General features: G+C 61.7%; 53 protein-coding genes, 2 tRNA genes and 3 rRNA genes (2 of these 58 running past the window's edge). 38 read left to right on the top strand and 20 right to left on the bottom strand.

The genetic code is table 11. The features are described 5' to 3' along the window. The 9 genes from A9404_RS09835 to A9404_RS09875 all read left to right on the top strand — a co-directional run. Positions 1-186: ribosomal RNA gene (locus tag A9404_RS09835) — 16S ribosomal RNA — on the top strand (it extends 1,350 nt beyond the left edge of the window). A gap of 69 nt (positions 187-255) precedes the next feature. Then, positions 256-332 (top strand) — tRNA-Ile (locus A9404_RS09840). Positions 333-440: 108 nt separating this feature from the next. After that, positions 441-516, top strand: a tRNA-Ala gene (locus A9404_RS09845). A 235-nt stretch (positions 517-751) separates the two neighbouring features. Then, positions 752-3,627: ribosomal RNA gene (locus A9404_RS09850) — 23S ribosomal RNA — on the top strand. Positions 3,628-3,720: 93 nt separating this feature from the next. Beyond that, a 5S ribosomal RNA gene (gene rrf / locus A9404_RS09855) occupies positions 3,721-3,836 on the top strand. The 16S, 23S and 5S rRNA genes sit together here with 2 tRNA genes alongside, the layout of an rRNA operon. 179 nt (positions 3,837-4,015) lie before the next feature. Beyond that, a complete protein-coding gene (locus A9404_RS09860; RefSeq protein WP_066100914.1) occupies positions 4,016-4,300 on the top strand; it encodes a ComEA family DNA-binding protein in 285 nt (94 codons plus the stop codon). Between the two features lie 82 nt (positions 4,301-4,382). After that, positions 4,383-4,583: a sulfur carrier protein ThiS gene (gene thiS, locus A9404_RS09865; protein WP_066100917.1), complete on the top strand. Its 201-nt coding sequence runs from the start codon at positions 4,383-4,385 to the stop codon at positions 4,581-4,583. Between the two features lie 224 nt (positions 4,584-4,807). After that, positions 4,808-5,743, top strand: a complete 936-nt coding sequence (locus A9404_RS09870) for a branched-chain amino acid transaminase (protein ID WP_066100920.1) — start codon at positions 4,808-4,810, stop codon at positions 5,741-5,743. Beyond that, the gene (locus tag A9404_RS09875; protein ID WP_066100923.1) at positions 5,740-5,952 is read left to right on the top strand and encodes a zinc-finger domain-containing protein; all 213 of its coding nucleotides are present in this window, start codon (positions 5,740-5,742) and stop codon (positions 5,950-5,952) included. Before A9404_RS09870 ends, A9404_RS09875 begins: the two co-directional genes overlap by 4 nt. Before the next feature lie 183 nt (positions 5,953-6,135). On the opposite strand, the gene A9404_RS09880 is transcribed toward A9404_RS09875, so the two are convergent. Beyond that, a complete protein-coding gene (locus tag A9404_RS09880) occupies positions 6,136-7,161 on the bottom strand; it encodes a mitochondrial fission ELM1 family protein (protein WP_066100925.1) in 1,026 nt (341 codons plus the stop codon). 27 nt (positions 7,162-7,188) lie between these two features. Next, the gene (locus A9404_RS09885; protein WP_066103190.1) at positions 7,189-7,860 is read right to left on the bottom strand and encodes a hypothetical protein; all 672 of its coding nucleotides are present in this window, start codon (positions 7,858-7,860) and stop codon (positions 7,189-7,191) included. Positions 7,861-8,059: 199 nt separating this feature from the next. Between A9404_RS09885 and A9404_RS09890 the strand changes: the two genes are divergently transcribed. Next, positions 8,060-9,172, top strand: a complete 1,113-nt coding sequence (locus A9404_RS09890; protein ID WP_407645336.1) for a glycosyltransferase family 4 protein — start codon at positions 8,060-8,062, stop codon at positions 9,170-9,172. Positions 9,173-9,193: 21 nt separating this feature from the next. Here A9404_RS09890 and A9404_RS09895 read toward each other — a convergent pair whose 3' ends face one another. After that, positions 9,194-10,222: a glycosyltransferase gene (locus A9404_RS09895; RefSeq protein WP_066100931.1), complete on the bottom strand. Its 1,029-nt coding sequence runs from the start codon at positions 10,220-10,222 to the stop codon at positions 9,194-9,196. A 113-nt stretch (positions 10,223-10,335) separates the two neighbouring features. On the opposite strand from A9404_RS09895, the gene A9404_RS09900 reads away from it, so the two are divergent. The 5 genes from A9404_RS09900 to A9404_RS09920 are packed head-to-tail and all read left to right on the top strand — an operon-like array spanning position 10,336 to position 15,087. Next, a complete protein-coding gene (locus A9404_RS09900) occupies positions 10,336-10,983 on the top strand; it encodes a 2OG-Fe(II) oxygenase (RefSeq protein ID WP_066100934.1) in 648 nt (215 codons plus the stop codon). A 14-nt stretch (positions 10,984-10,997) separates the two neighbouring features. Continuing rightward, positions 10,998-11,762 carry a polysaccharide deacetylase family protein gene (locus A9404_RS09905; protein ID WP_066100937.1) on the top strand — a complete coding sequence of 255 codons (765 nt, stop codon included), beginning with the start codon at positions 10,998-11,000 and terminating at the stop codon, positions 11,760-11,762. Then, positions 11,759-12,613 (top strand): glycosyltransferase family 2 protein, encoded by an 855-nt coding sequence (locus tag A9404_RS09910; RefSeq protein ID WP_066100940.1) that lies wholly within the window; start codon positions 11,759-11,761, stop codon positions 12,611-12,613. Before A9404_RS09905 ends, A9404_RS09910 begins: the two co-directional genes overlap by 4 nt. Next, positions 12,610-13,911, top strand: a complete 1,302-nt coding sequence (locus tag A9404_RS09915) for an O-antigen ligase family protein (RefSeq protein ID WP_066100943.1) — start codon at positions 12,610-12,612, stop codon at positions 13,909-13,911. Before A9404_RS09910 ends, A9404_RS09915 begins: the two co-directional genes overlap by 4 nt. A gap of 54 nt (positions 13,912-13,965) precedes the next feature. Then, the gene (locus A9404_RS09920; RefSeq protein ID WP_066100945.1) at positions 13,966-15,087 is read left to right on the top strand and encodes a glycosyltransferase family 4 protein; all 1,122 of its coding nucleotides are present in this window, start codon (positions 13,966-13,968) and stop codon (positions 15,085-15,087) included. Here the strand turns inward: A9404_RS09920 and A9404_RS09925 are convergent. After that, on the bottom strand, positions 15,084-15,998 hold the full coding sequence (locus A9404_RS09925; RefSeq protein WP_066100947.1) for a lysophospholipid acyltransferase family protein: 915 nt from the start codon (positions 15,996-15,998) through the stop codon (positions 15,084-15,086). The two genes, A9404_RS09920 and A9404_RS09925, sit on opposite strands and share 4 nt — an antisense overlap. 98 nt (positions 15,999-16,096) lie before the next feature. On the opposite strand from A9404_RS09925, the gene A9404_RS09930 reads away from it, so the two are divergent. From A9404_RS09930 to A9404_RS09945, 4 genes are all read left to right on the top strand, one after another. Next, complete coding sequence (locus A9404_RS09930; RefSeq protein ID WP_082922893.1) at positions 16,097-17,374, top strand: 3-deoxy-D-manno-octulosonic acid transferase; 1,278 nt, start codon at positions 16,097-16,099, stop codon at positions 17,372-17,374. Between the two features lie 82 nt (positions 17,375-17,456). Next, complete coding sequence (locus A9404_RS09935; RefSeq protein ID WP_066100950.1) at positions 17,457-18,401, top strand: ATP-binding cassette domain-containing protein; 945 nt, start codon at positions 17,457-17,459, stop codon at positions 18,399-18,401. Then, positions 18,398-19,186: an ABC transporter permease gene (locus A9404_RS09940; RefSeq protein ID WP_066100953.1), complete on the top strand. Its 789-nt coding sequence runs from the start codon at positions 18,398-18,400 to the stop codon at positions 19,184-19,186. The genes A9404_RS09935 and A9404_RS09940 overlap by 4 nt, the downstream gene beginning before the upstream one ends. A 223-nt stretch (positions 19,187-19,409) precedes the next feature. Further along, positions 19,410-19,634 carry a hypothetical protein gene (locus A9404_RS09945; protein ID WP_197490332.1) on the top strand — a complete coding sequence of 75 codons (225 nt, stop codon included), beginning with the start codon at positions 19,410-19,412 and terminating at the stop codon, positions 19,632-19,634. Between the two features lie 102 nt (positions 19,635-19,736). Here A9404_RS09945 and A9404_RS09950 read toward each other — a convergent pair whose 3' ends face one another. Further along, entirely contained in the window at positions 19,737-20,468 is a 732-nt protein-coding gene (locus A9404_RS09950; protein WP_066100959.1) for an SDR family NAD(P)-dependent oxidoreductase, read from the bottom strand. A gap of 14 nt (positions 20,469-20,482) precedes the next feature. Then, positions 20,483-21,100, bottom strand: coding sequence for a GTP cyclohydrolase I FolE (gene folE / locus A9404_RS09955; protein ID WP_066100962.1), 618 nt, complete (start codon positions 21,098-21,100; stop codon positions 20,483-20,485). Between the two features lie 214 nt (positions 21,101-21,314). Here folE and argS point away from each other — a divergent pair, with 214 nt between their 5' ends. The 5 genes from argS (at position 21,315) to trpE (ending at position 26,892) form a co-directional block, all read left to right on the top strand. After that, positions 21,315-23,081 carry an arginine--tRNA ligase gene (gene argS / locus A9404_RS09960; RefSeq protein WP_066100965.1) on the top strand — a complete coding sequence of 589 codons (1,767 nt, stop codon included), beginning with the start codon at positions 21,315-21,317 and terminating at the stop codon, positions 23,079-23,081. A gap of 44 nt (positions 23,082-23,125) precedes the next feature. Beyond that, positions 23,126-23,713 (top strand): SPOR domain-containing protein, encoded by a 588-nt coding sequence (locus A9404_RS09965; RefSeq protein WP_066100967.1) that lies wholly within the window; start codon positions 23,126-23,128, stop codon positions 23,711-23,713. 192 nt (positions 23,714-23,905) lie between these two features. Further along, positions 23,906-24,598 (top strand): ribulose-phosphate 3-epimerase, encoded by a 693-nt coding sequence (rpe, locus tag A9404_RS09970; protein ID WP_066103197.1) that lies wholly within the window; start codon positions 23,906-23,908, stop codon positions 24,596-24,598. Further along, a complete protein-coding gene (locus A9404_RS09975; RefSeq protein WP_066100970.1) occupies positions 24,598-25,269 on the top strand; it encodes a phosphoglycolate phosphatase in 672 nt (223 codons plus the stop codon). The genes rpe and A9404_RS09975 overlap by 1 nt, the downstream gene beginning before the upstream one ends. A gap of 111 nt (positions 25,270-25,380) precedes the next feature. Continuing rightward, positions 25,381-26,892, top strand: a complete 1,512-nt coding sequence (trpE, locus tag A9404_RS09980; RefSeq protein WP_066100974.1) for an anthranilate synthase component I — start codon at positions 25,381-25,383, stop codon at positions 26,890-26,892. Positions 26,893-26,966: 74 nt separating this feature from the next. Here the strand turns inward: trpE and bioB are convergent, their stop codons facing one another. Beyond that, positions 26,967-28,037 (bottom strand): biotin synthase BioB, encoded by a 1,071-nt coding sequence (gene bioB, locus A9404_RS09985; protein ID WP_082922894.1) that lies wholly within the window; start codon positions 28,035-28,037, stop codon positions 26,967-26,969. 26 nt (positions 28,038-28,063) lie between these two features. After that, positions 28,064-28,513, bottom strand: coding sequence for a hypothetical protein (locus tag A9404_RS09990; RefSeq protein ID WP_231880899.1), 450 nt, complete (start codon positions 28,511-28,513; stop codon positions 28,064-28,066). Between the two features lie 167 nt (positions 28,514-28,680). Here A9404_RS09990 and A9404_RS09995 point away from each other — a divergent pair, with 167 nt between their 5' ends. The 3 genes from A9404_RS09995 (at position 28,681) to A9404_RS10005 (ending at position 30,564) form a co-directional block, all read left to right on the top strand. Beyond that, on the top strand, positions 28,681-29,277 hold the full coding sequence (locus A9404_RS09995; RefSeq protein ID WP_082922895.1) for a ComF family protein: 597 nt from the start codon (positions 28,681-28,683) through the stop codon (positions 29,275-29,277). 163 nt (positions 29,278-29,440) lie between these two features. After that, positions 29,441-29,686, top strand: a complete 246-nt coding sequence (locus A9404_RS10000; protein ID WP_066100980.1) for a type B 50S ribosomal protein L31 — start codon at positions 29,441-29,443, stop codon at positions 29,684-29,686. Between the two features lie 107 nt (positions 29,687-29,793). Then, positions 29,794-30,564, top strand: a complete 771-nt coding sequence (locus A9404_RS10005; RefSeq protein WP_197490333.1) for a thermonuclease family protein — start codon at positions 29,794-29,796, stop codon at positions 30,562-30,564. 100 nt (positions 30,565-30,664) lie between these two features. On the opposite strand, the gene hemF is transcribed toward A9404_RS10005, so the two are convergent. The 6 genes from hemF to A9404_RS10035 form a co-directional block, all read right to left on the bottom strand. Beyond that, positions 30,665-31,600: an oxygen-dependent coproporphyrinogen oxidase gene (gene hemF / locus A9404_RS10010; protein WP_066100988.1), complete on the bottom strand. Its 936-nt coding sequence runs from the start codon at positions 31,598-31,600 to the stop codon at positions 30,665-30,667. A 47-nt stretch (positions 31,601-31,647) separates the two neighbouring features. Further along, entirely contained in the window at positions 31,648-32,202 is a 555-nt protein-coding gene (locus tag A9404_RS10015) for an L-threonylcarbamoyladenylate synthase (RefSeq protein WP_066100991.1), read from the bottom strand. A gap of 54 nt (positions 32,203-32,256) precedes the next feature. Next, positions 32,257-34,749 (bottom strand): DNA topoisomerase I, encoded by a 2,493-nt coding sequence (locus A9404_RS10020; RefSeq protein ID WP_066100994.1) that lies wholly within the window; start codon positions 34,747-34,749, stop codon positions 32,257-32,259. Positions 34,750-34,770: 21 nt separating this feature from the next. Next, positions 34,771-35,268 carry a DUF494 family protein gene (locus tag A9404_RS10025; RefSeq protein WP_066100998.1) on the bottom strand — a complete coding sequence of 166 codons (498 nt, stop codon included), beginning with the start codon at positions 35,266-35,268 and terminating at the stop codon, positions 34,771-34,773. 62 nt (positions 35,269-35,330) lie between these two features. Next, entirely contained in the window at positions 35,331-36,485 is a 1,155-nt protein-coding gene (gene dprA / locus A9404_RS10030) for a DNA-processing protein DprA (protein WP_082922896.1), read from the bottom strand. Positions 36,486-36,522: 37 nt separating this feature from the next. Continuing rightward, on the bottom strand, positions 36,523-37,704 hold the full coding sequence (locus tag A9404_RS10035) for a LysM peptidoglycan-binding domain-containing protein (RefSeq protein WP_197490334.1): 1,182 nt from the start codon (positions 37,702-37,704) through the stop codon (positions 36,523-36,525). A gap of 230 nt (positions 37,705-37,934) precedes the next feature. On the opposite strand from A9404_RS10035, the gene def reads away from it, so the two are divergent. From def to A9404_RS10080, 9 genes are read left to right on the top strand one after another with little or no spacing between them, the layout of a single operon-like run. Beyond that, positions 37,935-38,450 (top strand): peptide deformylase, encoded by a 516-nt coding sequence (gene def, locus A9404_RS10040; protein ID WP_066103209.1) that lies wholly within the window; start codon positions 37,935-37,937, stop codon positions 38,448-38,450. Beyond that, positions 38,447-39,388, top strand: coding sequence for a methionyl-tRNA formyltransferase (gene fmt, locus A9404_RS10045; protein ID WP_066101000.1), 942 nt, complete (start codon positions 38,447-38,449; stop codon positions 39,386-39,388). Before def ends, fmt begins: the two co-directional genes overlap by 4 nt. Further along, on the top strand, positions 39,381-40,892 hold the full coding sequence (rsmB, locus tag A9404_RS10050; RefSeq protein WP_197490335.1) for a 16S rRNA (cytosine(967)-C(5))-methyltransferase RsmB: 1,512 nt from the start codon (positions 39,381-39,383) through the stop codon (positions 40,890-40,892). Before fmt ends, rsmB begins: the two co-directional genes overlap by 8 nt. Further along, positions 40,855-41,496 (top strand): DUF4390 domain-containing protein, encoded by a 642-nt coding sequence (locus A9404_RS10055; protein WP_197490336.1) that lies wholly within the window; start codon positions 40,855-40,857, stop codon positions 41,494-41,496. The genes rsmB and A9404_RS10055 overlap by 38 nt, the downstream gene beginning before the upstream one ends. After that, positions 41,493-43,898, top strand: a complete 2,406-nt coding sequence (locus tag A9404_RS10060; protein WP_156521305.1) for a sensor histidine kinase — start codon at positions 41,493-41,495, stop codon at positions 43,896-43,898. Before A9404_RS10055 ends, A9404_RS10060 begins: the two co-directional genes overlap by 4 nt. Positions 43,899-43,909: 11 nt before the next feature. After that, positions 43,910-45,295 carry a sigma-54-dependent transcriptional regulator gene (locus A9404_RS10065; RefSeq protein WP_066101008.1) on the top strand — a complete coding sequence of 462 codons (1,386 nt, stop codon included), beginning with the start codon at positions 43,910-43,912 and terminating at the stop codon, positions 45,293-45,295. A 15-nt stretch (positions 45,296-45,310) separates the two neighbouring features. Next, a complete protein-coding gene (gene trkA, locus A9404_RS10070; RefSeq protein ID WP_066101011.1) occupies positions 45,311-46,687 on the top strand; it encodes a Trk system potassium transporter TrkA in 1,377 nt (458 codons plus the stop codon). 18 nt (positions 46,688-46,705) lie between these two features. Next, positions 46,706-48,157 (top strand): potassium transporter TrkG, encoded by a 1,452-nt coding sequence (locus A9404_RS10075; protein ID WP_066101017.1) that lies wholly within the window; start codon positions 46,706-46,708, stop codon positions 48,155-48,157. A 17-nt stretch (positions 48,158-48,174) separates the two neighbouring features. Further along, positions 48,175-49,134: a lysophospholipid acyltransferase family protein gene (locus A9404_RS10080; protein WP_066101020.1), complete on the top strand. Its 960-nt coding sequence runs from the start codon at positions 48,175-48,177 to the stop codon at positions 49,132-49,134. Here A9404_RS10080 and A9404_RS10085 read toward each other — a convergent pair. Together A9404_RS10085 and A9404_RS10090 are read right to left on the bottom strand one after the other, a co-directional pair. Beyond that, on the bottom strand, positions 49,131-50,057 hold the full coding sequence (locus tag A9404_RS10085; RefSeq protein ID WP_066101022.1) for a lysophospholipid acyltransferase family protein: 927 nt from the start codon (positions 50,055-50,057) through the stop codon (positions 49,131-49,133). The genes A9404_RS10080 and A9404_RS10085 overlap by 4 nt on opposite strands. Further along, a complete protein-coding gene (locus tag A9404_RS10090; RefSeq protein ID WP_066101026.1) occupies positions 50,054-50,872 on the bottom strand; it encodes a tRNA 2-thiocytidine biosynthesis TtcA family protein in 819 nt (272 codons plus the stop codon). The genes A9404_RS10085 and A9404_RS10090 overlap by 4 nt, the downstream gene beginning before the upstream one ends. A gap of 105 nt (positions 50,873-50,977) precedes the next feature. Between A9404_RS10090 and pip the strand changes: the two genes are divergently transcribed. Next, on the top strand, positions 50,978-51,949 hold the full coding sequence (pip, locus tag A9404_RS10095; RefSeq protein ID WP_066101029.1) for a prolyl aminopeptidase: 972 nt from the start codon (positions 50,978-50,980) through the stop codon (positions 51,947-51,949). Positions 51,950-52,043: 94 nt separating this feature from the next. Here the strand turns inward: pip and soxZ are convergent, their stop codons facing one another. From soxZ to A9404_RS10115, 4 genes are all read right to left on the bottom strand, one after another. After that, positions 52,044-52,349: a thiosulfate oxidation carrier complex protein SoxZ gene (gene soxZ, locus A9404_RS10100; protein ID WP_066101031.1), complete on the bottom strand. Its 306-nt coding sequence runs from the start codon at positions 52,347-52,349 to the stop codon at positions 52,044-52,046. Positions 52,350-52,404: 55 nt separating this feature from the next. Beyond that, positions 52,405-52,875 carry a thiosulfate oxidation carrier protein SoxY gene (soxY, locus tag A9404_RS10105; protein ID WP_066101034.1) on the bottom strand — a complete coding sequence of 157 codons (471 nt, stop codon included), beginning with the start codon at positions 52,873-52,875 and terminating at the stop codon, positions 52,405-52,407. Positions 52,876-53,058: 183 nt separating this feature from the next. Continuing rightward, positions 53,059-54,441 carry a sigma-54-dependent transcriptional regulator gene (locus A9404_RS10110; protein ID WP_231880900.1) on the bottom strand — a complete coding sequence of 461 codons (1,383 nt, stop codon included), beginning with the start codon at positions 54,439-54,441 and terminating at the stop codon, positions 53,059-53,061. Between the two features lie 50 nt (positions 54,442-54,491). Beyond that, a complete protein-coding gene (locus tag A9404_RS10115) occupies positions 54,492-56,453 on the bottom strand; it encodes a sensor histidine kinase (protein ID WP_066101036.1) in 1,962 nt (653 codons plus the stop codon). Between the two features lie 20 nt (positions 56,454-56,473). Between A9404_RS10115 and bioF the strand changes: the two genes are divergently transcribed. Further along, a protein-coding gene (bioF, locus tag A9404_RS10120) for an 8-amino-7-oxononanoate synthase (RefSeq protein ID WP_066101039.1) crosses the window boundary here: on the top strand, positions 56,474-56,535 show its start. The gene runs 1,177 nt beyond the window's last position; only the first 62 of its 1,239 coding nucleotides appear in the window; it begins with the start codon at positions 56,474-56,476; its stop codon lies off the right edge, out of view.

Below are 56,535 nucleotides of genomic sequence, written 5' to 3' on the forward strand. Positions count from 1 at the left end.
TCAGCATTGCCACGGTGAATACGTTCCCGGGCCTTGTACACACCGCCCGTCACACCATGGGAGTTTGTTGCACCAGAAGCAGGTAGCTTAACCTTCGGGAGGGCGCTTGCCACGGTGTGGCCGATGACTGGGGTGAAGTCGTAACAAGGTAGCCGTAGGGGAACCTGCGGCTGGATCACCTCCTTTAAGAGATGATCACCCGACACGCAAGCATCCAACACAAATCATCTTGAAAGAAACGATTGGACGAGCTTAGGGTCTGTAGCTCAGTTGGTTAGAGCGCACCCCTGATAAGGGTGAGGTCGGTGGTTCAAATCCACCCAGACCCACCACTTTTGCGCATCTCGGCGTTAAAACCTTGCTTGTGTGCAGAAGGCACACAGCGCAAGCTTTCGCCTTGACCTGCACAAAAGGTCAGCAAGCTGACTGAATTAAGACAAGGGGCCATAGCTCAGCTGGGAGAGCGCCTGCTTTGCACGCAGGAGGTCAGGAGTTCGATCCTCCTTGGCTCCACCAAACCTTATAGGCTAGGCCGGAAAAGCAAGCCATAGATCAGAGCATCAGCCTTAGGGCTGTGTTTTGATCTCTGGCAAATGGTCAGACAATCATCGATCTTTAACAACACGAAGTGAATGCAAAGTAAGTGCGTCATCCTGGCGACAGGGTGGCGCACTTGCGATGAGTACATTGCATCTTATGTCAGCGAGCCATAGGCTCAGGCAGATTGGAAACAAGCTGTTTTGGGTTATATGGTCAAGTGAATAAGCGCACACGGTGGATGCCTAGGCGGTAAGAGGCGACGAAGGACGTGACAGCCTGCGAAAAGCTCCGGGGAGCTGGCAATACGCTTTGATCCGGAGATGTCCGAATGGGGAAACCCGGCCGAAAGGTCATCCCTTGACTGAATATATAGGTCTTGGGAAGCGAACGCGGCGAACTGAAACATCTAAGTAGCTGCAGGAAAAGAAATCAACCGAGATTCCCCAAGTAGCGGCGAGCGAACGGGGACTAGCCCTGAAGTGATTGAACGTTTAGTAGAACGGTCTGGAAAGTCCGGCGATACAGAGTGATAGCCTCGTATACGAAAAGCCTCAATCATGATGACGAGTAGGGCGGGACACGTGAAATCCTGTCTGAATATGGGGGGACCATCCTCCAAGGCTAAATACTACTTACCGACCGATAGTGAACCAGTACCGTGAGGGAAAGGCGAAAAGAACCCCGGCGAGGGGAGTGAAATAGAACCTGAAACCGTGTGCGTACAAGCAGTAGGAGCAGATTCGTTCTGTGACTGCGTACCTTTTGTATAATGGGTCAGCGACTTAATGATCGTGGCAAGCTTAACCGATTAGGGGAGGCGTAGGGAAACCGAGTCTGAATAGGGCGATAGTCGCGGTCATTAGACCCGAAACCGGAGCGATCTATCCATGGCCAGGATGAAGGTTGGGTAAAACCAACTGGAGGTCCGAACCCACTAATGTTGAAAAATTAGGGGATGAGCTGTGGATCGGAGTGAAAGGCTAATCAAGCCCGGAGATAGCTGGTTCTCCTCGAAAGCTATTTAGGTAGCGCCTCATGTCTCACTCTCGGGGTAGAGCACTGTTATGGCTAGGGGGTCATCCCGACTTACCAAACCATGGCAAACTCCGAATACCGAGAAGTGCAATCATGGGAGACAGACCGTGGGTGCTAACGTCCATGGTCAAGAGGGAAACAACCCAGACCGCCAGCTAAGGTCCCCAAATCTGTGCTAAGTGGGAAACGATGTGGGAAGGCATAGACAGCTAGGAGGTTGGCTTAGAAGCAGCCACCCTTTAAAGAAAGCGTAATAGCTCACTAGTCAAGTCGGCCTGCGCGGAAGATTTAACGGGGCTAAGCACAGTACCGAAGCTGCGGATGCCGTAAGGCATGGTAGAGGAGCGTTCCGTAGGCCGTTGAAGGTGGACTGTGAGGTCTGCTGGAGGTATCGGAAGTGCGAATGCTGACATAAGTAACGATAATGCGTGTGAAAACCACGCACGCCGAAAGTCCAAGGTTTCCTGCGCAACGTCAATCGGCGCAGGGTGAGTCGGCCCCTAAGGCGAGGCTGAGAAGCGTAGTCGATGGGAAGCAGGTTAATATTCCTGCACCGTTCATTATTGCGATGGGGGGACGGAGAAGGTTAGGTCAGCCGGGCGATGGTTGTCCCGGTTCAAGCGTGTAGGCAGATCCCTTAGGCAAATCCGGGGGGTTAATGCTGAGGCGTGATAACGAGTCTCTACGGAGATGAAGTGATTGATACCAAGCTTCCAGGAAAAGCCTCTAAGCTTCAGATAATGAGCGACCGTACCCGAAACCGACACAGGTGGACAGGTCGAGAAGACCAAGGCGTTGAGAGAACTCGGGTGAAGGAACTAGGCAAAATAGCACCGTAACTTCGGGAGAAGGTGCGCCCTCGGTAAGTGAAGCGACTTGCTCGTGGAGCTGAAGGGGGTTGCAGTGACCAGGCCGCTGCGACTGTTTAACAAAAACACAGCACTCTGCAAACTCGAAAGAGGACGTATAGGGTGTGACGCCTGCCCGGTGCCGGAAGGTTAATTGATGGGGTCAGCGCAAGCGAAGCTCTTGATCGAAGCCCCGGTAAACGGCGGCCGTAACTATAACGGTCCTAAGGTAGCGAAATTCCTTGTCGGGTAAGTTCCGACCCGCACGAATGGCGTAACGATGGCGGCGCTGTCTCCACCCGAGACTCAGTGAAATTGAAATCGCTGTGAAGATGCAGTGTACCCGCGGCTAGACGGAAAGACCCCGTGAACCTTTACTATAGCTTTGCACTGAACATTGAACCTGCTTGTGTAGGATAGGTGGGAGGCATTGAAACCCGGACGCCAGTTCGGGTGGAGCCAACCTTGAAATACCACCCTGGCATGTTCGGTGTTCTAACCCAGGTCCGTTATCCGGATCGGGGACAGTGTATGGTGGGTAGTTTGACTGGGGCGGTCTCCTCCGAAAGCGTAACAGAGGAGCACGAAGGTTGGCTAAGCACGGTCGGAAATCGTGCGGTTAGTGTAAGAGCATAAGCCAGCTTGACTGCGAGACAGACACGTCGAGCAGGGTCGAAAGACGGTTCTAGTGATCCGGTGGTTCTGTATGGAAGGGCCATCGCTCAACGGATAAAAGGTACTCCGGGGATAACAGGCTGATACTGCCCAAGAGTCCATATCGACGGCAGTGTTTGGCACCTCGATGTCGGCTCATCACATCCTGGGGCTGAAGCAGGTCCCAAGGGTATGGCTGTTCGCCATTTAAAGTGGTACGCGAGCTGGGTTCAGAACGTCGTGAGACAGTTCGGTCCCTATCTGCCGTGGGCGTTCGAGATTTGAGGGGAGCTGTCTTTAGTACGAGAGGACCGAGATGGACACACCTCTGGTGTTCCGGTTGTCACGCCAGTGGCACTGCCGGGTAGCTAAGTGTGGACGGGATAACCGCTGAAAGCATCTAAGCGGGAAGCCCACCCCAAGATGAGATCTCGCTGGGACCTTGAGTCCCCTGAAGGGCCGTTGAAGACCACAACGTTGATAGGCTGGGTGTGGAAGCGCAGTAATGCGTGCAGCTAACCAGTACTAATGACCCGTGAGGCTTGACCATATAACGCCAAAACAGCTTGCGACATGAGATCAATGTACTCAGAATGCATTCACTTCACAGCTTGGGGCCCAGAGCCCTAAGCTACCCTCTTCGCCTGGTATCCATAGAGCAGTGGAACCACCTGTTCCCATCCCGAACACAGAAGTGAAACGCTGCATCGCCGATGATAGTGTGGGGTTTCCCCATGTGAAAGTAGGTCAATGCCAGGCACCCAATTCAACAACCCCCCCCGAGGATCTCGGGGGGGGTTGTGCTTTATGGGTTGATCTTAAACTGCTTTTCTCGTTATCCTGACCGAGATCTCATCCGCCTCTTCTGTTTCAGATGCGGTTGAGGCGAAAGAGATCTTGTGTGGATTGACAAGAGTTTTGCTGAAAGGAGTATTGGCATGAATATGTGGATCAAGTCGCTTGTTCTTATCTTTGCGCTCGGCGCCGGCAGTATGGCTTATGCCATGGACAAGGTGAATCTGAATACGGCGACAGTCACGCAACTGGAATCGGTCAAGGGGATCGGTCCGAAGCTGGCTGGTGCCATTGTTGCCTACCGTCAGGCGCATCATGGTTTCAAGTCGCTGGACGAGCTCAAGTCTGTCAAGGGTATCGGCGACAAGAAATACGTCAAAATAAAGAACGCCTTCTCGCTGGGGGCGATGAAGTCCACCAAGCCTTAATATTAAAATAAGTAGGTTTTCAGGATCCCGCCCTGACGCGTTCGGGGCGGGATTTTCATTTAAATAAAAGACGAACGCAGTGATGACGGTTTTTATCAATGGTGAGGTGCGGGAGATTTCGGATGGCCTGAATGTGCAGGATCTGCTCAGGCTGCTCGAAATGCTCGATATGCGTTTGGCGGTCGAATTGAACGGTGAGATATTGCCCCGTCGTCTTTTTGGCGAGACGAAACTCGCTGCCAATGACCGGGTCGAAATTGTGCATGCGATCGGAGGGGGATGATACGCAATCATTGCGCGGGTGTTTTGCAGGTGAGCCGCTCTGGCCTGGTGTATCATTCCTAAAATTTGCCATTCGAGTCGGGGGCTCCCGGATCTTCGAGCAAGGGCGCGCGAATGCGTTCCATGTGCGATTGAATTCGGTCGAGTGGCGGTTAATTAAATAAAATATTGTTGCCGGATCCATGTGGGTTCGGCCATTAATCTGGTGAGTTGTGAGGCTTTACGATGTCGATGGAAGATCGGGACGGGTTTATCTGGTTAGATGGGGAGATGGTAGCGTGGCGCCAGGCTCAAACGCATGTGCTGACGCATAGCTTGCACTATGGCATGGGTTGCTTCGAGGGTGTTCGCGCGTACAAGACAGACCGGGGAACCGCCATTTTCCGTCTAGAGGATCATACCCGGCGTCTATTCAATTCGGCGCGTATTCTCGGCATGCCGATGCCCTATTCTGAGAGCGTCATCAATGATGCGCATCGTCAGGTCATTCGGGAGAATCAGCTCCATAGCGCCTACATGCGTCCCCTGGTGTTCTACGGTTCCGAAGGGATGGGGCTGCGTGCGGACAATCTGAATGTCCATGTCGTGGTTGCCGCCTGGGAGTGGGGTGCGTACCTGGGCGCTGAAAACATGCAAAAGGGGATCCGAATCAAGACCTCCAGCTACTCGCGTCACCACGTTAATGTCACAATGTGCAAGGCGAAGGCTACGGGCGCGTACATGAACTCGATGATGGCGCTGCGCGAAGCGACGATCGATGGATATGACGAGGCGATGTTGCTGGATACGCAGGGTTTCGTTGCCGAGGGGTCTGGCGAGAACATCTTCCTGGTCCGGGATGGCGTACTTTATACACCTGATCTCACGGCAGCATTGGACGGGATCACCCGTCGCACCATCATTACTTTGGCCAAGCGGTTCGGTTATGAGGTGATCGAGAAGCGAATCACGCGTGATGAAGTCTATATCGCCGACGAGGCATTCTTCACGGGTACCGCTGCAGAAGTCACCCCGATTCGGGAAGTCGACAATCGTCCGATCGGCAGCGGTTCCCGTGGCCCGATCACGGAGCGGTTGCAGTCTGCGTACTTCGATCTCGTTCACGGTCGCTTCGATGCGGAATTCAATTCCTGGCTCGATTTCACGGAGGTGCGGGTATGAACCCGGATACGGCGGCGCATCCTCAGGACTACAAGACGCCCAGTTCTGTGAATGAGGTCACGGTCACCAAGAAGGATCTACCGGTTTTCTGCCCCCAGGGTGACGAGATGCTTTGGAATGCGCACCCGCGCGTGTATATCCATCTCGAGTCCGTCGGTGATACGGCCCGCTGCATTTACTGCAGTACGGTTTATCGACTGATCGACTGAGCAGCGTGTGGTCCCTGATTCAGAATAATCCGGTCATGGCTGCGATCGTCGCAGCCGTCGTCCTGGTGACCCTATTTCTCCATGTGGGGGTATATATCGTGATCCGCAAACTGATGCGGCGCGATGTGTCAGCGGACGATGGCGTTGACTAAACACCGCCTAAGCCGGCTGCCCATCCCTTCTTCAGGAAGTGGTCACGGATGAGCCGTCGGCCGCTACGATGTTGGCGAGGTGCTCATCGAAGCGGGTGCGTACGATCTGGGCTACCTGGGGCGTATCGTTGACGGGCTCATAGGTCCAGTCAGCCAGTTCACCCGTAAACGGGCGCGTCACTCCCTCCGCGCGCAGCATTTCGTGGAATTGATTCAGTCGTCCCGAATAACCATCGAAGTCCAGGGTGTAGACGGGTTTTCCCGTCGAGGCGGCTTCGGACACCATCGACACGGAATCCCCCGTGACCACCAGATAGTCCGCACTCCCCAGAATGGCCATGTACGGATTGGGTCCCTGATTATCCCAGAACCAGTGGCCGGTTCCCGCCAGGACGGACTCCATCGCCCTGATGTTGTCTGCCCCGGTTCTGCGTGACGCGGTGATCCAGAGCAGCGCCTCCTGCGTTGCCGCCGCATCTACCAACGAGGACATCAATTGCCGGCTTTTTTCCGGCGTGAGTGTGGCCGTCGCATTGCTCCCGCCGATCAGGACGCCGATGATGGGACGTTGCCCCTTGATGCGTGCCAAATCCGGGTGACTGTTCAGCTGCGTTGCGAGCGCGTGATCCATTTTTTCCGGGGTGACATGGTGGAGCGCGCCGCGCGTGGGAACGACATTGGATCCGCTCAGCGCGTCATGTCGAGGCGGCACAATCAGGTCCACGAGATGGTTCGGCAGTTGCGGATTCTGGATGTGGACACTGAATACCCGGCCCCCGGAGGCGCGTTTGACGCCCAGCGCAGCAGCCGCGCCGAGACGTCCGCAGGAGATGACGAGGTCCGGCCACTCTGGGGCAAGGATGTCCGAGTCCTCGGTGAGCCGGGTATGTGCGGCGGGCACCCAGTGGCCGGGCAGCCAGCGCCAGGGCTTCACGAGGTTCACCTTCTTGAGTGCGTAGGGCCAGCCGATGTGTTCGGCGAGTCCGATGGCCTGGTTCTGGAGCCCGACGGCGCCTTGAGTCAGCAGCCAGACGTGACGTTGTGTCTCTGGTGTCATGCGGGGTTGGGGGTGTTGTTCGTTGCCTTAGATGACCGGAATGGGATCGTTCGGGAAAGCCAGTTCGTGTCGATTCCGCCATTCCGGTGCCACGTAGTTGATGATCAGCGTGCGGCGGATGCCGTTGATCGGACGTGGTTCGAAACCGTGCCAGGTGTTATCGGCCGGGACGAAGATCATGGCGGTATTGAAGGTGGCCGGCACCTGCTCGGCATGCCGTTCCTTGCTGTAATAAATGTCGGTGCCCCATTGCGCGTGCTCGGGATCCTGGGCGACATAAGCCAGCATGGTGAATTTTTTCACGCCCAGATCCGTATGCGGCTCGAGCCAGAAGCCTCGGGTGTCCAGTGCATATTCGATGCGCAGGTTGGTGCCGGCCAATTTCAGTCCGCAACGTTGCTGGATGGTATCGATGAGTGTGGGGGACTGGAAGGCTTCCGCGATGCTGCGACAGGTTGGGAAACGGGCGATGGCATCCTGATCGAAGAAGCGCCGAGACGCGTTATGGGTCTCGCGTCGCCCGCCCGTGTCATCGATGACCGGCGGTTCGAAGGGCAGATCGCTGATCGAACTGGCCACCGACTCCGGGAACAAGTGGCTCAATCGCCAGTGTCGATAGGGAACTTCCCGTTGCTCCGCGTTCTTGAAGGCGGCTTCGAGGCTGCCGAGGACGGCGTCGTGGGCGGTGGTGTCGGTCATGGGCGAATCGGCCTTTGGTGTCTTCTGGCACATGGTGTTCCGGCGGGAGTGCGTATAATCGTGCGGCCCGCCAAATTTCCGTAGTGTACGCCCCATGTCCGATTTGCCCAACTCCGATCAATGCGCCCCTGACGCGACGCCCGACAGGGCTCGGGCAATGTCGGAGCCGGTTGCTGTGCCTTCCAAGCGATTGACGGTGATGCAATTGGTGCCTGAGCTCGAAAGCGGTGGGGTCGAGCGCGGTACCGTGGAAATCGCCGCGGCACTGCTCGCTGCCGGGCATCGGCCGATCGTGGTCTCGGGCGGCGGCCGCATGGTCGCGGAACTCGAAGCATTGGGCGTTCGGCACATTACCCTGCCGATCGGAAAAAAATCTCTGTGGACCTTGCGTCATGTTCGAACCCTGCGGCGACTCTTCGTGGCTCAGGGCGTGGATATCGTGCACCTGCGTTCGCGGATGCCCGCGTGGGTGGGATGGCTTGCCTGGCGACGGATGGATCCAGCCACGCGTCCTCGCCTGATCACGACCGTGCATGGTCCCTATTCGGTCAATGCCTATAGCGCCGTCATGCTGCGGGGCGAGCGCGTGATCGCCGTCTCGGAGATGATCGTGGACTACATTCGACGCAATTATCCGTGGGTGGGGATGGCGAATGTCCGGCGGATCTACCGGGGTGTCGATCCGGTGGCGTTCCCGGCGGGCTATCGCCCCGATGCTGCCTGGCTTGCGGCCTGGGAGGCACAGTTCCCACAGACCCGTGATCGCTGGGTGTTGACTTTGCCGGGGCGGATCACGCGCTGGAAAGGGCAGCTCGATCTGCTGGATATCGTCACGCGGTTGAAGGCGGCTGGCGTGCCGGTCCATGGATTGATCGTGGGCGGGGCGCATCCCCGCAAGCGCCGGTTTCTGAGTGAGCTCGAGCAGGCGATCGCGCAGCGTGGACTGGCGGGTGATATCACCCTGGTCGGACAGCGGAGCGATTTGCGGGAGATCATGGCCATCAGCGATGTGGTTCTGTCGCTGTCCACGGATCCCGAAGCGTTCGGTCGCGTCAGCCTGGAAGCCTTGACGCTGGGACGACCGGTGTTGGGTTACGCCCATGGCGGTGTCGGGGAGCAGTTGTCCGCCATGTACCCCTCGGGCGCCATTCCGCTGGGCGATGTGTCGGCCGCCGTGAAAATCCTGCGCCAATGGCATGGTCAGGGTGCGCCTGCCGTGCCCGCCGAACGTCCGTTCACGCTCCAGGCCATGCAGGATCAGACGTTGGCAGTCTACGAGGCGCTGTGGCGATCGCCACGGATGGAGGGCTAGCGCGCCTCAGTCAGGCGTCGTCTATCGGCTTTCCGCTTTCAGGGCGGACAGCTGTCGATAGAAGTCGAGCGTGCGTTGGGCCATGTGGTCGAGGGTCAACTCGGCACGGGCACGGGCAAACCAGGGTTGATAGGCCTCGCGTAGTATGTCCCGATGATCGAGCGCTTGTGCCAGTGCGGTATGCAGCGGATCCGGGGCGCCGCAAGGGACGACCTTGTCCGCGGGCAGGTAGTCCGCCGCCCCGGGGATTGCCGTGGCCACGATCGGCACGCCCGTATGCAAGGCCTCGATCAGCACATACGGAAATCCTTCGCGCCGCGAGGCGATAACCAGCAGATCGGCGGCCGCCATCAGTAGTGGCACGTCGGGCCGGTAGCCGGCGAATACCACGCGATCACCCAGCCCCAGCGCGGCATGCTGTGCCTTGAGCGCGGTTTCGTCTGGCCCCGAGCCGACGATCACGAGCCTGCCTGGCAGATCCCGCCAAGCTTCGAGGAGGATGTCGAACCCTTTTGCCGCAACGAGGCGTCCGACCGAAAGAGTCATCGGCTCGTCGGCCGGACACCATTGGGCGCGGCAAGCAGCGATCTCCGATAGGCTTGGTGGTATCGGCGGCGCGATACCGTTCGGGATGACGGCGATGTTCGGGTGGCGGAGGCGGTCTGCCGCGGCCTGAGAAACGGCGATGACGCCGTCGTACCCGTGAAACGGCGATATGTCGTTTTTCAGGTTGTGGATGGTGGCGACGTTGACCGGTGCCCGCGCACCGCACAGTCGAACCATGCGGGCGGCCTTGTTTGCCTGGGCGTGGAGGACGTCTGGTCGGAACGCATCGAGTTGCCGCTTCAGTCGCCACAGCGCCCACGGATTGTAACGCCATGTACCTGCAGGCAGCGGGATGAACTGGATGGTCGAAGCCAGGCGGTCGGCAAAGCTGACGTCGGCGAACACGGCAACCGTATGCTGGGCACAGAGGGTGTTGGCCAGGTCGACGAGATGGCGTTCAAGGCCGCCGTAGCCTTTGCTGACCATGATCAGGGCGATGCGCATAAAACTCTCGGTGACGTTGCGATGGAACGGACGTCCGTCCGATCGACGGGTTCGTGTTCGGGGGCTCATGATACACTGGGCGGTAGTTTCCCATCCGTACCGAGGATCAGTTGATGGCAGCAGAACGTTTGGTCAATCTCGATGCCCTGGCCAATGCGCCGCTCGTTCGTGAGCCCTTCCCCCACGTGGTGGTGCGGGATTTCCTGCCCGAATCGGTCATGGCGGACATCGACAAGGACTTCCCGGACGTGCCCAAACGCGGCAGTTTTCCCATGAGCGAGCTGCGCAGCGGGCCCAGTTTCGCCCAGTTGGTCGAATACCTGGAGAGCGAGGCGGTTGCTCAAGCCTTTTCCGAAAAACTGGGCCTGGACCTCACCGGCAAGCCCACCACGATGACGATCCGCGGTTACAGCGGCGAGCAGGACGGTCGGGTGCACACGGACTCGCGCAGCAAGATCGTCACCGTATTGCTGTATCTCAATTCCGGATGGAATAGCCCCGATGGTCGGTTGCGGCTGCTGCGTTCCGACAATCTCGATGACTGGTTCGACGAGGTGCCGCCGGATGCGGGCACGCTGCTGGCGTTCGTGAATACGGAAAATGCCTGGCATGGCCACAAGCCGTTCGTCGGCCAGCGACGGAGTATTCAGCTCAACTGGGTCGTCGATGAAGCAGCCGTGCGGCGCAGTCAGTGGCGACATGGGCTTTCGGCGCGTCTCAAACGCTGGTTCGGGCACAAGCCGCGCGCCGAAGCGTACTGAGTTCCTGGTCGTTGATGATGTGGGTCGCCGTCGTGGCGGGGGTTGGGCTTGGCCTGCTGCTGGCCGCCCTGGCTGCACGCTACAATCTGTGGCGTCCGGCACGTTCCCTGCGCATCCCCCGCATCCTCATGTACCACAGCATCCGTCCGATGGAGACGGCTACGGGGCGGGGTGAGGGAATTGTGACCACACCGACGCAATTCGCCGCACAGATTGACTGGCTGGCGCGACATGGTGCCCGGTTCGTGACGGTGTCGCAGATGGCTGCCGCGACCGATCGCGACCATATGGTGGCGGTGACCTTCGACGATGGCTACGCCGATAACTACCGGCAGGCCTGGCCGATTCTGCAGAGGTATGGGGCGCCGGCGACGATCTATCTGGCGCCGGAGATGTCGGGCATCGATCCGCTGACGCCGGCGATGATCCGCGAGATGGCGGCGGGCGGGATCGAGTTCGGCGCGCATACCCTCACCCACGTTCACTTGCCGTCGACGGACAATGCGGTAGCCGAACGGGAGATCCGGCAGTCTCGCACGGCCGTGCAGGCGTTGACCGGGCAGGATTGCCTGAGTTTCGCCTACCCCTATGGCAAGCTGGCCGACCGACATGTCGACATGGTTCGGCAGGCGGGATTCACGACGGCCGTGACGACGAAGAAGCGCATTCTGCCCTGGGCCGATGTCGATCCGCTTCGGCTGCCGCGGCTGTCGATGCTGGGGCAGATGAATCGATTTGAGTTCTGGTTGACCATTACCCGAGGACGGTATCGCGTATGACTCACCACCTTGCATCGCCATCGCCGGTGCCCATCAGTGTGTTTCTCATCACCAAGAATTGCGGTCGCTGGCTGGACCAGGTTCTGGCGCCGGTCGCCGATTTTGCGGAGATCGTCGTGGTCGACTCGGGCTCCACCGATGAGACGCTGGCCATCGCAGCCCGCTATCACGCACGAATCATCCATCAGGACTTTCTGGGCTATGGCGAGCAGAAGCAGGTGGCCCTGGCGCAGTGCACCCAGCCCTGGGTGCTGAATCTCGATGGTGACGAGGTGATCGATGACGAACTGCGCGCCGGGATCATCCGTTTGGTGACGGAAGACGATTCGGCGGTGACCGGGGGACTGGTGCGGTTTCGGGATTGGTTCATTGGGGTGCCGGCATCCAAGGCGACGCGGGCCATCACCCGGGTGCGCCTGTTCCGGCGCGAACGGGGACGCTTCCTTTCCGAGCAGATCGTCCATGAGTCGATCCAGCTCGATCCGGGCGGACGTATCGTCACGCTGCCGGGCTGGGTCGAGCATTTCGGTGTGGAGTCGGTCAGCCTGCGGACCGAGAAGATCAACCGGTACTCGACGATGCGTGCCGAGCTCGATGCGGCGCGCGGCAAACGGCACTCGGCCCTGAAGCTCGTGACAATCTTCCCGTTGCGCTTTCTGAAGAACTACCTGCTGCGCCGGGCGTTTCTTTCCGGTCGTCGCGGCCTGATCCAGGCCATGGCGAGCGCCTATTACTCGTTTCTGATCGAGGCCAAGAAATTCGAGGCCGAGGAACGTGCCCGGCTGAAGCTGGATCAACCGACGGAAGCGACGACCGCATCCGTACCATCCCCGACAAAGGAGCTGTCATGACGACGAACGCGGCCGGTGGCCTGCCCCCGCAAGGCGCAAAAATGAATCGCTGGCTGATGTGGGGGGTCATGCTGTTGCCGATCCTGGTGCTGTTCAAGCGCGTGCCGGCGGAAATCGCCGTTGGCGTCACAGTGCTGATCGGACTGTATCTGGGCTATCGCCGCCAGAATTTCCGCTGGCTGGCCGAGGGGTGGGTCTATGCGGCGGCGGCCCTTTCGTTGATCCTGCTGGTGCTGGCCCCGTTCTCCGTCAACCCGGGCTACTCTGCTTCGCAGGCGTTGCTCGCGTTTCGTTGGCCGGTGTTCGCCGCCACCCTGATCTGGCTCTTTACGCGGCGTCCGGATGCCCTCGGCCTGTTCGAGCGGGCCATGCTCGCGGTCACGGCCTTCATCATTCTCGACACGGTGCTTCAGTACGTCACGGGGACGGATATCTTCGGCCACCCGCGGCCGGAGGCTTTTCGCCTGACCGGCCCGTTCGCGCACTCGCTGGTGGGGACGTTCACGACCCGCATCTGGTTCATTTCTCTCGCGTTGGTCTGGTTCGTCGCTCTTCGGCGTGGTGAGGGGCGTGCGCTGATTGCGGCGGCAATCACCTCGGCGATCGGCGTGCTGTTTTTGTTTCTCACCGGCGAGCGGGCGGCCTTCCTGACCCTGTTGCTCGGTTCCGGCCTGGTGTTCCTCGGCATCCTCGTGCACTACCGGCGCTGGCGCCTTCGCCTGCTGGGGCTGGCCGTGCTCGGGTTGGTGCTGGTGGTCGGTGTGGGCGCGACCCAGAAGGAAATGGTGGCCCGCAGCGTGGACTCCACGATCCATACGATCACGCACCTTGACGAGACGGTCTATGGCCTGAATTTCCTCACGGGGCTTGAAGAGTTCCGGGCGCACCCCTGGACAGGGGTCGGTGCCCGCGAGTTCAAGGCCTATTGTGATACGCAGATGCCGGCGAACCATGCCCGGTACAACGCCATGGGTTTCGACGGCTGCGTGCTGCATCCGCATAACTTCTACACGGGGATGCTGGCCGAAGGCGGGATTTTCTCGTTCCTCGCGTTCTCGGCATTGGTGATTCTGCTTTTCGTGGCCGTGGCGCAGGGTGCACGCCGGTCGAATCAGCCGATGTTCGCCTATTTCGGCGCGGCGCTGTTGTTGACGACCTTCTGGCCCTTCCAGAGTTCGATGGAGTATTTCAACGGCTGGACCGCGGCGGTGATCTGGACCGGCATCGCCTGGGCGATCGCGCGGGCGCGGGTGCCGTATGCCGCGGGGGGTTCAATTGGTGCGTCGGCAGCGGTTTAGTCGACGGGTGTTTTTGGCAATGGATGAAAAGGAGCGATGCGTGGGGTTGAGCGAATGAACGCGGGGCGACACTGCCGTACGGCGCTGGTTCTGTCCTATCGCGAGGGATTTTCCGTCAACGATGCCACGTCCATTTCATTGACGATTGCCGAGCAGTTGGCGGACGATCACGACGACATCCTGATTCTGGGTGGCCCGAATGCCATTGCGGCGGGCGCGCCGCTGGTCGATGGCGTCATCCATCCGCTCCGGCTGCCCTGGTGGCCGATCGGTCCGCACAACCGCCGGTACGAACGCGCCATCCGTCAGGCCGTTCGAGCCCTGCAGCTGGATCGACTAGAGCTGCACAACCGGGGCGTGCTGTTCCACCGGCTTTCGGACTTGCCCATCGGGCTGGCGTTGTACCTGCATAACGATCCGCACCTGGTCGGTGGACTCAAGACCCAGGCGGATCGCTTGAAGATTCTCAAGCGCGCCGATTATGTGGTGTGCGTCAGCGAATACATTCGCCAGCGTTTTTGCGCAGGCCTCCCGGATGCGCTCTGCGCGAAGGTGCATATCGGCTACAACACGCTGAATCTGGCTGAGTTTGCGCCAACGGCGCCGAAGGACAACGAGATTGTGTTCGTCGGTCGATTCATTCCGGAAAAGGGCATTGTGCCGTTGTTGCAGGCCCTGAAATCGACATTGCCCAACCATCCGGACTGGCGCGCACGGATCATCGGTGCCCGGTATTTTGGACAGAAGGGGCTCCAGTATCCCTACGAGAAGGAGCTACTCGAGGAATTGGGGACGGCGCACCCGCAAATCGAAATGCCGGGCTACCGGCCGTTCGCCGAAGTGGTCGAACTGTTCCGGCGGGCACGTATCGCGGTCGTACCCTCGACCTGGGAGGAACCCTTCGGGCGGACGGCGCTTGAGGGCATGGCGGCGGGGTGTGCCGTGATCGCTTCCCGGCGTGGCGGCTTGCCGGAGGTGCTGGGCGATGCCGGGGTGTTGGTCGAGCCGACGGCCGAGGAAATCTCGGCGGCGCTGGCGCGGCTGATGAGCGATCCTCAGTACTGCGATGCGGTCGGGCAGCGGTGTCTGGCGAGAGCCCGCACGGTCTTCGACCCTGGACCGATCCACCGCGAGATCAACGCACTGAGGCGCTCCCCCCGCCCGTCGAAGGGTTAGGGCTTTTTGCCGGATTCGTAGGGCGATGCCTCTCCGGGCGCGACATCCTTGTATCGCCGGTGCCCCCAGAGGTAGCCGGACGGCTCTTGGCGGATCTCCGCTTCCAGCCGTTCGACCAGTCGCGCGGTGTCTGCCGCATCGTCGCCGCTGGGCAAGCCTTCCAGCGGCGGCTGGATGATCACCGTGTACTCGCCGGCCGTGCGCCGCACGTAGTAGGGCAGCACGACGGCATTGCCCATGCGGGCGAGTACCGGTACGGCGATATTGGTGGCGCAGCGCGTGCCGAAAAACGGAATGAAGGCGCTCTGCCTGCCGTGGTAGCTCTGATCGGCCGCCGTCCAGATGATGCCGCCCTGCCTGAGCGTGCGGATCATGCCGCGGGTATTCTCCCGGTCGATCATGCCCGCCAGATGGCGGCGGCGACCCCGATTGATGAGCTCGTCGATGGCGGGGTTGTCGTTGGGGCGATACACGGCGTGCACGGGCCAGCGGCGTGCGGCCAGATAGACGGAGATTTCACCCTGCGTGAAGTGGCCCGCATTGAGGATCACGCCCTGGTCGCGTGCAAGGGCCGCCTCGATGTGTTCGGCGCCAATCACGGTGTGCGGTGGCGGGGTGTCGGTTCGGCCGTACCAACCCCAAATCGATTCGAGCGCATCTTCGCCCAACCGCTCGAAATGCCGGTTGAGCACGTTTTCCCGCCAGACATCGTCCTGCGCCGGAAACGCACAACGGAGATTGGCCTGCATGACGGCGCGGCGCTTGCGGAGCCAACGACCGACACTGCGCCCCACGAACCGCCCCAGGCCAAGTCGGGCGCTTTGCGGTAGCGCGGCCAGTGCACGCAGGGGCAGGCTCAGTGCAAAGGCAGTGAGTGACGCGGCAGCAGGCAGATTCGGGGTGCGTTCCATGGGCGGGTATTCTAAAGCGATTTCGTGACGTTTGGGCGTGCGTTTGCGCGGTCGATCTGCGTCGGTTCGCTGCATCGGTGGGTCGGTTCTGAGGCATAATGCCCGCACTTCTGGACAAGGGACGAGGCATGGCTGGCTGGGTCTATCGCATCGCGCTGTGGCTGGCGTTTCCGTGGCTGTTCGTCGATTCGCTGAGGCGGGCGATCAGGGCGCCTGCTCAGCATCGAATCTGGTTGGCGCAATGGGGGCGCCTGTCGTCCGAATTGCCGACCGGTGCAATCTGGCTGCATGCCGTGTCGCTCGGCGAAGTGCGTGCCGCCCGTCCGTTGATCGCGGCATTGCGGGAGGACTGGCCGGACTGCCCGCTGATTCTCAGCACGACGACAGAAACCGGTGCGCGTGCTGCACGGGAGCTCGGGGTGCCTCATTTCTACGCGCCGTTCGATTATGCTTTCGTCCAGTATCTCGTGTTCCGACGGTTGCGCCCCAAGTTGCTGGTCGTGATGGAAACCGAGCTCTGGCCGAACTGGCTGCGGGCCGCCCGGGCGCAGAACGTGCCGGTGGCACTGGTCAATGCGCGGTTGTCGGACCGCTCTTTTTCCCGCTACCGTCGGTGGGGCGGGCACCTGTTGCGCGATACGCTGTCCTGCATTCGTCTCATCTGTGCACAGTCTGAGGCCGACCGGGCGTGCTTCGAGGCGTTGGGTGCCTCATCCGCCGATACGGTGATTCAGGATTGCGGCAATATCAAATACGATGTGGCCTTGCCGACCACGGTGCCTTGGTGTGCTGGCGAGCGATTCGTCTGGCTGGCGGCCAGTACCCATCCAGGGGAAGAAGCGGTCGTGCTGGCGGCGCATCGGCAGGTGCTGATCGATATGCCGGACGCCCTGCTGGTGCTGGTGCCCCGTCATCCCGAGCGGGCAACGGCGGTCGCGGCGTTGATCGCTGAGGCGGGGCTCGCGGGGCAGGTCGGCGACGACGCATCGACGGTAGCTCCGGGTACTCAGGTGTTCCTGTTGGCGCAAACCGGGGTGTTGATGCGCTTTTTTGCCGCCATCCCGGTCGTTTTCATGGGGGGCTCCCTCGTGCCGATCGGTGGGCATAACCCCATCGAGCCGGCCTTGTTCGGACGCGCCGTCGTTACGGGGCCGCAGACTCGAAATTTCCGCGATATCTATCGGCAACTCGACGAGCATCAGGCCGTGCGCACGGTGACGAACGGCAGCGAGCTGGCTCAGGCCGTGCTCGATGCCGGTCGCGCGCCCGAGGATTGGCGCGCGGTCGGTGATCGCGCACGGGGGGTTGTCGCGGATAACCGGGGTGCAACCCAACGGATAATGACCGGTCTGGCGCGGTTGCTGCCGTCGCCATAGCGTGTGCGCCGTCCGGATTCGGCGGTTGACGATTGTTTGGGACCCGTATGGGGATTTGAGTGGATGCAACTCGGGGTTTTTCATGACGAACGTGACTGAGCTGGCGGTGACCGAGCCCATTCCGGCCGTTTGGGCCAAGGGGTTGGTGAAGCAATTTGGTTCCTTGCGGGCCGTGGACAGTATCGATTTCAGTATTCGGTCGGGACTGTGCTTCGGCTTTCTGGGACCCAACGGTGCGGGCAAGACGACCACGCTGAAGATGCTGCTTGGCCTCGTCGATTTCGATGCGGGTGAACTGTGTCTGTTGGGTGAATCCCTGCCCGAGGCGGCGCGGACCATTCGTAGCCAGGTTGGTCTCGTGCCGCAGGCAGACAATCTCGACCCTGATTTCACGGTTCGGGAAAATCTCTTCATGTACGCCCGGTTTTTCGGTTTGAGTCGCCGCGATGTCGCCGACCGGGTCGAGGCGCTGCTGGCGTTTGCGGAGCTTACGGCCAAGGCCGATGCGAAGGTCGAGACGCTGAGCGGCGGGATGAAGCGCCGCCTGATCATTGCCCGTTCGCTGATCAACAACCCGCAGATCGTGGTACTCGACGAGCCGACCACCGGGCTGGATCCTCAGGTTCGGCACATGATCTGGGCGCGCCTGGCCGAACTGCGCGCGCGGGGCGTGACGCTGATCCTGACGACGCATTACATGGAGGAGGCGGAACGCCTCTGTGACGAGCTGGTCGTGATGGATCATGGGCGCATTTTGGATCAGGGATCGCCCAAGGCATTGATCCAGAAGCATGTGGAGAGCGATGTCATCGAGTTGCGCGGCGAGGTCAGCGATGGCCTGTTCACGATGCTGCGCTCGATGAGCGCGCATGCGGAGCGTCAAGGGACGGCCGTGTATGTCTACACTCATGCACCGGCACCGATTCTGGAGTTTCTGGGCGAGGATACCGGCCTGACGATCATTCATCGTCGGGCAGGTCTGGAAGACGTTTTTTTGCGCCTGACCGGTCGGGGGCTTCGCGAATGAAACGATCGATCTGGACCTTTCCGCGCCTCCGGCTGGCGGCCTTTGCCTTGCTGGAGCGGAATTTCCTCGTGTGGCGCAAGCTGATCGGGCCGGCGATCGCGCTGAATTTCGGCGAACCCCTGATCTACCTCCTTGGTCTGGGCTTGGGGCTGGGGCATCTTGTCGGTGCGGTGGGCGGTCTGCCCTATCTGACATTCCTGGCCTCGGGCGTGGTTGCCTCCTCGGCGATGACCACCGTGAGCTTCGAGGGCATGTATTCGGTCTTCACCCGGATGGTGCCGCAAAAAACCTACGATGCGATCATGGCTACCCCGCTGGATATCGACGACATCGTGCTGGGAGAAACCGTCTGGGCGGCCGCCAAGGGCGTGCTCAGTGCGATTGCCATTTTGGTGGTTGCGAGCCTGCTGGGTGCCGTTCACGGTGGGTGGATGGCGCTATGGGCGATACCGGTGGTCTTCCTGATGGGGTTGACCTTTGCCGGGCCGGCCATCGTGATGAGTGCTGTCGCCGGCAGCTACGATTTCTTCAATTACTACTTCGTGCTGGTGGTGACGCCGATGTTCATGCTGTCCGGGGTGTTCTTCCCGTTGGACAGCTTTCCCCCGGCCCTGCTGCTGGCCGTTCAGGCGTTGCCGCTCACCCATGCGGTTGCCCTGATTCGTCCCCTGATCGTCGGTCAGCCCCTGACGGACATTGCGCTTCATCTGACGGTGCTCTCGGTGTATGCCGTGCTGGGATACTACCTGGCTGTGGTGTTCGTTCGGCGTCGTTTATGGGTCTGATGTGCGTTTCCCGCCTGTGCGGATTCGGCGTTTTCGGCGCTTTAAATTGAATATTTGTTGTTTGATTGCGGTTCATTGTTAATTTGTGTTGTATTTTGGATAATTATTGAATTAAATAGATATAGGTGGCTGTTTTAAAACGATATTATTCATGTGGTGTTTGGCTGTTTCCCGGCGTATGATTCGCTGGCTTGTGTCATAAATCATGAAGGAAATAGTTGCTATGAACGCTCGTTCAATGAAGTGGGTCGTCGGTGCGGTAGTCGCTGGTGTGATGGCGGTTTCCAGCGTGGCGATGGCCGCGGATCCGGCTCCGGCTGCCCCGGCTGTCAAGAAGCACCACGCGGTGAAGAAGCATCATGCTGTCAAGAAGCATCATGCGATGAAAAAGCATCACGCAGTGAAGAAGCACGTCAAGAAAGCACCGGCCGCCGCCGCTGCCAAGTAATCCAAAGGAACAACGCACGGATTTTGGCGTTAGTGCGCTGTTGCGATATAGGCCCGGGCAAGTTCCCGGGCCTTTTTCTTTCTCAGGGCGGGTGCCGGTCGGTTAACCCTGGTGGCCGTTGTCCACGCGGATGGTCGTGGCATCAATCGCGGGGCAGGCCATGAGAAAGTCGATGGTGTGGCAGATGACGCCGGCGCCTGGTTCGAAGGGCAGCAGATTCTGGGCGAGCCGCTGTTTGCGGTAGCTCGTGTCGTCCTCGGGGTGGAACAGGATCAATCCGGGTGCGAGGGCGTTGACGCGCGTATGGGGGGCGAGGCGTTTTGCCAGAGAACGGGCGGCGCTCTCGGCGGCGGCTTTCGACGCGAGATAGTGCAGGTGATCCGACTCGCCGGTGTGCGCGGCGGTATCGGTCATGAACACGACCAGTCGGTCGGCGCGGCCCTGGCGATCGTTGGCGGGCAGCAGGCGCTGGAGTTCCTCGGTGATCTGTACGGGGGTCGTGACGTGAACCTGATACAGTTCGCCGCACCGGTTCGGGTCGAGGGCGCAGGTTTGGTCGTCGTACCAGACCGAGGCATTGTGGATGATGACATCCAGGCGCGCGGTCGCGTCGGCGACTGCCGTGGCGAGGGTGCGCGCCGCCATGGGGTCGGTGAGTTCGCAGGGTAGGGCGATCAGGCCACGCTCGATCAGTTCGGTCAACTTCGGGGTGGACTTTCGGTAGGTTCCTATGACCCGATGGCCCTGGCTCAGCAGATGTTCGGCCAGCGCTGCACCAATCCGGCGACCGACGCCGGTGATGAGGGCGACTTGGGACGGGTTAGGGGTGTTCATCGCCGCGCAGGCTCCTATTTGCGTCCCTGCGCAATCAGCTGCAGGAATTCGTTGCGCGTCTGGGGATCGTCCCGAAGAACGCCGAGCATCATGGACGTGATGGTTTCCGAATTGACCTTCTCCACGCCGCGCATCGCCATGCACATGTGCGCCGCCCGGACTTGCACCGCGACACCGCGCGCGCCGGTGACGCGCTGTACGGCGTCGGCGATCTGCTGGGTCATGTTCTCCTGGATCTGCAGTCGACGGGCGTAGAGGTCGACGATGCGCGCCAGCTTCGACAGGCCCAGCACCTTGCCCTGTGGCATGTACCCGATGTCGACATGACCGATGATCGGCAGCATGTGGTGCTCGCAGAGGCTGTAAAATTCGATGTTACGCACGACCACAAGTTCGTCGTTGTCCGACGTGAAGAGTGCCTCGCCCACGGCGCTGCTGAGCGGGTTCTTTTGTCCTTGTGTCAGATAGATCAGGGCCTTGGCGACGCGCTCCGGCGTCTGCTTCAGCCCTTCCCGGCCGGGGTCTTCCCCCAGTGCACCGAGAATGGTGTGCACCGCGCCCGCAATAGTGGCAACGCGGTCGTGATCTTTGGCAACGGGCTCGGGAAAGTCGTCTTCGTGTAAGGCGGTCATGGTCAAAGGCGCTCCTGGCCCGGAAAAATGGCATTGGTTTCGTATTCTTTGGCTGAACACTTTAGCAGGCGCGCGCGCCGGATTCGTCGAATTGTCACGGAAATTAACCTGTCGGCAGCGGTTTCCGCGACGGGTTTTTGCGTGTTGAACCGGCCACGGGATAAACTACCCGGTTCCAAACCACCTGCAATTTCTTGAACACACGGATACCGAATTGAAAGCCCGAATCGAACAACAGCTGCAGAAGGCGCTGAACACCCTGAAAGCGGAAGGTCTGTTGGACGCCGCGGTCCAGGCCACCCCCAATCTGTCGGTGCCGAAGGATTCCACTCATGGCGATTTTGCCACGAATCTCGCGTTGCAGATCGCCAAGCCCATGGGTGTTGCGCCGCGTGCGGCGGCCGAGCGACTGCTGGCGGCCCTGACCGATCGGGCCGGTATCCGTGCCGTCGAGATTGCCGGGCCGGGCTTTCTGAATTTCTTCGTGGATGCGCAGGCGGCGTTCGCACTGCTGGATGACATCGTTGCGGCCGGTGCGGCGTACGGGCGGGCCGAGATCGGCAAGGGGTCGCGGATCCAGGTCGAGTTCGTTTCGGCCAACCCGACGGGCCCCCTGCATGTGGGCCATGGCCGCGGCGCGGCCTACGGCGCCGTGGTTGCGGATCTGCTGGCGGCCGTCGGCTACGAGGTGCATCGCGAGTATTACGTGAACGACGCCGGGCGGCAGATGCATATTCTGGCCGTAAGCGTCTGGCTCCGTTATCTGGAGCGCTGCGGCGCGACATTGACCTTCCCGGCGAACGGGTACAAATCCGAAGGGTATATCTTCGACATCGCGGCCGGCCTGCAGGCCGAGCATGGCGATTCGCTGAACGTGCCGACAAGCGAAGTGTTCGCGGATCTGCCGGCAGACGAGCCGCAGGGCGGCGACAAGGACGAGTACATCGACGCGCTGATCGCGCGGGCCAAGACGCTGCTGGGTGAGGTGGGCTACCGTACCGTGTTCGATGCCGGTCTTAAGTCCATTCTGGCCGACATCCGCGACGATCTCGCCGAATTCGGCGTGACTTACGAGGACTGGTATTCCGAGCAGACGCTGGAAGATCGGGGGATGATCGATCGCGCCATCGAGCGGTTGCAGGCCAGCGGACACATCTATGAGCAGAGTGGGGCGTTGTGGTTCCGTTCGACCGACTTCGGGGACGACAAGGACCGGGTCGTGCGTCGTGATAACGGCCAGCCGACTTACTTCGCGTCCGATATCGCCTATCACATGGAGAAGTTCGAGCGCGGGTTCGATCGGGTCATCGACATCTGGGGCGCGGATCACCACGGCTACGTGCCGCGCGTGAAGGCCGCCCTGACGGCCCTGGGCTATGACGCTGGTCATCTGGACGTGTCGCTCGTGCAGTTCGCGATTCTCTACCGTGGCGGCGAGCGCGTTCAGATGTCGACCCGGTCCGGCAGCTTCGTGACCCTGCGTGAGCTACGGGAAGAAGTGGGCAACGAGGCGGCCCGGTTCTTCTACGTGATGCGCGCGGCCGCCCAGCATCTGGATTTCGATCTGGATCTCGCGAAGAGCCAGTCCAACGACAACCCGTTGTACTACATCCAATATGCGCATGCGCGGGTGTGCAGCGTGTTCCGTCAGCTACCCCTGCGCGGTTTTGTCCATGATCCCGCCAACGGGCGTACGGCTTATGCGCGGCTGACGGAATCCCACGAGCAGGCACTGTTCAAGCGACTGAGTCAATATGCGGATACCGTGGCGCGCGCTGCGGTGGCCCTGGAGCCCCATCAGCTGGTTCACTATCTTCGCGACCTCGCCCAGGATTTCCACGCCTATTACAACGCTCATGCGTTCCTGGTGGCCGAGGATGCGCCGTTGCGCGACGCGCGTCTCAACCTGATCGCCGCAACGCGTCAGGTTCTGGCGAACGGTCTTGGTCTGTTGGGCGTCAGTGCCCCGGAAGAGATGTGAGTCGCATTCCGATGAATTCGATTTTCCCAACCGGAGCCTGATCCATGGCGCAAAACAAGCGTGCCCCGGCAAATCGGCATCGCAGTAGTACGCCCCCAGCGACCGGCAAATGGATTGTCGTGCTCCTGCTGGTCGTGGCGGGTCTGCTGGTGTTCATCGCCGCCCATCTGTGGAAGAAGGACGGGCAATCCGGGCAGGAATCGACGCGTCATGATGCACGCTCCGTGAAGAAGACCGAGCCCCAGGCACCCGTCAAACCGGATTTCGAGTTCTACACCCTGCTACCCAAGCAGAGCAACAGCCCGGTGATTCCGTCTCCGGCGGAAAAGCCGGCAACCGGGGGAAAACCTTCTGCAACGGCGCCCGAGAAACCCGATCGGACCGAATCGGCGGCCAAGTCCATCAACTACTGGATTCAGGCCGGATCGTTCGCCACGCAGGCAGAGGCGGACCGGCGCAAGGCGGAAATCGCCATGCAGGGGTTCACTTCCGAGGTGCGGCCGGCGGAGGTGAATGGCAAGACGTATTACCGGATTCAGATCGGGCCGATCAAGAACAACGATTTGCCGGAAGTGCGACGCCGCCTGAAGACCGCCGGGATCGATACGTTACCGCCGCGCACGGCCCCCTGAGCGGGGGCGGCAGTCCCCGGCGACGTGGGGCGGGTGGCTCGGACTTAATTTTTTCGGGCTTTTCGGGTACATTGGCGGGCATTTGTCGTCCAAAAGCGGCCCGGCGGGCGGCGAGGGCCGAGCCGGATGGGCGGGGCTTCGCCTCGGCATCACGAGATTCCTTTTCGTTACTTTTCCAATGGGGACTTTTCCATGTCTGATTTCATCATTGCGCCAAGCATTCTGTCCGCCAACTTCGCCGCCCTCGGTGCCGAGGTCGACAAGGTTCTGGCCTCCGGTACCGACTGGGTGCATTTCGACGTGATGGACAACCACTACGTCCCGAACCTGACCATCGGCCCGCTGGTCTGCGATGCCCTGCGTAGCCATGGCGTCACCGCCCCGATCGACGTCCACCTGATGGTCAAGCCGGTCGATCGTATCATCCCGGATTTCGCCAAGGCCGGTGCGACCTACATCACCTTCCACCCGGAAGCTTCCGAGCACATTGACCGTACCCTGGGTCTGATCAAGGATTCCGGTTGCAAGGCTGGCCTGGTATTCAACCCGGCCACCCCGCTGGACGTCCTCGAGTACACCCTCGACAAGTGCGACATGGTCCTGCTGATGTCCGTGAACCCGGGCTTTGGCGGTCAGTCCTTCATCCCGTACGTGCTGGACAAGGCGCGCAAGGTCCGCCAGATGATCGACGAGCGCGGCCTGAACTGCCGCCTGGAAATCGATGGCGGCGTGAAAGCCGACAACATCCGCGAAGTCGCCGAAGCCGGCATCGATACCTTCGTTTCCGGTTCCGGCATCTTCGGCAAGGGCAAGGACACCGACCCGAACCGCTACGACAGCATCGTTGCCGAAATGCGTGCGGAATTGGCCAAGGCGAAGCGTTGATGCCTCAATTCAACCCGAAGATGGTGCTGTTCGATCTGGATGGCACCCTGATCGACTCGGTCCCGGATCTGCATCGTGCCGTCAACATGATGCAGCGTGAGCTCGGCTTGCCGGAGCGGGCCGAAGCGGACGTCCGGAACTGGGTGGGCAATGGCATCGAGCCTCTGGTCGATCGGGCGCTGACCAATACCCTGGCCGGCGGCGCCGATCGCGAATTGTTCGCGCGAGCGTTCGAGATCTTCAAGCCGGCCTACGCCGAGACCAACGGCAAGTATTCCCGGATCTTCCCCGGCGTTCAGGAAGGGTTGGATCATGTGCGCAGTCTCGGGCTGTCCATGGCCTGCGTCACTAACAAGGCAACGGCCTTCACCCTGCCGCTGCTCGAAGAGACGGGGCTGCTGGCCCAGTTCGAGACCGTGATTGCCGGCGACACCCTGCCGATGAAGAAACCGGACCCTGCGCCGCTGTGCTACGCCGCCGGCTGGTTCCGGGTGCGGCCGCGCGAATCCCTGATGATCGGGGACTCCATCTCCGACGTAAAGGCCGCCCGCGCTGCCGGTTTCTCGATTATCTGCATGAGCTATGGCTACAACCATGGCGAGGATATCCGCAACTACAACCCGGACGTGGTCATCGATTCGATGGCCGAGTTCGCCGGACTGATCGGTTAGGATTGGGTGGCATGGGCAGGGTCGTATCCCGTTTGATGGGTCTTCGATGGCGTCGTTGAATCGAAATCGTTCGCGCGCCTGACCTGCCCCCGCTTGCCCAAAGGAATCTTCATGTCTTTTCATCCCTCCGTCGAACAACTCGCCCAACTTGCCGCAGAAGGCTATAACCGGGTACCGCTGACCCGGACGGTCTCCGGCGATTACGACACCCCCCTCTCGGTCTACCGCAAGCTGGCCGAGGGGGCGAACAGTTACCTCTTCGAATCGGTCACTGGTGGCGAGCGCTGGGGGCGTTATTCGATCATCGGCCTAGCCGCGCGGACGGTCCTGCGGGTTTATGGTCAGCGCATTGAGATCCGTCAGGACGGCGCCGTGATCGAGACGGCGGAGGTAGCGGATCCCCTGGCCTGGATCGAGGCCTACAAGGCGCGCTATCGCGTCTATGAGCCTTCGGGCATGCCGCGTTTCCACGGCGGGCTTGTGGGCTATTTCGGCTTCGAGACCGTGCGTTACATCGAACCCAAGCTGGCCGCGCGTCCGGCCAAGCCCGACCCCCTCGGCAATCCCGATATCCTGCTGATGCTGTCCGAGCAGGTCGTTGTGGTCGACACCCTCTCGAGCAATCTGCTGCTCGTCACGCTGGTCGATCCGACGTCGCCCGATGCCCTGGCCGAGGGCGAGCGGCAGCTCGATGCACTGGTCGGTCGGCTTCAGACGGCCCAGGTGCATTATCAGCCGATCGCGGCACCCCGAAAGATCGACGAAAACGATTTCAAGGGCAGCTTCACGCGTCAGGGTTATGAGGATGCGGTACTGAAGATCCGCGAGTACATTGCCGCAGGCGATGTCATGCAGGTCGTGCCCAGCCAGCGCATGACCATCGAATACCATGCCGCGCCGCTCGATCTCTACCGAGCCCTGCGCAGCCTGAATCCCTCGCCCTACATGTTCTTCCTGGACGTGGGCGACCATCAGGTGGTCGGTTCCAGCCCCGAGATTCTCGTGCGACTGGAGGATGATGAAATCACCGTACGGCCCATCGCCGGGACGCGGCCGCGGGGCAAGACACCGGCAGAAGATCTCTCGCTGGAACTCGATCTGCTCAGCGACCCGAAGGAAATCGCCGAGCACGTCATGCTGATCGATCTGGGCCGCAGCGACACGGGTCGGGTCGCGGAAATCGGCACGGTCAAGCTCGAAGAGCAGATGGTAGTCGAGCGCTATTCGCACGTCATGCACATCGTTTCCCAGGTCACCGGGCGGCTGAAGCAGGGCATGAATGCCATGAACGTCCTGCGCGCAACTTTCCCGGCCGGTACCGTCAGCGGCGCCCCGAAGATCCGGGCGCTGGAAATCATTGACGAAATCGAGCCGGTCAAGCGCGGCATCTATGCCGGGGCCGTGGGGTACTGGGCCTGGAACGGCAACATGGATACGGCCATCGCGATTCGGACGGGTGTTGTGAAGGATGGCGCGTTGCACATTCAGGCCGGCGGCGGCATCGTTGCCGATTCCGTGCCAGCTACCGAATGGGAAGAGACCATCAATAAGCGCCGCGCCCTGTTCCGGGCGGCCGCGGTGGCGGAAGCCGGAGTGGATGGGGTGCAGTCCGCGACGCGCTGACCCCGTCGATTCGACGAAGCGAAAAAAACGGCCCGAGTCACCCCGGGCCGTTTTTTATTGCGGGTGACGCTTGGTCACGCGGTCTGTGCCGATTGGGGCTCTGTTGCCGCGTTGGACTCGCTACGGCAGGCCCCGCCGCAGCCGCCGTGCACACCGTTCTGTTCCGGGGTGAAGCCGTCGGGAATCAGCGGGTGGATGCCGAGCTTGTGAAACAGCGCCTGATCATGATTCTGGTCGGCGTTGTCGGTGGTCAGGAGCTTGTCTCCGTAGAAGATGCTGTTGGCGCCGGCGAAGAAGCACCAGGCCTGGGTCTCGTCGGTCATGCCCTCGCGACCGGCGGACAGGCGGACGTGGGATGTCGGCATCAGGATGCGGGCGACGGCCACGGTACGCACGAATTCGATCGGGTCCAGGGTGGGCACGTCGGCCATCGGCGTACCGGGGATGCGCACCAGCATGTTCAGGGGGACCGACTCCGGGGGGCGGGGCAGGTTCGCCAGGCTGAGCAGGAAGGAGGCGCGATCCTCCCGGGATTCCCCCATGCCGAGGATGCCGCCGGAGCAGACATTGATGCCGCTTTCCCGGACATGTTCGAGGGTGTCGAGTCGATCCTGGAACTGGCGGGTGGTGATCACCTCGCTGTAGAACTCGGGCGAGGTGTCGATGTTGTGGTTGTAGTAATCCAGTCCGGCTTCCTTGAGGCGTTCGGCTTGTGGACGGGTCAGCATGCCGAGGGTCAGGCAGGCCTCCATGCCGATTTCCTTGACCACGTGCACCATCTCGATCACGTTTTCGAGCTGACGATCCGTGGGGCTTCGCCAGGCGGCACCCATGCAGAATCGCGTGGCGCCGGTTTCCCGGGCGCGCAGGGCCGCGGTACGGACTTCTTCCAGAGGGAGCAGGCGTTCGCGTTCCAGGCCGGTCTCGTAGCGTGCGCTCTGTGAACAGTAGGAGCAGTCCTCCGGGCAGGCGCCGGTCTTGATCGACAGGAGCGTGCTGACCTGCACGGCGTTGGGATCGAAGTGCGCCCGATGCGCCTGATGCGCTCGGAAGAGCAGATCGTTGAACGGCAGGTCAAACAGGGCGAGGGTTTGTTCGCGGGTCCAGGTTGCGGTCGACAAGGTAGAATCTCTCGGTTGGGCCATTCGGAAGCGCAGGGGGTCTGGGACGGTTATTCGTCGACAAAAGGGACATCCGGTACGACGACGGTGTCTTCCCAGGTGTCTTTGTTGATCCGGTGCAGGTCGTAAAATGTCCAGGGTACCAGGATCACGGCGGCAATCGCCCAGATCACCAGGTAAAAAATGATTTTCGGCGGGAAGAATATGGCGACGGCGACGGCGAAACCGGCCACGCCGTAGAATCGATAGGCAGCCCACTGCGTGTAATATCCGACTTTGGGGTTCGGATGGTGTTTGTTCAGTGCATAAACAAGCATGGACATGCCGGTCCAGAAAATCGCCAGGGGTAGGGGGATCGCCATGGCGACCAGGGTGCCGTAGTTGAACCACTTGGCGGCTCGGCGTGCAGAGGCACCAGAAACGATTTTGGGTGCGTTGTCCGTTTCCCCTACTTTCAGGTCATCTGTCAGCTTAGACACCGTATCGGTTATCTGGGACATGATTTATCAACACCTCGCTAACATTGGCGTATGAATGTAGCATGAAATTTCTGACCGGGCTAACGCGCTTGCTGGTGCCGGCACCGTGCTTGCTTTGCCGCGCGTCCACGGTTTCGGCGAGCGGTCTTTGCCCCCGATGCGACCGCGTTTGGGGCGACAAAGACCCCATGCTGCGCTGTCCGGTTTGTGCGATCCGCGTGTCGGTGCCGGATATACCTTGTGCGGAATGTCTGCAGCAGCCTCGCCCCTTCGATCGTGTGATTGCCGGGGTGGATTACGATGACTCGGCGCGCGCCCTGATCCACCGTCTGAAATTCCAACACGATACGGCCGTGATGTCGGCGCTCTTGCGGCCGCTGATCACGGCAATCGCATGTCGACGCCCGTCCGGTGACGTGGCGGTGTTGCCTGATGCGCTCGTGCCCATGCCCATTCATCCGCAGCGGCGAAGGGACCGCGGTTTCAATCAGGCCCGCTTGATGGCCGATAGCCTGGGGCGGCGATTTGCCTTGCCGGTATGCGGCCACGTTGTGAAACGGGTGAAGATGGGCGATCCGCAAAGCAGTCTGGATGCCGCAGCGCGCCGGAAGAGTCTGCGTGGGGCATTTGTCGTGACGGGCCGGTTGCCCGAGCGTGTGGCGATCGTCGATGACGTCATGACCACGGGCAGTACGGTGGAAAGCCTGTCGCTTGCCCTGCGGAAAGCGGGCGTGCGTGAGGTGTCCGTCTGGGTGGCGGCACGCACGCCCCGCCCGGATGGCTGAGGGGCGTAGTTGCTCGTGTCTTTGATTTGCGATATGATCCCCGCCCTTAAAAACCAAACTGCGCGTTTGGCGAAGGCCTCCTGGCCCTGCGTGTGTGGGGCCGGCGACGGACATTGATCAAACGTATTGAACCGATTACCCCCGATTACCCAAGGTATCGCACATGAAACCAGATATTCATCCCGATTATCGTCCCGTCGTCTTCCAGGACCTGGCCTCCGACTTCGCGGTACTGACGAAATCGACGATTCGCGCCAAGGAAACCATCAAGTGGACCGACGGCAACGAATACCCGCTGGTCAAGGTGGAAATTTCTTCCAGCAGCCATCCGTTCTACACCGGTAAGCGTATGGATTCCAGCACCGCCAAGCAGGTCGACAAGTTCCGCAACCGCTACGGCCGCAAGTAAGCCGTCGGCGTCTCGGCGCAATCGTGTCGACGCTCGGGCGACGAAAGGCATGCCACCCGCTAGGATGGCGTGCCTTTTTTGTTGCCTGGCTAATGCTCGGGTCGTGGTTGATTTCTTCCCCGGTTTGGGCCGCGCTGGTCGCCTGCCCCGAGGATCGTTCCGGACACCCGGCCACGGTTGCATATGTCGATGACGGGGATACGGTTCGTCTGACCACGGGCGAGCGGGTTCGGCTGGCGGGCATCGATGCGCCGGAAGTCGCCCATGGTGCCTACGATCGGAAACCGGCCACGGCCGACGAACCGTTCGGGGCTGCCAGTCGGCAGGCTTTGCGGGCCATGCTGGCCCGGTCCCATAACCGGATCCTCCTCCGCTACGGTCGGGAGTCCACCGACCGCTATGGTCGCCGGCTGGCCTATCTCTATTTGTCGGACGGCGAATCGATCCAGGCGAACCTCGTCGCTCAGGGGATGGCGATGGCGGTGTATATGCCGCCGAATCTGGATCTGGCGGACTGTCTGACATTGACGGAGCGGGCGGCCGCGCGCAACCGTGTCGGTATCTGGTCTCTGGCCGAGTACGCGCCGGGCATCGATACGGCGACCGGCGTTCCCTCGGACGTTCAGGGGGCGGCCATCATTCGGGGGCGTGTGCTTTCGGTGCACAAGTCCACGCGAACTGTGTGGGTGAATCTCGAGGGTCGTGTCGCGCTGCAGATTTCCCGGCGAGCCTGGCCGCAATTTCAGGGTGTGGATTTTCATGCATGGCGCGGCAAGACGCTCCGCGCGCGTGGCTGGCTGATCCGGGACAAAAATCGGTATCAGGATTGGCGGATGCCGATCGAGTCGCCACGCGCCATCGAGGTGCTGTCGCGATGATCTTGGCGGGCGGCATGCTCCTCCACAAACCAAAGGCCCGCATTGAAGCGGGCCTTTTTCATGGGTGACTGCCGGTTCGACAGACTGTTCGACGTTGCGGTTATGTCCGTTCGTCGAGCCAATCGCGGGGGCGCAGAAACTCCCGATAGAGTTCGGCCTCGGGGCTGTCCGGGGCCGGGCGCCAATCGTAGCGCCAGCGAACCTCTGGCGGCATCGACATGAGAATGGATTCCGTGCGCCCGCCGGACTGCAGACCGAATAGCGTGCCGCGGTCGTACACCAGATTGAACTCCACGTACCGGCCGCGCCGGTAGAGTTGGAAATCCCGTTCGCGTTCGCCGTAGGGCGTGTCCTTGCGACGTGCCACGATCGGCGTATAGGCCGGCAGGTAGTGATCGCCCACCGAGCGCATCAGGCCGAACGCGGTTTCGAAGTCGATGCTGCCGTCGGCGCCGAAATCATCGAAGAACAGACCGCCGACGCCGCGCGGTTCCTGCCGGTGCTTCAGCCAGAAATATTCATCGCACCATTGCTTGAATCGCGGGTAGAGGTCCGCACCAAACGGTTGGCAGGCGGCGCGTGCCTGTTCGTGCCAGTGGACGGCGTCTTCGGTAAAGCCGTAATACGGGGTGAGGTCGAAACCCCCGCCGAACCACCAGACCGAGGGCACGCCTTCCTTGTGTGCTTCGAAGAACCGCACGTTCGCATGGGAGGTCGGTGCGTAGGGGTTGCGCGGATGGATGACCAGCGACACGCCCATGGCCTCGAAGCGGCCACCGGCCAGATCGGGGCGATGCGCCGTGGCCGACGGAGGCAGTTTCTGGCCGGTCACGTGCGAGAAATTGATGCCGGCGCGCTCGAAGACGTCCCCCCCTTCCAGGATACGGCCACGCCCCATGCCGTTCAGGGTTTCTCCCGCCGGTCGCTGCCAGTCGTCGTGCTCGAATCGGGCGGTGGGTTCCAGTGCTTCCAGACTGGCGACGATGCGATCCTGCAGGTCGGTGAGATAGTCGCGTACGCGGGTGATGTCGATCATCGGGGATTTCTCCGGGGTGCCATGTCGGTGACGGGGCCGGGCATGGATCAGGTTCTGAGCCAGTGGCCGTCGGGCCAGTGGCGGATGGCGGTGGGGGTGGCGCGCCGGTCGACGGGGCCGGACACGATCAGGTCCAGCGCATCGCCGAAATAACGACGTACGTCGATGGGGGAGCGTCCGGCCGGCCGCTGAGCCGGATTTGCGCTGGTGGAAACCAGGGCCATGCCGGCATGCCGTGCCAGCGCGCTGGCGATGGGGTGGGCCGTCACCCGAACGGCGATTTCCGTGCGTCCGCCGGTGATCCAGTCCGGGGCAGCGGCGCTGGCGGGGACGACCCAGGTACGCGGTCCCGGCCATTGGGCGGAGAGTTGCTGCCAGTCCGACGGGGGGAGGTCGACCCAGGGACGCAGTTGGTCGATATCGGCGGCGATCAGGATCACACCCTTGCGCCAGTCGCGCACCTTCAGGGACAGGAGGCGCAACACCGCATCGGCATTGGCTGGATCGCAGCCAAGCCCGTAGACGGCTTCGGTCGGGTAGGCGATGACGCCGCCTTGTTGGATGATTTCACGGGCGCGACGGAGTTGAAACGCGGTGGGCATGATGCTCGGTCAGTGGCTGTGGCGGTTGTTCGATCGATCCTGAGGCGGTCGTTGTCATTCCGACGCGGCGGGGGGCGTGCCGGTGGTTTTCCGGCTGCGGGTGGTCTTCTTGGGCGGGGCGGCATCGTCGCCAGCCGGTGCGGCGGCTTTCTTGGCCGTGGTCGTCGATTTGGCAGTGCTCTTGCGAGCGGCCGGTTTCTTCTCGGCCGTCGCCTTGGTGCTCTTGGCTGCTGCTGCCTTGCCCCGTGTCGTCTTTTTCTTTTCCGGTGCCGCGGCCAGCAATTCGACGCATTCCGCGTGGGTCAGGGTTTTCGGCTCCCGATCCTTGGGGATCTTGGCGTTCTTGTTGCCGTCGGTGATGTATGGGCCGTAGCGTCCGTTCAGGACGGAGATGCCATCATCGAATTCGGCGATGACCCGGTTCTTCTCGGCCAGTTTCTTGGTCTCGATGATGACCAGCGCGCGTGCCAGATCGATCGTGTAAGGGTCGTCGTCCTTGCTCAGGGACGCGTAGCTCTTGCCGAACTTCACGTAGGGGCCGAAACGGCCGATGTTGGCCTCGACGGGCTCGCCTTCCGGTGTTTCGCCCAGTTTTCGCGGCAGCTGGAACAGATCCAGGGCTTCCTCGAGCGTGATGGTGGCAATGCTCTGGCTCCGCTTCAGGGAGGCGAACTTGGGCTTTTCCTCGTCGTCCTTCGTGCCGATCTGGGCGAAGGGGCCGAAGCGCCCAAGCCGCACGCTGACCGGCTTGCCGGATTTGGGATCGATGCCCAGTTCTCGTCCCTGGGCGGCGTCCTGGCGGCTGACGTTTTCCGCCGTGTCGGCGATGCGATCGTGGAAGGGGCCCCAGAAGGCGCGCATCAGCGGCACCCAGTCACGCTCCCCGCGCGATACGGCATCGAGATCGTCCTCGAGCTTCGCGGTGAATTCGTAGTCGACGATATCGCGGAAATATTCCGTCAGGAAGCCGTTGACCACCCGGCCCATGTCGGTGGGCTGGAAGCGCCGCTGTTCGAGTACGACGTACTCGCGCGCCTGCAGCGTCGAGATGATGCTCGCGTAAGTCGAAGGGCGACCGATCCCGTACTCTTCGAGCGTCTTGACCAGGCTCGCTTCCGTGAAGCGCGGCGGCGGTTCGGTGAAATGCTGGTCGGCGGCGACGTCGTTCAGTGCCACTGCATCGCCCTCCACAAGCGGTGGCAGGCGGCGATCCTCATCGCTGTCGCCGGCCTTGTCGTCCTCATCTTCCCGATAGAGGGCAATGAAGCCCGGGAATTTCAGGGTCGAACCCGTGGCGCGGAAGGTGTGATCCGGCCCGGCGGCGAGGTCGACGGAGACCTGGTCGAAGACGGCGGGCGTCATCTGGGAGGCGACGGCCCGCTTGAAGATCATTTCGTACAGCCGGAACTGGTCCTTGTTGAGAAAGGCGCGCACCGCCTCGGGCGTGTTGGCGACCGAGGTTGGTCGGATGGCTTCGTGCGCTTCCTGGGCATTCTTTGACTTGGTCTTGTACTGGACCGGGCTGGCGGGCAGATAGGGCGCGCCGTACTTGTCGCCGATGTGGGCGCGAATCTCGGTGATGGCGTCGTTCGAGAGGGTGACCGCATCGGTTCGCATGTAGGTGATCAGACCGATGGTGCCGGAGCCGATATCCACGCCTTCATAGAGCTCCTGGGCGAGACGCATCGCCCGCGAGGCGGAAAGTCCCAACTTGCGGACGGCTTCCTGCTGCAGCGTGGAGGTCGTGAACGGCGGCGCCGGATTGCGCCGGCGCTCGCGTTTGTCGACCTTGCCGACGGTAAGGCGCCCATCGGCGGCGCTCAGGATGCGCTCGCGCGCCTGGGTGGCGTCGTCCGCATTGGTGAGCGTGAATTGTTCCGCTTTTTGGCCGTCCAATGTGAGCAGGCGGGCGCTGAAGGCCGATTTTTCCGCCGCGCTGCTCTGGCAGGCGGCGGTGAGCGTCCAGTATTCCTGAGGCTTGAAGGCCTCGATTTCCTGCTCGCGCTCGACGATCAGTCGCAACGCGGGGCTCTGCACCCGGCCTGCCGAGAGGCCGGGGTTGATCTTTTTCCACAGAAGGGGCGAGAGGTTGAAGCCCACGAGGTAGTCGAGGGCGCGTCGCGCCTGCTGGGCGTTGATGAGGTCGCCGGACAGGTCGCGGGGATGTGCGACGGCTTCCTGGACGGCCTTCTTGGTGATTTCGTAGAAAACGACGCGGCGCGCGGTCTTGTTCTTGAGCAGGTTCGCGTCGTTCAGCAGCTCGTACAGATGCCAGGAAATGGCCTCGCCCTCGCGGTCGGGGTCAGTTGCGAGCAGCAGGGTATCGGCGGATTTCAGCGCCTTCTTGATGGCATCGACATGACGGACGTTCTTGTCGATCAGCGTGTATTGCATGGCGAAGTCATGCGCCGTGTCGACCGCGCCGTCCTTCGGGATGAGGTCGCGCACGTGACCGTACGACGCCAGGACCTCGAAACCGGGGCCGAGGTATTTCTTGATGGTTTTCGCCTTGGCGGGCGATTCCACGATGACAAGCGTTTGGCTCATGGTGTTGATGCAGGCCTAGGTTCAGTGCAAAAGGGTGGTCGATTCGGCAAAGACCAGATCTTCCATCCAGGCGAAGGCCGCTTCTTCTCCGGGGCGGGCGAACAGGACAAGCAGAACGACCCACTTGATCGCGTCCAGGTCCAGTTCCTCGTCGCCCAGGGCTTGTGCTCGTTCGATCACGGTTTCGCGTGTTTCGGCGCTTAATACGCCAATATCTTCCAGCTGCTGCAGAAACCCGCGCGCCTCGATGTCGAAAGCCACCTGTTCCTGTTCGGTGTAGATGCGAAACGACGAGGATTTGGCCGCATGGGCGACGACGCCGGCCAGGGAAATGGACGGCGGGGTTTCCACCGCGCCGTCCAGCCAGGAAAAGGCCCGGCTGATTTCATCGGCTTCGTATCCGGCTTCCAGAAGCTTTTTCTGCAGGTCGGCACGCAGAGGCTCGGGCGGCAGATGCGGCTCCTCTTCCATATAGTTCTCGAACAGGTACATCAGCAGGTCAAGCACGGTTTCTTTCATTGATTCTCTCAGTCTCGTCGGCCGATGGGCCGCGGCGCGCGGGCGCTCGCCGCGCCGTCAGGTCAGGCGGTGCGGACGTAGAGTCCGCCGGGCAAAGTTGCCACATGTCCAGCCAATTCCAACATGAGGAGGATGGAGGAAACTTCAGCGGGGGTCAATCCGCTCGCCGCAATCAGTTCGTCGGCCGGGCGCGGATCATACCCCAACAAGTCAAGCAATTGCTGATGTTGTGGGTCCGGGGGGCGGATCGCGGTATCCCTGTCGTCGCTGACGGAGGTTTCCGGAACCCTGGACGTGGGTGGGGGATGAAGGCGGGCACCCAGGGTGGGCACCAGTTCTTCCAGGATATCCTGAGCGGTTTCCACGAGTTTGGCGCCCTCGCGGATCAGGCGATGCGGGCCACGACTCAGGGGATTGTGGATCGAACCGGGGATGGCGAAGACCTCCCGCCCTTGCTCGGCGGCCAGTCGGGCGGTAATCAGGGAGCCGCTCTGCAAGCCGGCCTCGATCACGAGCACTCCTTCGGACAGGCCGCTGATCAGACGGTTCCGTCGCGGAAAATGTTCCTTGCGGGCGGGCGTTCCCGGCGGCCACTCACTGAGAAGCAGCCCTCCCGTATCAATGATTTCGTCGGTGAGTCGCGCATGCTCGCGGGGGTAGACGAGGTCCGGGCCGGTGCCCAGGACCGCAATGGTCGGCCCCGGGGCAGACAGTGCGCCCCGGTGGGCGGCGGCATCGATACCGAGCGCCAGCCCGCTGGTGATGACGAGTCCCTGTCGCGCCAGATGTTGGGCGAAGGCGCGGGCATGGCGTATGCCGCCAGTGGTCGGTGTACGGGAGCCCACGATGGCGAGCTGTGGCTCGTCCATCAGCCGGATGTCACCGATGGCGAATAACGCGGCGGGTGCATCGGGAAGGGTGTCGAGCAATGGCGGAAAACCAGGTTCTCCCCGTAGAACGAGGTGGTGATGCGGTTGTGCGTCAAGCCAGTCGAGCATGTGCCGGACCCGTGCTTCATCCCCGCGTTGCGGTTGGCTGGCGAGGTTGTTCGGCAAGCCGGCTTCGATCCATTCGGCGGTCGGCGCATTCAGTGCCCGTTGCGCATTGCCGAAGTGCTCGAGGAGTCGGCGCAGGCGTTTCGGACCCATGCCGTTGATGGTGATCAGAAAAAGTAACGCCCGACGTTCCTGAGCGTCGGGCGCTTGGGCAATGGACATCACTATCGTGAACGGTGGCGTCGGGCGCCGCGTCGAATCAGTCGGCTGTCGGGGTTTGGGCCAGATCACCGATGTGGATGGGCCGCTTGGTCTTCACGACCAGAACATAGCTGGCATGATCATAGGTGCGGAACACCATGGCGGTCCCGATCGGGAAGTCCGGCAGCTTGACCAGCGGGGGATGCGGGAGCAGGGCATCGATCCCCTTGCCTTGCTTGAGTTCCTTCGGATTCTGGGTGTAGGTGTCCTTCACGACGCGGCCGGGCTTGCTGATGCGCAGCATGTCGCCGGGCACGAGGCCGTTGTCCTTGCCGGCATTGATGATGGCGACCTGATAGGTACCCACCTGCGTGATGGCATCGGGCAGGTCGATGATCACCGCATCGATCGGCACGGCCGGGATGCTGGGTGTGATGTCGTGATCGAACGGTTCGCCGATCATGGGGACAAGCCGGTCACCCTTGTTGACCTCGCGTTCGCTCTTGATGATGCGCAGTTCGGTCGGATCGCCGCGTTGCATGATCTTGGCCTCGCCCTCGTAGATGGTGCGGTAGCCGAGCGAAGCGCCGGTCACCGGGTCGACGAGGTGCTTGCCCTGCCGCACGATGGCGTAATTATCCAGGCTGTCCGTCAGCGCGGGGCGCGCGTAGATCACGTCGCCCATGCTGGCCGACAGGGCGTCGTCCCGGTTGGTCAGGATGTAAGGTGTGGCATCCAGTTCCGCCTGGGTCATGATCTGGTCGTAGCTGAAGAACGGCTTGATCACGTCTAGCGGAATGCTGCTGATCGCGGCGGAATCGCCCTCGTAGCGCATGTGCGGCCGCATGGTGATGCCCAGACGCGGCCGACCGCCGATGTACATGATGCCGATCCGGTCGCCCGGATAGATCTTGTGCGGATTCTTGATCTGGCTGTTGTCGTACCAGATCTCCGGCCAGTAATAGGGATCCTTCAGGAAGTGGTTGGCGATGGACCAGAGGGTGTCGCCTTTCTTGACGACGTACTCGTCGGCGGCCAGGGACTTGAATTGGGCCTTGGTTTCTTCGGGCGTCAGCGTGCCCTTGACGGGGCCGCGCTTGGCGCCGAGCGGCAGGCCGGTAGCATTGGATTGCGGCAGGTTGGCCAGGTTGACCGGGGGGCGTTCGGCGGCGCATCCACTCAGCAATAGGGTTGCGATTGACAGCGAGAGGAGAGCAGTTAATCCGTTTGACGATCTCATGGGTAACATCCTTGGGTTTTCGGCCGAAAACAAGTGCATCATCGGGCGTGCGGCGGTGCGCCAACTTTTGTTAAAGTACCATGTCGCATGGCCCCGGCTCGCGTACAATGTTGCGTTAAATGGGATTATTTGTAAAAGAATTTGCACGTTTCGTCTACTGACGGCCCGCGGTTTTTGCAAATTGGTCGAAATGATTGCTGCTTTAGGGCCCCGGTGCCCGTTTGGTGTTTATGTCCCTACTTGAAATATTGCAATTCCCCGATGAGCGCTTGCGTCGGGTTGCCGAGCCGGTGAGTGCCTTTGACGCTGCGTTGAAGGAACTGACCGAGCAGATGCTGGAAACCATGTATGAATCCCGGGGGGTCGGGCTGGCGGCGACCCAGGTGAACATCCATCGTCGGCTGTTCGTGGCCGATTGCGCCGGTGACGGCGAAGCGCCCGCGCCTATGGTGTTCATCAATCCGGTCATCGTCGATCGGCAGGGCATGGTGGACTCCGAGGAGGGATGCCTGTCGATTCCCGGGATCAACGATACCGTGTCGCGGGCGGAACTGGTCAAGGTGCAGGCCCAGGATGAGCGGGGCGAAGCGTTCGAGGTGACCACCGACGGACTCCTGGCCATCTGTATCCAGCATGAGATCGATCATCTGGATGGCCGCCTGTTCATCGATTATCTCTCACCCCTCAAGCGGCAACGGATTCGCAAGAAATTCGACAAGGTGCTCAAGCTGAAGGAGCGCCCATGACCTTGCGCGTGATTTATGCCGGTACGCCCGAATTTGCCGTGCCTGCGCTCCGCGCGCTGGCCACCGACCCGACGATCGAGCTGGTTGCCGTGTACACCCAACCCGACCGTCCGTCCGGACGGGGGCAGAAGCTGACGCCGTCGCCGGTCAAGGCCGTGGCCCTCGAACTGGGGCTGCCGGTCGAGCAGCCGATCACCCTGCGCGATGAATCGGCGCAGCAGACATTGGCCGCCTACCGGCCGGACCTGATGGTCGTGGCGGCCTATGGACTGATTCTGCCGGTTGCAGTGCTGGAAACCCCGCGTCTGGGGGCTGTCAACATCCATGCGTCGTTGCTGCCGCGCTGGCGTGGTGCGGCACCGATCGCGCGCGCCATCGAAGCGGGGGATACGGAAACCGGGATCACGATCATGCAGATGGCCCAGGGACTCGATACGGGCGACATGCTGCTCAAGCGCGTCGAACCCATCCACCCCGAGGACACGGCGGCGACCCTGCACGATCGTCTGTCGCAGTTGGGCGGCGAGGCGCTGATGGCCGCCTTGCCGGGCATCGTCGCCGGAACACTGCCCGCGGAGGTTCAGAACGACGACGAGGCCTGCTATGCCGCCAAGCTTGCCAAGGCCGAAGGATTGATTGACTGGCGCGAACCGGCCGAGGTGCTCGCGCGTCGCATCCGGGCCTTCGACCCCTGGCCCGCCGCTTATACCGAATTGGCGGGGGCGATGTTGAAGATCTGGTCGGCGGCCTGTGAGGATATGACCGAAGGATCCGCTGCCGAGCCGGGTACCGTGATCGCCGTGGATGCGGCGGGTTTTGTCGTGCGAACCGGGGCGGGCGCATTACGGGTCCGTACCTGTCAACAGGCGGGCGGCAAGCGTATTGCTGCCGCCGATTTTGCGCGAAACCGTCCATTGATGGGTGTTCGCCTTGGTTGACGCCCGTAACGAACACGCTGCCGATCAGCCCGAGGAGCGTCGGGCCGGTTCGTCCGGCAAGCGACGGGAGCAGCGCGGCCAGGGGGGGGTAAAGGGCGGCAACCCGACACCCTGGGCCGGTGAGCGGGGGCGACGGGGCGACGGCGGTGAACGTGCGAATCGTACGGATCGTCCAGGCCCCTCGCGCCAGTCGCCCGAGGCGCTGGTGGCCCAATTGCTCGTTCAGGTGGTGACGCAGGGCCAGTCGCTGGATGTGGCGCTGGGGCGCATCCTGCAACAGGCGCAACCCACGCACCGGGGGCTCGTGCAGGCCATGGGCTACGAAGTGCTCCGCCATTACGAGGCGCTGGTATTCTGGCGGGATCAGTTGCTGGAGCGACCGGTTCCGGCCAAGTCCGCGGTCGTTGCCTTTCTGATTCTCGTGGGGTTGGAGCGTATCCGCGGTGCGCGCCGGGAAGCATCCCGTTCGGTCAATGCAACGGTTCAGGCGGCGCGTGAGCTCGGGCATCCCTGGGCGACCGGCCTGTTGAATGCCGTGTTGCGTCGTGCGGCACGCCAGATCGAGGAAGGCCAGGACCCGATGTCGTCAGCGCCGGCAGCCGTTCAGGCGCGGATGCCCGATTGGCTGTTCGCCCGCCTCACGGCGGACTGGGGTGCCGACCAGGCCGGCGCGCTGGGCGAGGCACTGGCCTCCCATCCCCCCATGACCTTGCGGATTGCCGGTCGCGAAACGGATCGTGCTTCGTATTTGGATGTTCTGGCCGCCACGGATATCGCTGCGACGCCGACGGATTTTTCCCCGCGCGGGGTCAACCTGCAGCACCCGCTGGACGTCGATCGACTGCCTCAGTTCGCCGAAGGGCGGGTATCCGTGCAGGATGAGGCGGCGCAGTGGGTGGTCGATCTCCTTGACCTTTCCCGGGAGCAGCGGGTTCTGGATGCCTGCAGTGCGCCGGGCGGCAAAACCCTGGCGATGCTCCAGCACGAGCCCGGCGTTCACGTGACCGCGGTGGACATTGATTTGACGCGCATGGCCCGGGTTCAGGAGAATCTCGAGCGCGGCAAGGTGGTCGCACGGCTGATCGTCGGGGATGCGGCGCAACCGTCAGCGTGGTGGGATGGCGAGCCTTTCGATCGTATTCTGGCGGATGTCCCCTGTTCGGCGACGGGGGTCATCCGTCGTCACCCGGACATCAAACGTCTGCGCCGCGCGGATGACCTGGCGCCGTTGTGCGCGCGTCAGGCGTCGATTCTCGATGCCCTCTGGCCCTTGTTGCGTTCCGGGGGGCGTATGGTCTACGCCACCTGTTCGATTCTCAATCAGGAAAACGCCGCTCAGGTCGCGGCCTTCCTTGATCGCCATCCCGACGCGCGCGCCCTGCCCATGAATGTATCCTGGGGTATCGAGCAGCGGGATGCGGCGGGCAGGACGCTCGGGCGCCAGGTATTCCCGCAACGGGAGGGGCATGATGGTTTCTACTACGCCGTGCTGGAAAAGGCGTGAGTCACGCATCGCCGGTCTGAAACCGACCGCCGGATCGTCGGCGTTGCGGTGGCTCGGGCGGGCTTGCCTCGGGGCGCTGCTTCTCCTGGGAGGGCTGGGTGGTCCCGCCTTCGCCTCGAGCGCCAAGGTGGTCGGTGCCCATGCCGAGGTGCGGGAAGGGGTGCTATACCTCGATGTCGATTTCAAGCTCTCCCTCGACAAGGAAATGATCGAGGCCATGCAGAATGCCATTCCGCTGAACCTGTCGGTGCAGGCGGTGATCGAGCAGCCCCGGGACTGGTGGATGGGCCAGACGATCGCCGAAGACGAGCGTCGGTATCAATTGGAATATCACGCCCTGTCCAAGACCTGGCTCATCACCGACGTTCTGGAACATGAAGCCCGCAGTTTCAGTTCCCTGAAAGGCGCGTTGCGTTCCCTTCAGCGGATTCGCGCCTGGCCGATCACGACGGCCCAGAAACTGCACCACACCGGACATCTGGTCGGCCGGGTACGCATGGTGCTCGACGTCAACAAGCTGCCGTTGCCATTGCGGTTTCCCGCCCTGTTTGATTCCCGCTGGGCGCTGAACAGCGATTGGTTCCTGTGGTCGGTGCCCCGATGAAGTGGGGCGCGCTCTATCATCGGTGGATTCGCCGGCTGGTGCCGCCCATCAGCGTGATGGTCGTCATCCTGCTGCTGGTGTTGATGTACCTGATTTCGGAGTCGCTGCGTCGGGCGGATCAACCCGAGCATCTGTACCTGACCCTGCTCGGGCTGAGTGCCGTGGGCATTCTGTTCCTCGCGGTCGTGGTGCTCGGCCATATCCTGCGCCTCGTGGCGCACTACCGACGGGGTACGCCGGGTGCACGACTCACCGCCCGCCTCGTGCTGACCTTCGTCGGGTTGACCTCCATTCCCGTGCTCATCGTGTTCTATTTCTCCGTCTCGTTCATTCAGCGGGGCATCGATTCCTGGTTCGACGTGCAGGTGGAGCAGGCAATGTCCGATGCGCTCTCGCTGTCGCAGATGGCATTCGACGGACAGATGCGCACGGCGATGGAGGAGACCAAGCGGGCGGCCCAGCAGTTGAAGGGTGAGTCCGGCGACCTGATCGCGCTGGATCTGAACTCGGTCCGGCGGAATACGGGCGCGCATGAGATGACGATCTTCGGCCCGCGCAATCTCATCGTCGCCTCGGCGTCGGACGACCTGCAGGCCATCGTGCCCTCCCGTCCGGACGAAACGGCCCTGAGTCATGCCCGTTCCGGCAAGGATTTCATCGGCCTCGATCCGGGGGGCGGGGACTCCATGCGGATTCGGGTCGTGGTGCCGCTGACGGCCGGGCTGACCGGGGACGGCAGTAGTCAGGTGCTGCAGGCGCTCTATTCGATTTCGCCGCGCGCGAACCAGTTGTCCGGCAGTGTGCAGGCGGCGTTCAACGAGTACCGGTCGCTGATTTTTCTGCACAAGTCGCTGAAAAAGACCTTCACCTTCGCCCTGACCCTTGCCCTGCTGTTGTCGCTCCTGACGGCCGTCTGGCTGGCCTTCATCGCCGCGCGCAAGCTGCTGGCGCCGATCCGTGAGCTGGCTGCGGGGACCCGCGCCGTGGCGGAAGGGGATTACAGCCTCCGTCTGCCTGTGGATCGTCGGGACGATCTGGGGCAGTTGGTTCAGTCCTTCAATACGATGACGGCACGGGTGCGTCGCGCGCATCAGGTTATGCAGCAATTGCAGGAGCTGGCGGACCAGGAGCGGGATTACCTCGAGACAGTCATTCAGCATTTGTCCTCCGGGGTCCTTACGCTGACGCTTGACGGTCGGATTACCCGCAGCAACTCCATCGTGACCCAACTTCTGAGCATTGCCAGCCGACATATCGATGGCTGCACGCTGCGGGAAATCTGCCAGACCTACCCGCATCTGGAGCCCATCTGCACGGCATTCGTCGATCTGCTGGATCCCGGTCAGCTGTCGCCGGGTGCAACGATGGAGGCCCAGGTTCGGATCATGACGGATACGGGGCGCCGGGTGTTGCTGAGCCGGATCGCAGCTTTGCCGACCGATGACGATGCGGCCGGAGGGTTCGTCATCGTGTTCGAGGACATCACGACCCTGATCCAGGCGCAGCGAGATGCTGCCTGGTCCGAGGTGGCGCGGCGTCTGGCGCATGAGATCAAGAATCCGCTGACGCCCATCCAGCTTTCGGCGGAACGCCTGCGTCGCCGTCTGCTCGGCACCCTGTCGGACGAACCCGCCCAGATCCTTGATCGCTCAACCCAGACGATCATCAGCCAGGTCGAGGCGATGAAGCTGATGGTGAACGAATTCGCCGAATATGCCCGTTCGCCGCAGATGACCCTCACCACGCTGAATCTCGACGAGCTTGTGGCGGAAGTCATCGATCTGTACAAGGGGGGGGATATTCCGGTTCAGCACATCACCGGCGGCGAGCCGCTGCTGGTGCGGGCGGATGCGGGGCGTATTCGCCAAGTGTTGCATAACCTGATCCGCAACGCTCAGCAGGCGCTGGCGGAGCAGGATCGTCACCCGGGGCACCCGCTGGTGACCGTGACCACGGGGCTTCGTGTCGAGGGGGGGCTGGCGCTGATCGAGCTGGTGGTCGCCGACAATGGTCCGGGCTTTCCGGAAACCATGCTCGATCGTCTGTTCGAACCCTATGCGACCACGCGACCCAAGGGCTCCGGGCTGGGCCTGGCGATCGTCAAGAAGATCGTGGAGGAGCATGGTGGGGTCGTTGCTGCGTCGAATCGTCAGGATGCGATCCCGGAACCGGCCGGTCAGAACGGGAGTGACGAGGAGGCGAGCGTCAGCGGGGCGCGCGTCGTGATCCGCCTGCCCGTGAATGTCGATGATTTTTCGCCATTGTTTCCATCCGTGGACAAAGGACCGCGAGTAGCCATCCCCGAGACGCCCGGAACTGGGCATAATGTTCCCCAGGATTTATTCAGGACGCCGCAGTTGCCGACACCGATGCCCCAAACCAACCGGACAAAATCAGAGTAGCCGAAAACACCATGAGCATAGGACATATCCTGGTCGTTGATGATGAAATCGAGATTCGTGATCTGTTGGCGGAATTGTTGGCCGACGAAGGTTATACCGTCTCAAGCGCCGCCGACGCCATCGAGGCGCGCGCGTCCATTGCCGTCCGTCGGCCGGACCTGATCCTGCTGGATATCTGGATGCCGGGCCAGGACGGCATTTCCCTGTTGCGCGAGTGGCATGAGCATCATCAGCTCGGTTGTCCGGTCATCATGATGTCGGGACATGGCACGGTGGAGACAGCCGTCGAGGCGACGCGGCTTGGCGCCTTCGATTTCATCGAGAAACCGATCTCTCTGGACAAGCTGCTGCTGCTGATCGAGCACGGCCTCGAAAACACGCGACTGTCGCGGGAAAACGAGCAGCTACGCCGGAACAGCAGCGATCCCTTCGAGCTCGTGGGCGACAGCGAGTACATGACCACGCTGCGTGCGCAGGCCAAGAAGGTGGCCGGACACGACGCCTGGGTGCTGATTTCCGGCGAGCCGGGCACGGGCAAACAGGCCCTGGCCCGATTCATCCATCACCATTCCCCGCGTCGCCATTTCCCGTTCATCGATACGGGTGGGGTCGCGATGAGCGGGCGTCAGAACGCGGCGGCGGAACTGTTCGGTTCCGAGTTGGACGGCAAGATCCGTTACGGTCTGCTTGAGCAGGCCAATGGTGGCACGCTGTTCATCGCGGAAGCCGCGGACATGGACGAGCAGACCCAGATGCAGCTCATCTCGGCGCTCGAGAACCAGACGTTCTTCCGGGTTGGCGGTACCGAACCCGTCCAGGTGGATGTCCGCGTGATCGCCGCCACGCGCAAGGACCTCGAGGACGAGGTTCGTCAGGGGCGATTCCGCGAGGATCTGTTCTACCACCTGTCCGTGGTGCCGCTGCATATCGAGCCGCTGCGCAATCACCCGGAAGACGTGCCGATCCTGCTGACCTACTATCTGGAAACCGCGCACCGGATCGAAGGCTTGCCGCTGCGGGAACTGACGATCGGCGCCCGGAACCTGCTCAAGGGCCATTACTGGCCGGGCAACGTCCGCGAACTGAAGAACCTGGTGCAGCGCATGCTCATTCTCGGCGCCGGCGATGTCATCGACGAGCAGGAGGTGCAGCGCGCGCTCGGATTCATTCCGGCGCATGTCGATACCGAGCAGGCACAGGGCGCGACCCTGATCTCCCTGAATCTCGATCTGCCCCTGCGCGATGCGCGGGACGAGTTCGAGCGGCGTTATTTGCTCGCACAGCTGAAAAGCTGCGAAGGCTCGATGACGGAACTGGCAAGACTGACCGGCATGGAGCGGACGAATCTGTACCGCAAGCTCAAATCTCTCGGCATCAGTGCCAATGAACGCAGTTAATCGTCGGATGGCTTCATGAAAATCATCATCCTGGGGGTTGGCCAGGTGGGTTCCTCGCTGGCCACCGTGCTGGCGGGCGAGATGCAGAACTCCGTCACGGTCGTCGATACCGACGCTGCCGCCCTGGGGCGCTTGCAGGATCGTCTGGATATCCGCACCGTGCAGGGGTACGGCGCACAGCCGAGCGTGCTGAGCGAGGCGGGCGCGGCCGATGCGGACGTCCTCATCGCCGTGACCAGTTCGGACGAAACCAACATGCTGGCCTGTCAGGTCGCCTGGACCCTGTACCGCACGCCCACCAAGATTGCCCGGATTCGCGCCACGGATTTCCACGATCACCCCGCCCTGTTCGACAACAGTGCGATCCCTGTCGATTACATGATCAGCCCCGAGCGGCTCATCAAGGATTACATCGCGCGGCTGATCGAGTATCCCGATGCGCTGCAGGTGCACGACTTCGCCGGCGGCAAGCTGCGGCTGATCGGCATGCGGGCGGATGCCGACGGTCCGCTGGTCGGCCATCCCATTCGTTATCTGGCCGAGCTGCTGCCGGACGTCGAGGTGCGGGTGGCGGCGATCTTCCGGCACGATGCGTCCCTGCACCCGGATGGCTCGACGGTCATCGAGGCCGATGACGAGGTCTTTTTCCTCTCTTCCAGCGAAAACATCCGCAAGGTGATGAGCGTGATGCGGCGCCTGGATCGGCCGTACAAGCGCATCATGATCGCCGGGGGCGGGAATATCGGCGGAGCGCTGGCCAAGGTGCTGGAGTCCCGCTATCAGGTCAAGCTGATCAGCAACAATACGGAGAAGGCGCGCAAGCTCAGTGCCGAACTGGATCACACCGTCGTGTTGACCGGCTCGGCCACGGACAGCGATCTGCTGGTCGAGGAGAACATCGAGGACATGGATGTCTTCCTGGCGCTGACCAACGACGACGAGGACAACATCCTGAGCGCCATGCTCGCCAAGCGGCTGGGCGCGCGCAAGGTGATGTGTATCGTGAATCGCAGCGAATATGTCGATCTGATCCACATGGGTACGATCGATATCGCCCTGTCGCCGCACAACATCACGATCGGCAGCCTGATCGGCCGTCTCCGGCGGGGCGACGTCGTCAGCGTGCATTCGCTGCGGCGCGGTGCGGCGGAGTCCATGGAAATCATCGCGCGGGGCGACAGCAAGACGTCCCGGATCGTCGGCCGGCGGGTGGATGCCCTCACGCTTCCCCCGGGGACGACCATCGGGGCGATCCTCCGCGAGGATGCCGTGCTGATCGCCCATCATGACACTGTGATCGAAGCGGACGATCACGTCATTCTGTTCCTGACCGACAAGCGCCATGTTCGGGATATCGAGCAGCTGTTCGCCGTCGGTTTCGGTTTCTTCTGAGGGCAGCGCGAGGCAGCCATGCAGTTCATCGTCGTCCTAAGGATTCTCGGAGTCCTGCTGATGGTCTTCAGCCTCACCTTCCTGCCGCCATGGCTGGTGGGCTGGATGATGGGCGATGCGGATCTCGTGCCGTTCGAAACCAGCTTCTTCATCGCTTTCGTGCTCGGGGGGCTGCTCTGGCTGCCGCTGCGTACCTACCGGCGCGAACTCAAGCTCCGCGACGGCTTGCTGATCGTGGTGTCCTTCTGGGTGACGCTCGGGCTTGTGGGCGCATTGCCCATCTTCCTGCAACCGACGCTGAACCTCAGCTTCACGCAATCGGTGTTCGAGTCCGTTTCCGGCATCACCACGACGGGCTCGACGGTGCTCGTCGGGCTCGACAACCTGCCGCGATCCCTCCTGTTCTATCGGCAGCAGCTGCAATGGTTGGGCGGCTTGGGGATCATCGTGCTGGTGGTGGCCTTCATGCCGCTGCTTGGCGTCGGCGGGATGCAGCTGTACAAGACCGAGATTTCCGGCCCGATGAAGGACAACCGGCTGTCGGGCAGGATTTCGGAAACGGCCAAGGCGCTCTGGATCGTCTATGCCGGCCTGACGTTTCTCTGTGCCATCCTGTACAAGCTGGAAGGCATGAGCTGGTTCGATGCCGTGGGGCATGCCTTTTCGACCATTTCCACCGGCGGCTTTTCCACTCATGACGACAGCCTCGGATTCTTCCACAGCTTTTCGATGGAGTTGACTGCCGAGATTTTCATGGTGCTCGGGGCGACGCCGATGGCGCTGCATTACCTCGCGATGCGCCATGGTTCGATCCGCGCCTACGGCAAGAGCTCCGAATTCAAGTTTTTTCTGATGCTGCTCGGGATGCTGTTTCTGTTCATCGCCCTGGCGATCCTGCTGGCGCGCCCGGATTCCGAATGGCTTTGGGGGATGCGTTGGGGACTCTTCACCCTGGTCTCGATGATGACGACGACAGGGTTTACGCTGACCGACCATACGCCCTGGCCGGCCTTCCTGCCCGTGCTCGTGCTGGCCACCGCCCTGATCGGCGGCTGCGCGGGCTCGACGGCTGGCGGTCTGAAAACCGTCCGGATGCTTCTGCTCACCCGGCAGGGTGTCAACGAGTTGCGCAAGTTGGTGCATCCCCACGCCGAGTTCGTGGTGAAGCTGAGCGGGCGGGCGATCAGCCCGACGGTGATCAGCGCGGTCTGGGCCTTTTTTGCCGCGTACGTGTTCGTCTTCGTGGTCGTGTTCTTTGCCATGATGGTCACCGGTCTCGATGCCGTATCCGCGATGGGCGCGGCAATCGCGACCCTGACCAGCGTAGGCCCCGGTCTGGGGTCCGTCACGGGCAACTTTGCCAGTGCCTCCAGCGCGACGCTCTGGGTGGGGACGGTCTCGATGATCCTCGGTCGTCTGGAAATCTTTACCGTGCTGGTCCTGTTCCTGCCGATGTTCTGGCAGCGCTGATGCGGGTGGAGTGACCGGTGTCGGATTCGCCTTCCCCGTCTTCCCGCGATACGTCGGGCGCCGATCAGGGCCAACCCTTCGAGCGGCAGTTTCTCGGGCCGCTGTACTGGGGCATCTGGCTGTTTGTCGGACTGCTCTGGCTGCTGGCCTATGCGCCGCATCGCCTGCGACTGGGTCTCGCGATCCTGCTCGGTGGACTGTACCGCCGTGCCTATCCCAAGCGCCGCCGGATCGTTGCGCGAAACCTGAGTCTCTGCTTCCCCGAAGCATCGGATGAGACACGGTCAGACTGGCTGCGCCGGCATTTCATCCTGCAGGCCTACGCCCTGCTCGATCTCGGTCGTCTGTGGTTTCGACCTGCCGACTATCTGATGTCGCATACCCGGGTGAGCGATCCCGATGCCTTCGCACAGCTGGTCGCGGGTGGCGGCGTCGTGCTCACGGGGCATGGCGCGGGCCTCGAATGGGTCGGGCATTTCTTTACCATGAACATGACCGGTTCGGCCATGTACAAGCCGTTCGGGCGCAACCGGTTGCTGAACTGGCTGTTCGAACGCGGGCGGGAGCGTCATGGGGCACGGGTCTATCCCCGCGCTCAGGGCTTGAAGCCCCATCTGCGCCACCTGCGTGCCGGGCAAGGGTTCTTCTACATTGCCGATGAAGATCTGGGGGCGGCGGATTCCGTATTCGCCCCGTTCTTCGGTGTCGAGAAGGCGACCGTCCCCCTGGCCGGCAAGATTGCCGCGCTGGGACGGGTGCCCGTATACCCGGCACTCGGGCAATTGGATCTCGGCGACGGGAGCTATCGGCTTCTGATTCTGCCGCAGACCGTCATACCTCAGGAAGCCGACGAATCCGCGGCCGCGGCAATCAACAGTACGCTGGAAAGGCTGATCCGGATCGATCCCCCGCAGTACATGTGGTCGCTCAAGCTGTTCAAGACGCGACCGAATGCCGCGCGCGAGGTGTACGACTAGTTGTTGGCGTTGTGGGATGGCTCAGGCTGCCGGCGGAACCGGCGGTAGGTCCATTGATACTGTTCCGGGCATTGCAGGATCAGATCGGCCAGGCCGGCATTCATCGCGGTCAGCGATTCATCCGGATCCGGACTCGATATGCCCGCTGGTGCCTCGCTGAAGTGCAGATGGAACCCCGCAGCGCACGGCAGGCGCTCCATCCAGCCGAACAATGCGCTGGCGCCGGTGTTCTGGATCAGGCTGTGCACGAGGCTCAGGGTATAGGCCGGATGCCCGAAGAACGGGGCGAACCGGCCGTCTCCGGCACTGGGCTCCTGATCCGGGAGGATGGCGATCAATTCCCCGCGCCGCAGGGCCAGCAGCAACTGCTTGACGCCATGGCGATTTGCGGGAACGACCCGGGCGCCGAACCGCTGGCGTACCTCGTTGAGGACGGTTTCGAAGGCGGGTTCGCGCGGCGGACGATAGAGAACGGTCACCGGGTAGTGTAGGGACGTGATCAGTCCGCCCAACTCCCAGGCCCCGAGATGGGGGGCGAGCAATATGGCGCCGTGTCCTTTGGCCAACGCACTGTCGATGAGATCCTGTCGATCGGACTGGACGATCAGGTTCTCGATTTTCTGTTTCGGCCACATCCAGATCGGCCCGAGTTCGGTCAGTGTTTTCCCGGTTTCGATCAGGCTGCGGCGTGTCAGTGCGGCTTGCTCGTCATCGGAAAGCCCCGGCAGACAGCGGGCGATATTTTCGGCAGCGGTGTTCCGGGCCTTGCTGCCGAAAATCCAGAAGAGCCAGCCCAGAAGCGCGCCCAGTCGGTGATTGAATTTCAGCGATCGCCCCGCAAAGAATCGGATCAGGCCATGCAGTAATCCGAGGCGAAAGGCGCTGCGCCAAGGGCGGCCGCGCTGCTGGGGGACCGTTTTCACGGACTCGGTGTCTCGGGAGGGGCGGTCAGGCAGGTATCGAAGCCTTCGCGCATCAGTGGGGCGAGGGTGGATTCGAGCGAACGGAACAACTGGGGATTGAGTCGTTCTTCGGCGGCCAGCAGTTGCTTGAAGTGCTCGCGTTGCGTTGGCTTGGCGAAGCAGGCGGGACAGTTGTCCTTGATGACCGGCAACCCGTTCGTCCGGGCAAAATCGATCAGCGCCCGTTCGCGCACGCGAACAAACGGGCGGATGATGCGCAAGTCGCCCGCATCGTTGCGGTAATGGGCCTTCATGGTGTTGAGCTTGCCGCCATGAAAGGCGCTCATGAGAAAGCTTTCCGCCAGATCGTCGAGGTGCTGTGCCAGCGCCAGGACGTTGTAGCCCTCGCGTCGGGCGGCCTTGTACAGGAGGCCGCGTTTCATGCGCGCGCAGAAGGCGCAGTAGGAATCGCCGCGCATGTGTTCGGTGGCCAGGCCGACGATATCTTCCCGCTCGACGAAGTAGGGCAGGCCCAGGTCGGCGAGGTAGCCGCGCAACGGACTGGGATCGAAGCCCGGCGTCATCGGGTCGATGGTGATGGCGGCGAGTTCGAAAGGAATCGGCGCCCGCCGCTGGACGTGTCTCAGGGCATGGATCAGGGAAAGGGAATCCTTGCCGCCGGACAGTCCGATCAGAATCCGGTCGTTCGGCTGGATCATCGAGAACTCGATCAATGTTCTGGCGACGATGCGCTGCAGTTTCTTGCCGGGTGTCGCCCAGAGGGCGTGCGGCGGTCTTGCGGCTTCTTCCGAGGGGGGGGTGATGGGGGTGTTCATGGCGATCAAAGAGATGAAAACGCGCTTATTGTACGGAATTCGGGCGAACTATGGCTAAGATGGACCGTCTCGAGATTACCCGGACCGTTGTTTGAGGAGGCCCTCATGCGCCAGTTGTACCCTGCTATCGAACCCTTGCTGCAGCACAGCATTCCCGTCCAGGCGCCTCACGTCCTGCATGTGGAGGAGTGCGGGCGTCTGCACGGGATACCGGTCGTGTTTCTGCATGGCGGGCCAGGAGCCGGCTGCACGCCGACGCATCGTCGCTTCTTCGATCCCGACCGCTACCGGATCATCCTCGTCGATCAGCGCGGTGCGGGGCGCTCCACACCGCATGCGAGCCTCGAGAACAACACGACCCAGGATCTGATCGCCGATCTTGAGTTGGTGCGGGCGCATCTTGGGATCGAGCGCTGGCTGGTGTTCGGGGGGTCCTGGGGTTCCACGTTGGCGCTTGCCTACGCCGCCACGCACCCGGAACGGGTTTTGGGGATGATTCTGCGGGGCATCTTCCTGTGTCGGGACGAGGACGTCGCCTGGTTCTACCAGTCCGGCGCCGACCGAATCTTCCCGGACTACTGGGCAGACTATCTGGCGCCCATTCCGGAGAACGAGCGGGGCGATCTCGTTCTCGCCTATCGTCGACGGCTCGTGGGGGCCGACGAGCTGGCGCGCATGCAGGCGGCCAAGGCCTGGTCGACCTGGGAGGGCCGAACCGCGACCCTGCGCACCGATCCGGCCACCGTGGATTTCTTTGCCGACCCGCATCACGCGCTGGCGATCGCACGGATCGAGAATCACTATTTCTTTCATGGCTCTTTTCTGCGGGACAATCCCCTGCTGGCGCAGGCGGATCGGTTTGCGCATCTCGAGGGCGAGATCATCCACGGTCGCTATGATGTGGTCTGCCCGATCAAGCAGGCGTTCGATCTGGCTGCCGTCTGGCCGAAGGCGCGTTTGACCGTGGTGGGAGATGCGGGCCATGCGGTGAGTGAGCCGGGCATTACCGATGCGTTGATCCGGGCGACGGATCGCTTTGCGGAGCAGTTGGGCGGGCATGCGAATGGTCGAGGCTAGCGCGAAATGAAATGATCCGGCGCAAAAAAACCCGCCATAAGGCGGGTTTTCTTCATTGGCGGGCAGGACGCCCGCCTTCCGAAACGACTGCTAATTAGGCAGTAGCGGTTTCAGAGTCGCTCTTGCCGATGTTGGATGCCCAAGCGATGGTGACCTTGTCACCCTTCTTGCCAGGTACCTTAACGTTGATGTACGGGTTCTTGGAGACGGCAACGGACAGGTTGGCTTCAACAGCCGGCTTGTCGTTGACGGATACGGTCAGGGTCTGAATGTAGTTGGCAGGAATGATCTTGCCAGTAGCCTTGTCCTTCAGACGGCCGGTTTCCATCGGGTGCTCGATCAGGCTCTTAACGTCCAGAACGTCGCCAGCGGCGCTAATACGCATTTTGATTGTTGACATTGTCAATACCTCGTTAGTCTAACTTCAATATCCGGTAAAACAGGACTGCGAGCGATTAGCCGCCGCAACCACCGATGGTGACCTTGACTTGCTTGGAAGCTGAGTACAGCTTGCCGCCAGCGTGTGCAACGCCGATAACGTCATCGGTCTTGCCCATACGGATACGGGTAGACATGAAAGGCTGGGCGCCATCGAACTTGAAGTTGCAAACCAACGGAGTCGGGTTGCCTTTTACCAGCACGGCCAGGTTGTCGGTGCCAGCGATAGAAGATTCGATGGTGACCGGAACAACGGCGCCGTTTTCAGCGATGTCCGGAGCCTTGACGGTGATGTCCTTGGAAGCGGCAACGCCGGAAACACCGTACAGGTCTTGCAGAGACTCTTCGAAGCCCTTGGTGTCATAGGCCTTCTGCGGCCAGGTGGCGGCCAGAACGGCACGCGGGGTCAGCAGGCCGGCGCCAACGGCCAGACCAACAGCACTGGCAGCCATGCTGCCCTTCAAAAATACACGACGATTAGATTGCATGGATCTGAACTCCTCAATGTTGTGTGGAATACCACGCTAGTCTCTAAGCATGCCCCGTGCCAACTTGTAAGCTGCTGTTTCGGGGCGATTTAATCGAGGGATTCGGCGGATTGCAAATTGCAAAGTGCAATTTTCAATCCGCATTTTGCGCCATATTCCCGATCCGATTTGGATAGGTTCTATTTATGACGGGCTTTCGTTCGTGTCGTTCTGACCATAGGACTGAAGCTTGCGCCAGAGCGTCGATTTGTTGATGCCGAGTGTCAGGGCCGTCTTTTCCCGGTTGCCGTCGTTGGCCTGAAGGATTTTTTCGATGTAGCGCCGTTCGAGCACCTCCAGCGTCGGTTGATCCGCATCGATGCCGGGCGCCGCATTGCCGTTGTTGGGTTTGGCCAGGCTGCTGGCCCAGGGTGAAGCGGTGTCTCCATCCAGATCCAGGCTGATTTCGGCCGCGTTGGACAGGGCCACGGCCCGCTCGATCATGTTCTTCAGTTCGCGTACGTTGCCGGGCCAGTCGTACGCCATGATGCGTTCCATGCTTTCGGCATCGAATCGTTGGGCCGGACGGTTGTAGCGGGAGGCGAAATGACGGATGAAATGATCGATCAGCGCCGGAATGTCTTCCTTGCGCTCGCGCAACGGCGGTATGCGCAGGCGGACGACATGCAGCCGGTGGTAGAGATCGTGGCGGAAGCTGCCTTCGCTGACCATCTTGGCCAGGTCGCGGTTGCTGGCCACGATAAAGCGGACGTCGATATTGATGGGGGTAATGCCGCCGACGCGCGTGATCTGCTGCTCCTGGATGACGCGAAGCAGCTTGACCTGCATGGCGTCTGAAATGTTGCCGATCTCGTCCAGGAAGACGGTGCCGCCGCTGGCGATTTCCAGCAGGCCCTGCTTGGTCGTGGATGCGCCGGTGTAGGCGCCTTTTTCGTGGCCGAAGAGTTCGTTCTCGAGCAGCGTGTCGGTCAGGGCGCCGCAGTCGATGACGATATAGGGCTTGTTGGCGAAGTCGGAGTGTTCGTGCAGCGCTCGCGCGGCCAGCTCCTTCCCGCTGCCGGATTCGCCTTCGATCATCACGTTGATGCGGACATCGTGAATCTTGTCGATGACGCGGTACACCCCTGAGATGGCGGGAGAGTTCCCCAACATGGCACGCTCTGCCTGGGAGAGGGGCAGCGTTCGGGGATCCGGTTCCTGTCGCAGCAGGCGGTGGGCCAGCTGGACGAGTTCCTCGGGATCGAAGGGCTTCTTGATGAAGTCGTCTGCGCCCAGGCGCAGGGCATCGATGGCATGATCGAGGGTGGAGTAACCGGTGATCAGGACGAAAGGGACGTCCTTGTCGCGACTACGTACCCATTCGAGAAACTCGAGGCCGCTCATGCCGGGCATCTTGAGATCGGAAATGATCAGGTCGGCGGCGTTCTGTTCCAGCCAGGACTGGGCTTGGGTAACGGACTGAAAGCCCTGCACGGCCAGGCCTTCCGTTTGGGCGAACCGGCTGAAAAGATCGCTGGCGCGCTGGTCGTCGTCGACAAATACGATGGTGGGCTGCTTGGACATCATTCAACATATTCCATGGATTAAGCCGTGTGACCGGAGACCGTCCGTCGGGTTCAGCCCCCGATGCGCGGGGCCGATTTTTGTCGCGGCAGGGTGATGTGGGCGATCACTCCGCTGCGATCGGACCGGTTGGCGACACTCAGGGTCCCGCCATGATACTGGATGATGCCAAGGCTGATCGAAAGACCCAGGCCGGTGCCGCGATCCACCGATTTGGTCGTGAAGAAGGGATCGAAGATCTTGTCGATGGCATCGGTGTCGATACCGCTGCCTTCGTCCTGGACGACGATGTGCAGCTGCTCGGGGTCGCAATAGGCTTCGACCGAAATCGTGCCGTTAGCAGTCGATGCGTGAATGGCGTTGCGCAAGAGATTGATGACGACCTGGCCGATCTGGTTCGGATCGAAACTCGCGGTGCAGTCGGCCTGCGCGAACGAGAGGTTGATGAAGACATCGTTTTCAATGGCTTCGGGGTGGAGGCGGTCGATCAATTCGGTCAACCAGGCGTCGATCCGGGTTTCCTGGTGGTCCGGCGGCAGTTGCCGGGCGAAGTTCATCACGCCGCGCACGATGTGGCCGACACGCTGGGCCTCGGCGCGCAGGTCGTTGATATCTGCCCTCAGGTGCTGGTGATCGGGCTCGGTCTGTCGTTCGAGCAGGCGCGTCAATGTCAGAATGTTGTTCAGGGGGTTGTTGATCTCGTGGCCGATGCCCGCCGCCATCTCCCCGATCGAGGCGAGTTTGGCTTGTTGCAGCATCTGGCGTTCGGCCGCTGCCCGGCGACTTGCCTCGTCGTTGAGGTGTTCCGTGAGATAACGGAACGACTGCTGCAACTGACGCAGTTCGGTGGTGTTCGCGTCCACTGGGATGATTTCGTCCCGATTGCCGTCAGCGAACTGCTTGAGCGTTTGGCCCAGTCGGATGATCGGTCGGGAGAAATATCGGGCGCCCAGACCGGCGAGCAGCAGGCTCAGCGCCAAGGCCAGCAGCGTGAAGCCCCAGAGGCTCTGGTGGATGTCCTCGAAGGGGGCGGAAGTGACATTCGAGGGCTGCCGCAGGGTGATGAACCAGGAGACGAGGCTGCGCGGATAGGGGTGATACTCCTGGAAATAGATGCGGCTTTCGCCATCCTTGCTCAGATAGACGCCGTTCGATTGTGCCACGGCCGCTTCCCAGAACTTGCCGTCGTCGATGCTTTGCGCATAGGTGGGCTGGGTGCCGGGGTGTGCCTCCATGGGGGTAATGAATTTGCGATCGGTCTTGTCGTCGTAGAGCGTCAGGCCATCCCGCTGCTCGTTGCCCGGGTCGTGCTCGATCACCATGATTTCCGAATTGCGCGGCTTGGGCGAGAGGGCCAGAATCTGGTCCAGGTACTCCCCGAAGGTGTTCAGCACGACGTAACCGGCGCGCATGTCGCCGAGACTGCGAAGGGGGTAGACGCCATACAGCATGCTTGGATACTGGTTGGGCGCCACATCCCACAGCGAGGAAGGCAGCATCAGGAAACTGATTTCGTCGAACGGCAGCTGACGGAGCTGATTGAGGAACTTCGGATTCTCCAGTTCCTCTTCCACGTAGTTGACCTGGCTCAGACTTTCGAAGATGGGCGGCGCGGCGCGGCCCAGGGTCGTCTTGACGACCGTATTGCCGGCGGCGTCCAGGATGCGGATACTGCCCAGACCCGGTACGGTGCGTTGCAGGCCGGCGAGGAAGGAATTCGCACGAATCCGGTCCGAGGTCAGGTCCGGATGACGGATGCCCTGAGCCGAGGCCACGAGGGCGTTGAGCATGGTCTGGATCGCCTGGGAGTGGGCAATTCCCTTCAGGACCTCGCGTTCGTAGAGCAGCCGGTTGTTGATTTCGCCGGTCAGGGCCTCGATGTAGTCGTTTACCTCACGGGTGACTTCAGACTGAAAGCGATGCTCGCTGTAGGATGTGACCCCCCAAACCAAAGCCAGAACCGGCAGCAGGGTGGCCCCGAAGGTCCACAGAAAGATGTTGACGGGCAGACGCATAGACCGCTTCGCTCACAAGAATGAGGGACAAAATTATCACAACCCGTGATTGGACACAGTGGTTATCTGAGCGCGAGGACGC

This window comes from Halothiobacillus diazotrophicus (assembly GCF_001663815.1).
In the GTDB taxonomy this organism is placed as follows: domain Bacteria; phylum Pseudomonadota; class Gammaproteobacteria; order Halothiobacillales; family Halothiobacillaceae; genus Halothiobacillus; species Halothiobacillus diazotrophicus.

Coding starts and splice junctions, on each gene's coding strand:
- rpe (WP_066103197.1), top strand. CDS start 23,906: ATGTCTGATTTCATCATTGCGCCAAGCATTCTGTCCGCCAACTTCGCC.
- dprA (WP_082922896.1), bottom strand. CDS start 36,485: ATGTCCATTGCCCAAGCGCCCGACGCTCAGGAACGTCGGGCGTTACTT.
- folE (WP_066100962.1), bottom strand. CDS start 21,100: ATGACCGCCTTACACGAAGACGACTTTCCCGAGCCCGTTGCCAAAGAT.
- A9404_RS09890 (WP_407645336.1), top strand. CDS start 8,060: ATGCAATTGGTGCCTGAGCTCGAAAGCGGTGGGGTCGAGCGCGGTACC.
- A9404_RS10060 (WP_156521305.1), top strand. CDS start 41,493: ATGAAGTGGGGCGCGCTCTATCATCGGTGGATTCGCCGGCTGGTGCCG.
- soxY (WP_066101034.1), bottom strand. CDS start 52,875: ATGCAATCTAATCGTCGTGTATTTTTGAAGGGCAGCATGGCTGCCAGT.
- A9404_RS09870 (WP_066100920.1), top strand. CDS start 4,808: ATGTCGATGGAAGATCGGGACGGGTTTATCTGGTTAGATGGGGAGATG.
- A9404_RS09875 (WP_066100923.1), top strand. CDS start 5,740: ATGAACCCGGATACGGCGGCGCATCCTCAGGACTACAAGACGCCCAGT.
- A9404_RS09945 (WP_197490332.1), top strand. CDS start 19,410: ATGAACGCTCGTTCAATGAAGTGGGTCGTCGGTGCGGTAGTCGCTGGT.
- A9404_RS09885 (WP_066103190.1), bottom strand. CDS start 7,860: ATGACCGACACCACCGCCCACGACGCCGTCCTCGGCAGCCTCGAAGCC.
- A9404_RS09940 (WP_066100953.1), top strand. CDS start 18,398: ATGAAACGATCGATCTGGACCTTTCCGCGCCTCCGGCTGGCGGCCTTT.
- A9404_RS10025 (WP_066100998.1), bottom strand. CDS start 35,268: ATGAAAGAAACCGTGCTTGACCTGCTGATGTACCTGTTCGAGAACTAT.
- A9404_RS09905 (WP_066100937.1), top strand. CDS start 10,998: ATGATGTGGGTCGCCGTCGTGGCGGGGGTTGGGCTTGGCCTGCTGCTG.
- A9404_RS10090 (WP_066101026.1), bottom strand. CDS start 50,872: ATGAACACCCCCATCACCCCCCCCTCGGAAGAAGCCGCAAGACCGCCG.
- A9404_RS09895 (WP_066100931.1), bottom strand. CDS start 10,222: ATGCGCATCGCCCTGATCATGGTCAGCAAAGGCTACGGCGGCCTTGAA.
- A9404_RS10035 (WP_197490334.1), bottom strand. CDS start 37,704: ATGAGATCGTCAAACGGATTAACTGCTCTCCTCTCGCTGTCAATCGCA.
- A9404_RS09925 (WP_066100947.1), bottom strand. CDS start 15,998: ATGGAACGCACCCCGAATCTGCCTGCTGCCGCGTCACTCACTGCCTTT.
- A9404_RS10055 (WP_197490336.1), top strand. CDS start 40,855: ATGATGGTTTCTACTACGCCGTGCTGGAAAAGGCGTGAGTCACGCATC.
- trpE (WP_066100974.1), top strand. CDS start 25,381: ATGTCTTTTCATCCCTCCGTCGAACAACTCGCCCAACTTGCCGCAGAA.
- hemF (WP_066100988.1), bottom strand. CDS start 31,600: ATGATCGACATCACCCGCGTACGCGACTATCTCACCGACCTGCAGGAT.
- fmt (WP_066101000.1), top strand. CDS start 38,447: ATGACCTTGCGCGTGATTTATGCCGGTACGCCCGAATTTGCCGTGCCT.
- trkA (WP_066101011.1), top strand. CDS start 45,311: ATGAAAATCATCATCCTGGGGGTTGGCCAGGTGGGTTCCTCGCTGGCC.
- A9404_RS10065 (WP_066101008.1), top strand. CDS start 43,910: ATGAGCATAGGACATATCCTGGTCGTTGATGATGAAATCGAGATTCGT.
- A9404_RS09950 (WP_066100959.1), bottom strand. CDS start 20,468: ATGAACACCCCTAACCCGTCCCAAGTCGCCCTCATCACCGGCGTCGGT.
- A9404_RS10110 (WP_231880900.1), bottom strand. CDS start 54,441: ATGATGTCCAAGCAGCCCACCATCGTATTTGTCGACGACGACCAGCGC.
- A9404_RS09920 (WP_066100945.1), top strand. CDS start 13,966: ATGAACGCGGGGCGACACTGCCGTACGGCGCTGGTTCTGTCCTATCGC.
- A9404_RS09860 (WP_066100914.1), top strand. CDS start 4,016: ATGAATATGTGGATCAAGTCGCTTGTTCTTATCTTTGCGCTCGGCGCC.
- pip (WP_066101029.1), top strand. CDS start 50,978: ATGCGCCAGTTGTACCCTGCTATCGAACCCTTGCTGCAGCACAGCATT.
- A9404_RS10020 (WP_066100994.1), bottom strand. CDS start 34,749: ATGAGCCAAACGCTTGTCATCGTGGAATCGCCCGCCAAGGCGAAAACC.
- A9404_RS09880 (WP_066100925.1), bottom strand. CDS start 7,161: ATGACACCAGAGACACAACGTCACGTCTGGCTGCTGACTCAAGGCGCC.
- bioB (WP_082922894.1), bottom strand. CDS start 28,037: ATGGCCCAACCGAGAGATTCTACCTTGTCGACCGCAACCTGGACCCGC.
- A9404_RS09990 (WP_231880899.1), bottom strand. CDS start 28,513: ATGTCCCAGATAACCGATACGGTGTCTAAGCTGACAGATGACCTGAAA.
- A9404_RS10075 (WP_066101017.1), top strand. CDS start 46,706: ATGCAGTTCATCGTCGTCCTAAGGATTCTCGGAGTCCTGCTGATGGTC.
- A9404_RS09915 (WP_066100943.1), top strand. CDS start 12,610: ATGACGACGAACGCGGCCGGTGGCCTGCCCCCGCAAGGCGCAAAAATG.
- A9404_RS09930 (WP_082922893.1), top strand. CDS start 16,097: ATGCCCGCACTTCTGGACAAGGGACGAGGCATGGCTGGCTGGGTCTAT.
- thiS (WP_066100917.1), top strand. CDS start 4,383: ATGACGGTTTTTATCAATGGTGAGGTGCGGGAGATTTCGGATGGCCTG.
- A9404_RS09995 (WP_082922895.1), top strand. CDS start 28,681: ATGCTGCGCTGTCCGGTTTGTGCGATCCGCGTGTCGGTGCCGGATATA.
- A9404_RS09910 (WP_066100940.1), top strand. CDS start 11,759: ATGACTCACCACCTTGCATCGCCATCGCCGGTGCCCATCAGTGTGTTT.
- A9404_RS09965 (WP_066100967.1), top strand. CDS start 23,126: ATGGCGCAAAACAAGCGTGCCCCGGCAAATCGGCATCGCAGTAGTACG.
- A9404_RS09935 (WP_066100950.1), top strand. CDS start 17,457: ATGACGAACGTGACTGAGCTGGCGGTGACCGAGCCCATTCCGGCCGTT.
- soxZ (WP_066101031.1), bottom strand. CDS start 52,349: ATGTCAACAATCAAAATGCGTATTAGCGCCGCTGGCGACGTTCTGGAC.
- A9404_RS09900 (WP_066100934.1), top strand. CDS start 10,336: ATGGCAGCAGAACGTTTGGTCAATCTCGATGCCCTGGCCAATGCGCCG.
- A9404_RS10000 (WP_066100980.1), top strand. CDS start 29,441: ATGAAACCAGATATTCATCCCGATTATCGTCCCGTCGTCTTCCAGGAC.
- def (WP_066103209.1), top strand. CDS start 37,935: ATGTCCCTACTTGAAATATTGCAATTCCCCGATGAGCGCTTGCGTCGG.
- A9404_RS09975 (WP_066100970.1), top strand. CDS start 24,598: ATGCCTCAATTCAACCCGAAGATGGTGCTGTTCGATCTGGATGGCACC.
- A9404_RS10015 (WP_066100991.1), bottom strand. CDS start 32,202: ATGCCCACCGCGTTTCAACTCCGTCGCGCCCGTGAAATCATCCAACAA.
- A9404_RS10115 (WP_066101036.1), bottom strand. CDS start 56,453: ATGCGTCTGCCCGTCAACATCTTTCTGTGGACCTTCGGGGCCACCCTG.